The sequence below is a fragment of the Streptomyces sp. NPDC005962 genome, from assembly GCF_040629205.1.
Lineage (GTDB): Bacteria > Actinomycetota > Actinomycetes > Streptomycetales > Streptomycetaceae > Streptomyces.
Window position 1 is genome coordinate 57123 of the sequence record NZ_JBEXVE010000036.1, and the last position, 41128, is coordinate 98250.

The 41128-nt window shown below is 71.4% G+C and carries 41 protein-coding genes and 2 pseudogenes (1 of these 43 running past the window's edge); 14 read left to right on the forward strand and 29 right to left on the reverse strand.

The genetic code is table 11. The annotated features are described in order from the left end of the window. The 11 genes and pseudogenes from ABZ370_RS38020 to ABZ370_RS38070 form a co-directional block, all read right to left on the reverse strand. Positions 1 to 252: the 5' portion of a hypothetical protein gene (locus tag ABZ370_RS38020; protein WP_358631054.1), read on the reverse strand. The gene continues 555 nt to the left of window position 1, outside the view; 252 of the gene's 807 nt are visible here — the first part of the coding sequence; the start codon lies at positions 250 to 252; its stop codon lies off the left edge, out of view. Positions 253 to 300: 48 nt separating this feature from the next. Continuing rightward, positions 301 to 1494, reverse strand: a complete 1194-nt coding sequence (locus ABZ370_RS38025; RefSeq protein WP_358631057.1) for a hypothetical protein — start codon at positions 1492 to 1494, stop codon at positions 301 to 303. A 2-nt stretch (positions 1495 to 1496) separates the two neighbouring features. Further along, positions 1497 to 1886: a limonene-1,2-epoxide hydrolase family protein gene (locus ABZ370_RS38030; protein ID WP_358631060.1), complete on the reverse strand. Its 390-nt coding sequence runs from the start codon at positions 1884 to 1886 to the stop codon at positions 1497 to 1499. Between the two features lie 4 nt (positions 1887 to 1890). Then, a complete protein-coding gene (locus tag ABZ370_RS38035; RefSeq protein ID WP_358631063.1) occupies positions 1891 to 3681 on the reverse strand; it encodes an FAD-dependent monooxygenase in 1791 nt (596 codons plus the stop codon). 43 nt (positions 3682 to 3724) lie between these two features. After that, complete coding sequence (locus ABZ370_RS38040) at positions 3725 to 3940, reverse strand: ferredoxin (RefSeq protein WP_358631066.1); 216 nt, start codon at positions 3938 to 3940, stop codon at positions 3725 to 3727. Between the two features lie 25 nt (positions 3941 to 3965). Then, the gene (locus ABZ370_RS38045; protein WP_358631069.1) at positions 3966 to 5141 is read right to left on the reverse strand and encodes a cytochrome P450; all 1176 of its coding nucleotides are present in this window, start codon (positions 5139 to 5141) and stop codon (positions 3966 to 3968) included. A gap of 17 nt (positions 5142 to 5158) precedes the next feature. Then, complete coding sequence (locus tag ABZ370_RS38050; protein ID WP_358631071.1) at positions 5159 to 6577, reverse strand: MFS transporter; 1419 nt, start codon at positions 6575 to 6577, stop codon at positions 5159 to 5161. Positions 6578 to 6633: 56 nt separating this feature from the next. Continuing rightward, positions 6634 to 7659 (reverse strand): polyprenyl synthetase family protein, encoded by a 1026-nt coding sequence (locus tag ABZ370_RS38055; RefSeq protein ID WP_358631074.1) that lies wholly within the window; start codon positions 7657 to 7659, stop codon positions 6634 to 6636. Between the two features lie 127 nt (positions 7660 to 7786). Beyond that, positions 7787 to 9178 carry an FAD-dependent monooxygenase gene (locus tag ABZ370_RS38060; RefSeq protein WP_358631077.1) on the reverse strand — a complete coding sequence of 464 codons (1392 nt, stop codon included), beginning with the start codon at positions 9176 to 9178 and terminating at the stop codon, positions 7787 to 7789. 17 nt (positions 9179 to 9195) lie between these two features. After that, positions 9196 to 9828 (reverse strand): annotated as a pseudogene (locus tag ABZ370_RS38065) (tryptophan 2,3-dioxygenase family protein); the annotation flags it as partial. Between the two features lie 10 nt (positions 9829 to 9838). Further along, a complete protein-coding gene (locus ABZ370_RS38070) occupies positions 9839 to 10849 on the reverse strand; it encodes a polyprenyl synthetase family protein (protein WP_358631080.1) in 1011 nt (336 codons plus the stop codon). 169 nt (positions 10850 to 11018) lie between these two features. Here ABZ370_RS38070 and ABZ370_RS38075 point away from each other — a divergent pair, with 169 nt between their 5' ends. Continuing rightward, positions 11019 to 12179: a cytochrome P450 gene (locus ABZ370_RS38075; protein WP_358631082.1), complete on the forward strand. Its 1161-nt coding sequence runs from the start codon at positions 11019 to 11021 to the stop codon at positions 12177 to 12179. Between the two features lie 61 nt (positions 12180 to 12240). Here the strand turns inward: ABZ370_RS38075 and ABZ370_RS38080 are convergent, their stop codons facing one another. Then, positions 12241 to 13203 (reverse strand): NADP-dependent oxidoreductase, encoded by a 963-nt coding sequence (locus ABZ370_RS38080; RefSeq protein WP_358631085.1) that lies wholly within the window; start codon positions 13201 to 13203, stop codon positions 12241 to 12243. Between the two features lie 137 nt (positions 13204 to 13340). On the opposite strand from ABZ370_RS38080, the gene ABZ370_RS38085 reads away from it, so the two are divergent. Continuing rightward, the gene (locus tag ABZ370_RS38085; RefSeq protein WP_358631088.1) at positions 13341 to 14360 is read left to right on the forward strand and encodes a helix-turn-helix domain-containing protein; all 1020 of its coding nucleotides are present in this window, start codon (positions 13341 to 13343) and stop codon (positions 14358 to 14360) included. Here ABZ370_RS38085 and ABZ370_RS38090 read toward each other — a convergent pair. Genes ABZ370_RS38090 through ABZ370_RS38100 form a run of 3 tightly spaced genes read right to left on the reverse strand, consistent with a single transcriptional unit; the run spans position 14353 to position 16923 of the window. After that, positions 14353 to 15177, reverse strand: a complete 825-nt coding sequence (locus ABZ370_RS38090) for an aldo/keto reductase (RefSeq protein ID WP_358631091.1) — start codon at positions 15175 to 15177, stop codon at positions 14353 to 14355. The two genes, ABZ370_RS38085 and ABZ370_RS38090, sit on opposite strands and share 8 nt — an antisense overlap. Positions 15178 to 15236: 59 nt before the next feature. Continuing rightward, positions 15237 to 15665: a heme-binding protein gene (locus ABZ370_RS38095; protein WP_358631094.1), complete on the reverse strand. Its 429-nt coding sequence runs from the start codon at positions 15663 to 15665 to the stop codon at positions 15237 to 15239. Positions 15666 to 15714: 49 nt separating this feature from the next. Continuing rightward, positions 15715 to 16923, reverse strand: coding sequence for an MFS transporter (locus ABZ370_RS38100; RefSeq protein ID WP_358631097.1), 1209 nt, complete (start codon positions 16921 to 16923; stop codon positions 15715 to 15717). Positions 16924 to 17379: 456 nt separating this feature from the next. Between ABZ370_RS38100 and ABZ370_RS38105 the strand changes: the two genes are divergently transcribed. After that, positions 17380 to 17724 (forward strand): nuclear transport factor 2 family protein, encoded by a 345-nt coding sequence (locus ABZ370_RS38105; protein ID WP_358631100.1) that lies wholly within the window; start codon positions 17380 to 17382, stop codon positions 17722 to 17724. A gap of 38 nt (positions 17725 to 17762) precedes the next feature. On the opposite strand, the gene ABZ370_RS38110 is transcribed toward ABZ370_RS38105, so the two are convergent. Further along, positions 17763 to 18701, reverse strand: coding sequence for a LysR substrate-binding domain-containing protein (locus ABZ370_RS38110; RefSeq protein ID WP_358631102.1), 939 nt, complete (start codon positions 18699 to 18701; stop codon positions 17763 to 17765). A 139-nt stretch (positions 18702 to 18840) separates the two neighbouring features. Between ABZ370_RS38110 and ABZ370_RS38115 the strand changes: the two genes are divergently transcribed. Continuing rightward, on the forward strand, positions 18841 to 19851 hold the full coding sequence (locus ABZ370_RS38115; protein WP_358631105.1) for an aldo/keto reductase: 1011 nt from the start codon (positions 18841 to 18843) through the stop codon (positions 19849 to 19851). 70 nt (positions 19852 to 19921) lie between these two features. Here ABZ370_RS38115 and ABZ370_RS38120 read toward each other — a convergent pair whose 3' ends face one another. Together ABZ370_RS38120 and ABZ370_RS38125 are read right to left on the reverse strand one after the other, a co-directional pair. Further along, a complete protein-coding gene (locus ABZ370_RS38120; protein WP_358631106.1) occupies positions 19922 to 20668 on the reverse strand; it encodes a VCBS repeat-containing protein in 747 nt (248 codons plus the stop codon). A gap of 153 nt (positions 20669 to 20821) precedes the next feature. Then, positions 20822 to 21241 (reverse strand): thioredoxin family protein, encoded by a 420-nt coding sequence (locus ABZ370_RS38125; RefSeq protein ID WP_358631109.1) that lies wholly within the window; start codon positions 21239 to 21241, stop codon positions 20822 to 20824. 189 nt (positions 21242 to 21430) lie between these two features. Between ABZ370_RS38125 and ABZ370_RS38130 the strand changes: the two genes are divergently transcribed. Beyond that, positions 21431 to 21841, forward strand: a complete 411-nt coding sequence (locus ABZ370_RS38130; RefSeq protein WP_358631111.1) for a DUF4395 domain-containing protein — start codon at positions 21431 to 21433, stop codon at positions 21839 to 21841. 21 nt (positions 21842 to 21862) lie between these two features. Here the strand turns inward: ABZ370_RS38130 and ABZ370_RS38135 are convergent, their stop codons facing one another. From ABZ370_RS38135 to ABZ370_RS38150, 4 genes are read right to left on the reverse strand one after another with little or no spacing between them, the layout of a single operon-like run. Beyond that, positions 21863 to 23029, reverse strand: coding sequence for a flavin reductase (locus tag ABZ370_RS38135; RefSeq protein ID WP_358631114.1), 1167 nt, complete (start codon positions 23027 to 23029; stop codon positions 21863 to 21865). Next, positions 22926 to 23201 (reverse strand): hypothetical protein, encoded by a 276-nt coding sequence (locus ABZ370_RS38140; RefSeq protein ID WP_358631116.1) that lies wholly within the window; start codon positions 23199 to 23201, stop codon positions 22926 to 22928. The genes ABZ370_RS38135 and ABZ370_RS38140 overlap by 104 nt, the downstream gene beginning before the upstream one ends. A gap of 27 nt (positions 23202 to 23228) precedes the next feature. After that, positions 23229 to 23765, reverse strand: a complete 537-nt coding sequence (locus tag ABZ370_RS38145; protein ID WP_358631119.1) for a DsbA family protein — start codon at positions 23763 to 23765, stop codon at positions 23229 to 23231. After that, positions 23762 to 24199, reverse strand: a complete 438-nt coding sequence (locus ABZ370_RS38150; RefSeq protein WP_358631175.1) for an Rrf2 family transcriptional regulator — start codon at positions 24197 to 24199, stop codon at positions 23762 to 23764. The genes ABZ370_RS38145 and ABZ370_RS38150 overlap by 4 nt, the downstream gene beginning before the upstream one ends. A gap of 123 nt (positions 24200 to 24322) precedes the next feature. Between ABZ370_RS38150 and ABZ370_RS38155 the strand changes: the two genes are divergently transcribed. Both ABZ370_RS38155 and ABZ370_RS38160 read left to right on the forward strand, forming a co-directional pair. Then, entirely contained in the window at positions 24323 to 24892 is a 570-nt protein-coding gene (locus ABZ370_RS38155; protein WP_358631122.1) for a cupin domain-containing protein, read from the forward strand. Between the two features lie 109 nt (positions 24893 to 25001). Continuing rightward, entirely contained in the window at positions 25002 to 26486 is a 1485-nt protein-coding gene (locus tag ABZ370_RS38160) for a sulfatase-like hydrolase/transferase (RefSeq protein WP_358631124.1), read from the forward strand. Positions 26487 to 26517: 31 nt separating this feature from the next. Here the strand turns inward: ABZ370_RS38160 and ABZ370_RS38165 are convergent, their stop codons facing one another. Genes ABZ370_RS38165 through ABZ370_RS38185 form a run of 5 tightly spaced genes read right to left on the reverse strand, consistent with a single transcriptional unit; the run spans position 26518 to position 32281 of the window. After that, entirely contained in the window at positions 26518 to 28215 is a 1698-nt protein-coding gene (locus ABZ370_RS38165; RefSeq protein ID WP_358631127.1) for an ABC transporter ATP-binding protein, read from the reverse strand. Then, complete coding sequence (locus tag ABZ370_RS38170; protein ID WP_358631130.1) at positions 28212 to 29036, reverse strand: ABC transporter permease; 825 nt, start codon at positions 29034 to 29036, stop codon at positions 28212 to 28214. The genes ABZ370_RS38165 and ABZ370_RS38170 overlap by 4 nt, the downstream gene beginning before the upstream one ends. After that, positions 29033 to 30016, reverse strand: a complete 984-nt coding sequence (locus ABZ370_RS38175; protein ID WP_358631133.1) for an ABC transporter permease — start codon at positions 30014 to 30016, stop codon at positions 29033 to 29035. Before ABZ370_RS38175 ends, ABZ370_RS38170 begins: the two co-directional genes overlap by 4 nt. Next, a complete protein-coding gene (locus ABZ370_RS38180; RefSeq protein ID WP_358631136.1) occupies positions 30013 to 31629 on the reverse strand; it encodes an ABC transporter substrate-binding protein in 1617 nt (538 codons plus the stop codon). The genes ABZ370_RS38175 and ABZ370_RS38180 overlap by 4 nt, the downstream gene beginning before the upstream one ends. Continuing rightward, entirely contained in the window at positions 31622 to 32281 is a 660-nt protein-coding gene (locus tag ABZ370_RS38185; RefSeq protein WP_358631139.1) for a GNAT family N-acetyltransferase, read from the reverse strand. The genes ABZ370_RS38180 and ABZ370_RS38185 overlap by 8 nt, the downstream gene beginning before the upstream one ends. Before the next feature lie 646 nt (positions 32282 to 32927). Between ABZ370_RS38185 and ABZ370_RS38190 the strand changes: the two genes are divergently transcribed. From ABZ370_RS38190 to ABZ370_RS38210, 5 genes and pseudogenes are all read left to right on the forward strand, one after another. Next, a complete protein-coding gene (locus tag ABZ370_RS38190; protein WP_358631142.1) occupies positions 32928 to 34307 on the forward strand; it encodes an LLM class flavin-dependent oxidoreductase in 1380 nt (459 codons plus the stop codon). Further along, positions 34304 to 35641, forward strand: coding sequence for an NtaA/DmoA family FMN-dependent monooxygenase (locus tag ABZ370_RS38195; protein ID WP_358631145.1), 1338 nt, complete (start codon positions 34304 to 34306; stop codon positions 35639 to 35641). Before ABZ370_RS38190 ends, ABZ370_RS38195 begins: the two co-directional genes overlap by 4 nt. Then, entirely contained in the window at positions 35638 to 36852 is a 1215-nt protein-coding gene (locus tag ABZ370_RS38200) for an acyl-CoA dehydrogenase family protein (protein WP_358631148.1), read from the forward strand. The genes ABZ370_RS38195 and ABZ370_RS38200 overlap by 4 nt, the downstream gene beginning before the upstream one ends. Positions 36853 to 37100: 248 nt before the next feature. Further along, positions 37101 to 37553 (forward strand): annotated as a pseudogene (locus ABZ370_RS38205) (TerB family tellurite resistance protein); the annotation flags it as partial. Positions 37554 to 37583: 30 nt separating this feature from the next. Then, a complete protein-coding gene (locus tag ABZ370_RS38210; RefSeq protein WP_358631178.1) occupies positions 37584 to 37925 on the forward strand; it encodes a metalloregulator ArsR/SmtB family transcription factor in 342 nt (113 codons plus the stop codon). Here the strand turns inward: ABZ370_RS38210 and ABZ370_RS38215 are convergent. Next, complete coding sequence (locus ABZ370_RS38215) at positions 37846 to 38493, reverse strand: GNAT family N-acetyltransferase (protein ID WP_358631151.1); 648 nt, start codon at positions 38491 to 38493, stop codon at positions 37846 to 37848. The genes ABZ370_RS38210 and ABZ370_RS38215 overlap by 80 nt on opposite strands. 199 nt (positions 38494 to 38692) lie before the next feature. Between ABZ370_RS38215 and ABZ370_RS38220 the strand changes: the two genes are divergently transcribed. Next, entirely contained in the window at positions 38693 to 39307 is a 615-nt protein-coding gene (locus tag ABZ370_RS38220) for a LysE family translocator (RefSeq protein WP_358631154.1), read from the forward strand. Between the two features lie 279 nt (positions 39308 to 39586). Further along, the gene (locus ABZ370_RS38225; RefSeq protein WP_358631157.1) at positions 39587 to 40507 is read left to right on the forward strand and encodes an aminoglycoside phosphotransferase family protein; all 921 of its coding nucleotides are present in this window, start codon (positions 39587 to 39589) and stop codon (positions 40505 to 40507) included. Positions 40508 to 40525: 18 nt separating this feature from the next. On the opposite strand, the gene ABZ370_RS38230 is transcribed toward ABZ370_RS38225, so the two are convergent. Continuing rightward, the coding region (locus ABZ370_RS38230; protein WP_358631160.1) for an ABC transporter ATP-binding protein at positions 40526 to 41128 on the reverse strand (603 nt) is incomplete at its 5' end.

Below are 41128 nucleotides of genomic sequence, written 5' to 3' on the forward strand. Positions count from 1 at the left end.
CTGTGTCGGCGTCTGTTCCAGCAGGAACCCGAGGCTGAACTCCCAGGCGAAGTTCACCGCCACCAGGTAGGCGGGAATGCCCACCCGGCCGTCCCGGACGGCCTGCCGGATGGCCAGTATGTAGGTCAGCGTCCAGCCCACCGCGGTCGGCCCGGCGACCGACCAGAAGAGCCAGGCCGGGACGTCGGCCTGCCCCACCGTCACCGGCGCGACCTCTGACATCTGTAGGAGATAGGGGGGAAGCCAGCTCATGGGATTCCTTGCGGGCGAGGGACGTACGAGGGAGTGGGCCGGGCGGGGTCAGAGGCTGGGGACGATGTGGTCCAGGCCGAAGAACGACCCGCCGTAGAGCTCATGGCCGACGTGCACGTTGAGCATCGCGTGCCGGGCCGCGGTGTTGGCGTCCCGCCAGTACTGCTGCATCGGATTCGACTCGGCGAAGGCGGCCGCCCCATGGGCCCACATCAGCTCGTCGAGCGCGACGGTCACCAGGTTCACCGCCTGCCCGACGTCACCGCGGATGCGCAGGAGTTCGCTGTCCGGCAGGGCGGTGGCCGCGGCGGCGGCCGCGTCGAGCACGTCGGCGGCCCGGTCCACGTGCAGCTCGGCCGCGTCGATCTGCAGCGCCGTCTTACCGAGTGCGGAGACGAAGGTCGGTGAGGCCGTCTGGTTCGCGAAGCCGGTGGGCGCGATGCCGCGGCCCGGCGCCCGCTCGATGACGAAGGCGCGCGCGGCCTGGCCGACGCCGACCACCACGGAGGCGCAGATGGTGGCCAGGGCCGCGATCGCCGCCGTCCGGAACAGCGGTGGCAGCGTGGTGTCGGTGGCGTTCTCCCGCCCCCGCTGCAGCGCGGCCGGAATCACCCGGTGCTCGGGGACGAACACCTCCCGGGCCACTGCGGTGTGGCTGCCGGTGCCCCGCATGCCGACGGTGTGCCAGGTGTCCTCGATGGTCAGGTCCGAGGTGGGCACCAGCACGGAGAGCCCGCCGAGGGCCTCCCCGTCCGCGTCGAGCTCCTTCGCGATCAGGATCGCGAAGTCGGCGTGCACGATGCCGGTGCCGTACGGCCAGGAACCGTTGAGCAGATAGCCGCCCGCGGTCCGGACCGCGGTGCCCTGGGCCGCGAAGATCGAGGCCATCTTGGCGCCCGGATTGTCCCCGAACACCTCGTCCCGCGCCTCCCGTGGGAATTTCGCGGAGAACAGGTTCGACCCGTTGATGTTGTTGACCACCCACGAGGTGGACGGGCAGTAGTGGGAGAGGGCCTTGGTGACCTCGCTCAGGGTCCGGACGTCGGCCTCGAGTCCGCCGTAGGCGCTCGCCGTCCAGACCCTGCTCACCTGCGAATCGTCGATGGCGCGCACACTGTTGTCGGACAGCCTCCGCTCGCGCTCCCCCTCGGCGACACCGTCCGCGAGGATCGGCCCGAACTTATGGACCCTGTCGACAAGTTCGGCTCGAAGTTCCATCGAATCCGTTCGGATGTTCGTCATGGCTACCATTCCGGGTGCTCGGAAATGAGGTTGGTGCTGTCGTAGTAGTCCCGCCAGGCGCTGATCCGTCCGGCCCGCAGCTCGAACGCCGCCATCACCTTCAGGTTCAGCGCGATGGGGGTGCCGTCGACGCGGAACATGTTCTCGACCCGCTCGGCCAGGACCGTGTCGGCGGCCGTGGCCAGGTGCCGGAACCTGACCTCCAGCCGCGCGAAGTCGGCCGGCATGAGTGCGAGGATCTCCCCCTTGCCCCGGCACACCGGGGCTCCGGGGTTCTCCCACACGCAGTCGTCGGTCAGATAGCGGTCCACCGCGGCGCGGACGTCTTCGGGGGTCGGCCCCATCGCGGTGAGGAACTCCCGGACGATCAGCTCGTGCTTGTCGGCGGTCATCGGCTCAGCTCCCGTCCGTCGTCGGCGCGGGCCGCACGAGCAGCCGGCGGAACACCGCGTCGAGGTCCTCGTCGGGGTGTTCGCTCGCGGTGGCGCAGCGCCAGGCCACATGGTTGTCGGGGCGTACGAGAACGGCGCCACCGTCGTCGATCTGGCGCACCGCGGCCCAGGTGCCGTCGGCGTCCCAGTAGCCCGCCGCGTCGGGGCTGCTCCCGATGGGCACCACGGTGAGTGCCACCCGGTGGGTGTCCGCGGCCTTCTTGGCGGCGACCGCCCAGCCCTCCCCCAGTACCCCGGTGATCAGCACGAAGCCGCCGCGGCTGCCGACCAGGTCGTGTGTCGAGACCCGGGTGTCGCCGTGCCGCAGCCAGGCGTGCGGCAGCCGGTGCCCCGGCCGGGTGACCGGATGGTAGGTCGCGCCCATCGGGTCCCGGGGCGGCGGCGGGGTGCCGTCCGGGAGCACCGCTCCGGCCGTGTAGTAGTGGCCGAGTTCGATGTCGTGCGCCTGGTACTCCATCCGCTGGGTGGCGAACACCTCGTTCACCACGGCCCGCCGGGTCTCCCCCATCGGCGTGTCGGAGAGGAGTTCGCGGAAGTTGGCCCGGGTGACCTCGGGCTTGCCGGGCTGTATGCCGAGGCTGGTGAACAGGACTCCGTAGTTGACCAGGCTGGTCATCGCCCACTTCACGTTCCGTGTGGCGACGGGCAGCCGTTCGGCCTCGTAGGAGTCGAGCAGCGTGCCGTCGGCCGGGCCGCCGAGCACGGCCGCGAGCTTCCACGCGATGTTGTGCGCGTCCTGGATCGCCGTGTTCAGGCCGCCTCCGAAGGCGGGCGGCTGCCGGTGTGCCGCGTCCCCGGCGAGGAAGACCCGGCCGACCTGGAAGGCCCGGGCAACGACGGCCTCCGGCCGGTACTCGCTCACGTGGTGAACGCGCAGGCTCAGGTCCTCCGGCAGCTTCAGCAGCTCCCGCGTCTTCGCGGCGATCGCCTCGGTGCCGAGGTCCGCCGAGCCGCCCGGTGGCAGCCGGAAGTGCAGCGCCCATTCCTCGGACGACAGGCCCCAGCTGGGCCCGGAGGTGACGACGACGGACACCTCGCCGTCGGGGCTGATGATGTGGTTCATGAGCAGCGAATCACCGCCCCACCAGCGTGAGAGGTCCGCGCTGAAGTGGACGGAGATGATGGTGAACCCGCCACCGGCACCGTCCATCGGCACGTCGAGCGCGGCGCCGACGGTCCTGCCGCCGTCGGCGCCCAGCAGGTAGCGGGCGCGGACGGTGCGGGTCTCGCCGGTCGAGCGGTCGGTGATCCGCGCGGTCACGCCGTCCTCGTCCTGGGTGAACTCCTCCAGCACATGGTGGAAGAGCAGGCTGGACGGCGCCCGGCGCTCCGCATGGCGGCGCAGCAGCGGCTCCAGCCGGTGCTGCGGAAGGTTCGTCGAGGGGCCGGGGCTGTCGGCCGCGTACGGCCCGGCGGTGCTGCCGCCGCCGAAGGCGTCCATCCGGTGCAGCTCCCGGGCGTCCTCGGGGCCGTCACCGGCCAGCGAGGTGCGCCAGGAGACCTGGCTCATGTTGGCCAGCGGGGTACTGATCCGGTAGACGTCGTCGGCGATCCCGTGCTGCCGGAACATCTCCATGGTGCGCTGGTTCAGGTAGTGCGCCCTGGGGAGAACCGAGGTCGACTCGCGACGCTCCACCAGCAGATGGCGCACGCCCATGTCGGACAGGAAGATCGACGCGGTGAGTCCGCAGCCGCCACCGCCGACGATGAGAACGGGCACCTCTATGTCATACATCGCTTTTCTTCCCCTGGGGTCTGGCGAACTCGTGGCCGTGCGGTCATGCACCGCGGACCGGCGGGTTCTCGTGAAGGACGATGGCCGCGGCCGGGCACCGCGGGTGCGCCTCCCGGACCCGCTCGTACTCGCTCTCCGGCGGAGTCGCGTCGAGCAGGATCACCGTGCCGTCGTCGTCGCGCTGGTCGAACACCGCGGGCGCGAACGCGGCGCAGTTTCCGGACGCGACGCATTTGCCTTCGTCGACCTCGACGTTCATGTTCATCTCCGCTTCCGGGCGCGGGTCACCAGGTGACCGGCAGGGTGTTCACGCCGAAGACCAGTGCGTTCGTCCGGTAGTCGAGCTCGTCGTGCGGGACGGCCGACCGGAGCGTGGGGAACCTGGTGAACAGGGCGGGCAGCGCGACCCGCAGTTCCATGCGCGCCAGTTGCTGGCCGAGGCACTGGTGGGGGCCGAAGCCGAAGGTGAGGTGCCGGTGCGGCGGGCGGCGCACGTCCAGGCGGTCCAGGTCGAGATCCTGCTCGGTCGACTCGGGGTCCCGGTTGGCGGCCAGTACGGACGCCACGACCCGTTCGCCCTCCTTGATCTCCTGATCGCGCACGCACATGTTCCCGGACGCCTGGCGCGGCAGGATGGCGGCCGGCGCGATGTACCGCAGCAGTTCCTCGACGGCGCCGTCGGTCGCCGTGGGGTCGTCACGTACCACCGCGAGCTGTTCGGGGTTCTGGAGCAGCAGGGCGATGCTGGCCGAGAGAGTGCTGGCGATGGTCTCGTGCCCGGCGATGAGCAGCATGTTGCCGATGCCCGCGAGTTCGCTGTCGCTGAGCTGGTCGCCGAAGTCGTGCACCACCCGGCCGAGCACGTTGTCGCCCGGCTGCTCCCGGTGGCTCGCCACGAGTGTGGCCATGTAGGCCTCCATCTCGGCGGCCTTCTCCATCTGCACCTCGCGGCTGACGCTGAAGTCCAGCGCGACCTTGGTACGGCGCTGGAAGTCCTCGCGGTCGGTGTAGGGCACGCCCAGAAGTTCACAGATGACCAGCGTCGGGATGGGGGTGCAGAAGACCTCCACCAGGTCCGCGCCCGGACCGGCCTCCTCCAGGGCGTCCAGCGAGGAGGCGACGACGTCCTCGATCTGCGGCCTGAGCTCCCGGGCCCGCTTGGTCGTGAACGACCCGGTCAGCATGCGCCGCAGGCGGGTGTGTTCGGGGCCGTCGTAGCTCAGCAGGTTGCCCGCCTGGTACGGCATGGAGCCGCCCATCCGCAGCTGGTCGTCGGCGAGCGCGCTCTTGACGTCGTCGTACCGGGTGACGGACACCGCCTCGAACTCGCCCAGCAGCGGGTTGGGCACCGTGACCCGGTGCAGTTCGTCGTCCTTCTGCGCCTCGTACAGTTCGGGGGCGGGGGCGTACGGGCATGTGGCGGCTCGTCCGCCATTGGGGATCGTCCTGGATTCGGTCATGAGATGCGCCTCTCTGCTCAGGGGGAAGAAGGTTCGTGCGACCGGCCGGGGATCGCGGAGCCGACCGCCAGGGCGAACACCGCGCCGGCCATGCCGACCACCGCGACGAGCACGAAGGCTTCCCGCTGCGGGACGGACGTGCCGTGGAGCGACATGTTGCGCCCGGCGAAGATCGCGCCGGTCACGGCGCCGGACAGCGAGGTGCCGATGGCTCGCATGAGGGTGTTGAACCCGTTGGCGACCCCGGTCTCGCTGGGGGCGACGGCCGTCATGATCAGCGCGGGTATCGCGCCATAGGCGACGCCGACGCCGCCGTTGGTCACCACGGTGCCGATCACCAGCATCGTGATCGAGCCCATCTGGGCCAGGCAGACCGCGAAGCCCAGGCCGATCAGCGCGGTGCCCAGGAGCAGCGAGACCTTGGGGCCGCGTGCCGCGGAGACCTTGGCGCCGACCGTCGACGCGCCCATCATCGCCAGCCCGGCGGGCAGCATCAGCAGACCGGCCTGCACCGTCGACAGGCCGAAGCCGTAGCCCGTGGCCTCCGGCAGCTCCAGCAGCTGCGGCACCATCAGGATCTGCGCGTACAGGGCGAAGCCGACCACGACGGAGGTGATGTTCACCAGCAGCACCGGCCGCCGTGCCGTGGTGACCAGATCGATCAGCGGCTCGGCCACCCGGCGTTCCCAGACGCCCCACAGCACCAGCACCACCACGGACGCGGCGGCCAGGCCCAGGGTGGCGGTGCTGAGCCAGCCCCATTCGCCGCCGTAGGAGATCGCCAGGAGCAGCGCGGTCAGGCCGACGCTCAGGCCCAGTGTCCCGACGACGTCGAAGCGCCCGCCTGCCAGCGCGGGGGGCGCCGGGACCAGCCGGGCCACCAGCACGCTGATCAGCGCCGTCAGCACGGCCATCACCCAGAACATCAGGTGCCAGTCGGCGAATTGCGCGGCCGCCGCGGCCAGCGGGAGTCCGATCGCCGCGCCGACCCCGAGCACGGATGAGGTGAGCGCGATCGCCGGGCCGAGCTGACGCGCGGACAGCACGTCGCGCAGCAGACTGATGCCGAGCGGTACGAGCCCCATGCCGACGCCCTGCAGCCCGCGCCCGATGATCATGGGGGCCAGGGAGTCGGCCACCGCGCACAGCAGCGAGCCCAGTGTCACCAGCCCGAGCACGACCAGCATCAGCTGCCGTTTGCCGTAGAGATCTCCCAGCCGGCCGATGACCGGGCTCGTGACCGCGCCGCCCAGCGACGCCGCGGTGACGACCCACGAGGCGCCCGCCACCCCGGCGTGCAGCAACTTCGGCAACTCGCCCAGCAGCGGCACCACCATGGTCTGGGTCATCGCGGCCACGCCCGCGGCGAAGGCGACGACCACGACGATCCGGCGTTCGGCGGAGGGATCTTCCGGCGGACCGGCCTTTCGCCACATCACATCCTCCGGCAACGCTGTGCCCTCCGGGGTCAGAGCCCGGTCCCTGCGCCGCATCAGAACCGCCTGCCGACGATGAACCCGGCGACCTCCTGGAACTCGTGACGCACCGCGTCCGCGATCCCCGCGGCGGCGAGGCACTCCTCCGCCGCGGCGACCTGGCGGGCCGCCTCGTCCCGGGCCCAGTCACGCCCTCCCCCGCGTTCCACCAGGTCCGCGACGCGCTGCACGTCCGGCTCGCTCAGGGGCTCGGAGCTGAGGTAGAGACCGGCGAGCTCGTCCGAGTCGCTCGCGTTCAGGGCGGCCACGACGGGCAGCGACTTCTTGCGTACCCGCAGGTCGGCGCCGACCTGCTTCCCGGTCCGATCCTCTTCGCCCCAGATCCCCAGCAGGTCGTCGACGAGCTGGAAGGCGAGGCCGACATGCTCGCCGAAGGCGGCGAGCCGCTGTACCAGTGCCCGGTCCGCGCCGACGAGGTCCGCGCCGAGCGAGCACGCACACGCCAGCAGCGCTCCGGTCTTGTCCCCGGCCATCTGCAGGCACTCGGCCAGGGTGACGTCGCCGCGCTGCTCGAAGCTGACATCGGCGCCCTGGCCGCTGATCATGCGCTGGGTGGCGTTCATCAGCGACGCGGAGGCCGAGGCGGCACCCTCGGCGTCGGAGTCGAGCAGGACCTCCCCCGCCGCGGCCGCCAGCGCGTCCCCGGCGAGGATGGCGCCGGGCACGCCGAAGACCTTCCAGGCGGTCGCCCGGCCGCGACGGGAGGTGTCGCCGTCCATGATGTCGTCGTGCAGCAGCGAGAAGTTGTGCACCAGCTCGATGGCCACCGCGGCCGGAATGCCGCCCGCGGTCTCGCCGTTCGCCGCCCGCGACGACAGCAGCGCGAGGGTGGGGCGGACCAGTTTGCCGCTCCAGGTGCTGGTGGGCCGCCCGTCGGCGTCCGCCCACCCGATGTGGTACTGGGCGATCCGGGCCAGTTCCGGGCTCAGATAGGTCTGGATGGCGTCGCGCAGGGCCGGTTCGGTCGCCGTCCGTCCCGTGGCGAGGACGGAGGAGAGCACGCTGGCCGGTGTCGTGGTCATGGCCGTCACCGCACACCTCCGAGGTCCAGGGAGGCGTGGCGAGTTGTCCGGGGTCGGTCCGCCCGCGGCGGGACGGGCAGGCTGGGGTGTCGCATGGTGGGGACCTTCACTGTCGGCTCGGTCGTGGTCACGGCGTGGGCAGATCACGTGGTGTCGGCACCACGGGGCTCAGCAGGGATCGACGGAGGACCTGGGGGGAGGTGAGCAGGGTGCGGGGCGGGGCCAGCAGGAAGAGGACATCTCGGTTGGCGGCGCACATCACCGGATCGCCCGGTGCGCGGTCACGGACGCGGTCCAGGTAGCGCATGAGGAGCCGGTTGGCGGGACCGGTGCGTACCGCGTTGCCGACGGCCCCCGGCATGGTGCTGTCCACGCCGGTCGCGACGTCCCAGGCGTCACGGGACGAACGCAGGATCGCTCGCTGAAGGGCGTGCAGCGACGGCGGGCGTTCACCGGCCAGCGCCCGGGTGAGCACGATCGCGTTCAGGGCCGCGACGGACAGGCCCTGCCCGTAGACGGGGTTGAGGGCGCACAACGCGTCTCCGACGACGAGCAGTCCCGTACGGGCGCGCCCCATACGGTCGTAGCGGCGGCGCCGGTTGGCGGTGTGCCGGTAGCCCACGGGACGGCCGACGGGGTGTGCTGTGCTGATCCACTTGTGGGGGGCGGTGTGCGGGAGTCTGTCGAGGAAGTCGACGAAACCGGCCGGGTCGGTGGGCGGCGCGTCGTCCCGGGGCCCGGACAGGGTGACCATCCAGCGGTCGCCCTCGGTGGGCAGGATGATGGCCCCGAACGGCTGTCCGGCATCGGGAACGATGTAGAAACCCTTGAGGTTCTCGGGCGGGTCTTCGGCCTGGAAGACACCCGTGGCATACGCCCGCCCGGTCTCCGCCAGGTCCTCGTCGGGAGGTGAGCCGCCGAGGTCGGCGAGCCATTGGGGGGTACGGCTGGTCCGCCCGGTGGCGTCCACCACGAGGTCGGCCGCGAGCTCCTGCCGGCCGTGGTGCTCGGCCCCTCGGCCGCGGATCACGACGCCGGTGATGTGATCGGGCCGTCCGAGGAAGCCCGTCACCTCGGTCGCCGTCCGGACCTCGATGCGGGCATCGGCCAGGACGCGACGGCGGATGCGCTGTTCCAGGAAGGGGCGCGACGGGGTCATGATCGGAGCGGACGGATTGCGACGGGACAGCCACTGCCCCGCCTGCCACACGCCCAGATCCGCCGGGACGGCGGGACACGGTGCCCCGGCCTCCTTCAGCTCGGACACCAGCCCGGGCAGAAGCTCGTCCAACGCGTTCATGCCGCTGGTCAGCAGGACGTGCGTGTGACGCGACTGGGGCACACCGGAACGGGGCTCGGGGGTGTCTTCGGCGTCTCCGGCGTCTTCGTAATGGTCGCGTTCGAGTACCGTCACCCGCTCGGCGTGGCGCGAGAACACCTGGGCGGTGAGCAGACCGGCCACGCTGCCGCCCATCACCACCACATGCCCCAGCGACAGGCCCGGGGGCGGTGCGCTCATGTGTCGTCTCTGGGCGGTCACGAATGCGCCCGCTTCCCCGCGGCGACCACACAGCCACCGTGCTCGGCCTGCGACGCTCCGTTCAACCGGCTTGCCAGGTAGCGGATACCGGAGGTCTCCGCCGTGCCCGGCAGGTCGCCGATCATGTGCTCGACGAGTTCCAGGTGCGTGCGGCGCCATCGCCGCACGGCTGCGCCCAGCCCGTCACGTTGCCGGGGTTCCAGCGGGAGAAGGTGTCCGGTGCCTCCCGGCATCAGGCACTCGGTGAGTGCGAACAGCTCGTGGAACTGTTCGGACTGCAGGCCACTCGCCGTTCCGATCCGGTCCCGGAACCGCATGAAGTCCTCCGGCTTCAGCGTGTGGCGCAGTAACGTCAACTGCCCTTCCAGGGCGTCGATCAGCCGTGTCACCCGTTCCGCCCGGTGAGCGAAACACCGCTGTCCGCACTGGTCCGCCCAGATGTGGCGCAGGTCGACGAGGGCTTGGCTGAGCAGTGTCTCGGACGACTGGTGCACGACGATGAAGAGCCGCTCGTTGTCGTACTCGTCCTGCAGCTTCACCGGCGTGAGCGGATGCTGCAGCGACAGCAGTTCATCGAGGTGCAGATATGTCGCATAGGTCATGCCGGTCATGTGGGCCACCTCCTCGGGTGAGTTCGCGCTACACCAGGCGGCCGGGCACGGTGAGTTCCGCGAGCGCGTTCCGGTGTTCGGTGGGTGGGAGGCTCTCCACCGCGGCCGCGGCCGTCCTCACGTGGCGATGCGACACATCTCGTGCCGCCTGCACGCCGTCGAAGTCGTGGACGAGCTGCGACATGGCCTCGTGACGCTCTTCGCCCGACGCCGTGGTGTCGGCGAGCAGGCGCTCGATCCGCCGTTGCTGCTCGCGGGGCGCGCGCTCGTGCGCGAGCAGCACGGGCAGGGTGGGCCGGCCGTTCCGCACATCGGAGACGTTCGGCTTGCCCGCCCGGGTTCCGTCGTAGGCCATCAGGTCATCGCGAATCTGGTACGCGATGCCCAGCTGGTCGCTGTACTGGCTGAGTGCGGTGATGGCGGTGTCATCCGCCCCGCCGAGCGTGGCACCCACACCGCATGCCATCCACAGCAGGGCGCCGCTCTTGTCCCTGATCATGTCGAGGTAGGTCTCGACGGAACAGACACTGCGACTCATCCGGATTTCCTGAAGGGCCGCGCTTCCGATGCGCAGACCGGCCCGGGACAGGACTGCCAGTGCTTGTGCGACCCGTGGGGCGGGTGCTCCGGCTTCCTGGCACTCGGAGAGCGCGGCGAAGCCGTGGAAGAACAGCCCGTCCCCGCCCACGATGGCCGTTGATTCGCCGAACACCGTGTGTGCGGCCGTTTTGCTTCGCCGCTCGCCGTCCCGGTCGATGATGTCGTCATGCATCATGGCGCCGACCTGCACGCATTCCAGGGCCACCGCGGCGGGAAGTACCGCCGCCAGGTCACCCCCTACCGCGAGGCAGGACCGGATCACCAGCCAGGGGCCCATCATCTTACCGAAGGGCACCAGTCCATAACGCACCACTTCGTCGAGGCCCGAGACACCGTTCGGCCATCTGTACTCCACCTCGGCCCGCACCAAAGCGGCTACTTCGGCATCAGCGACCTGAGGTACATCGATGTCCGCTATGAAGTCGACGTTGTCCGTCATGAGATTGACGCTAGGAGCGCCGCACCCGATTGTCTTCAACGCCGGGCGACCTCGGCCCGAGAGGTCACATGGGATGGCATCTTTGGCCCTCCTGGCAGCGGCCGGTGTCCGGCCGACTCCGAACGGATTGGAGCCCGAGAGCGTGAAGGATTCCCCGCAGGATCATGAGATGCCGCAGGCCCGTGGCGGCGCCGAGCAGCCCGTATGCCCTGTCCGGCCCTTACGGAGCGGACCGTCCGGGTACCCCGGCGACCTCGCCTGTCCCGTCTACCTCGTCACCGGATACGCGGAAGCGCGGCAGGCACTCGGTGACCGGCGCCTGTCGAAGGACACCGCCGCCTACTTCGCCGACAAGGACTCCGGGCGCCGGCTGCACCCCGCCCTGACGCGGACCATGCTGTCGAGCGACCCTCCGCGCCACACCCGGCTGCGCAAGCTGGTGACCAAGGCGTTCACCACCGGGGCCGTCGCCGCGCTGCGTCCGTTCATGGAGCAGGTCACCGATGCCCTGCTGGACGAATGGCCCGCGCATGGCCGGGTCGACGTCGTCGCCGACCTGGCCATGCCTCTTCCGGTCACCGTGATCTGCGAGTTGCTCGGAGTGCCCGAAGAGGACCGGCCGGACGTCCAGCGCTGGTCCGCCGATCTGTTCGCGGCAGGGCAGTCCGGGCGGAGCGACGCCGCCTCGTACGCGATGGCCGAGTACATGACGGGCCTGATCGCCGAAAGGCGCGACCGGCCGGGCGACTCGCTACTGGACCACTTCATCCGGGTCCGTGACGGCGAGGACCGGCTCGGCGAGGAGGAGTTGGTGTCCCTCGCCGTTCTCCTCCTCGTCGCCGGGCACGAAACCACCACCCACTTCATCGGCAACGCGCTCCTGGCGCTCCTGCGACACCCCAGCGAGCTGGCACGGTTGCGCGATGCGCCGGACCTCGTACCGGGCGCGCTGGACGAGTTGCTCCGTCACGGCTCCCCCGTCAGCACGGCCACGTTCCGGTACACCACGGAGGCCATGACACTCGGCGGCACCGAGATCCCCGCCGACACTCCGGTGCAGGTGGCCATCGGGGCGGCCAACCGCGATCCGGCCCGGTTCCCCGAACCGGATCAGCTCGACCTCAGCCGGGACGCCACCGGCCACCTCGGCTTCGGCTACGGCATCCACCGGTGTGTCGGCGCCCCGCTGGCCAGGGCCGAGGCGGAGATCGCCCTGCGGAAAGTCCTGACCCGCTTCCCGGCCCTCCGCCTGGCGGTACCTCAGGAGCAGTTGGCCTGGCGTCCGACCCGCCTGGTGCACGGCCTGGCGGCGCTGCCTGTTCTCGTCTAGACGGGCCGGGCCAGGCCCTGGCCCGGGCTCGATGGCTGGAGGGGCGCCGTGGTCGTCGGCGTTACCGCGCCACCTCCAGCACGAGCTTGCCGCGGGTGCGGTTGGTCTCGCCCAGCCGGTGCGCCTCGGCGGCCTGCTCCAGGGCAAAGGTGCGTTCGACCTCGACGCGGACCGCGCCGGAGTCGACCAGACCGGCGATGGCGGTCAGCGCGGCGGCGTCCGGCTCGACCAGGAGCGGGCTGGTGCGCACCCCCGCCTGTCCGGCAGCGGCGGCCAGGGTGTCCGAGACACCGCCCGGGATGGAGATGATGAGGCCGCCTCGCCGGGTCACCGACACCGATCGCGCGTCGGTGTCGTCCGCGGTGCCGATCAGGTCGATGACGACGTCGACCTCGCCGGTGGCCTCCTCGAACCGCTGCCGGGTGTAGTCGATCGTCTCGTCCGCGCCCAGTTCCTTGAGCCAGGCGTGCCGGGGCTCGCGGGCGGTCGCGATCACCTCGGCGCCGAGGTGCTTGGCGAACTGCACCGCCAAGTGCCCCACGCCACCGGCCCCGGCGTGCACCAGCACCCGCTGCCCGCGGGTGACGCGCGCGGTGTCGACCAGGGCCTGCCAGGCGGTGAGCGCCGCGAGCGGCAGAGCCGCGGCCTCGACGTGCGAGAGGGAGGCCGGTTTGCGGGCGAACTGGCGGGACGGTGCCGTGACGAACTCGGCGTACCCGCCTGCCGGGCGCGGGAACCACGGCATGGCGTAGACCTCGTCGCCGGGTGCGAGCGTGGTGACACCGAAGCCGGCCTCCTCGACGACGCCGGAGACGTCCCAGCCGAGGATCAGCGGCAGCGTCTGCAGCCCGGCCATACCGTGGCCCGCACGGGTCTTCCAGTCCACCGGGTTGATCCCGGCCGCGTGCACGCGCACCAGCACCTCGGTCGGCAGCGGCTGCGGGCGCGCGACGCGGGCAGCGGTCAGCACCTCCGGTCCACCGAACTCCTTGACGGTGACGGCGCGCATGGTCTGGTCGCTCATACTTTCCTCGCTCATATCCGCTTCGCGTGTTCTTCTTCGCGTGTAGTCCGGGCCCGGAGCCCCGGCACGTCTCAGCCTCGCTTACGCTCGGAGACACCGTGAGTGGCCGGACAGCCACCTGTCATACCATTCCGGCCATGCCACATCGTGTTGCCGTTCTCGCCCTCGACGGGGTCATGCCGATGGACCTGGGCATCGCGGCCCGGGTGCTCAACGAGGCCCTCGACCCGGCCGGGGCACGGCTCTATTCCGTGACGACCTGCTCGCTCGGCGGCCAACCGGTCCACACGAACGCGGGCTTCCGGATCGTCGTCGACGACGACGAGTCACTCCTGGAGGGCGCGGACACCGTGGTGATCGCCACCCAGGAGCCCGACGAACATCTGCTGGCCACCGGCGAGCTGCCCGCCCGGCTCGCCGCGGCCTTCACCCGGATCGGGCCCGAGACCCGCATCGTCAGCCTGTGCACATCGGCCTTCCTGCTCGCGGCGGCCGGGCTGCTGGACGGGCTGCGGGCCACCACCCACTGGGCGCTGTGCGACCAGTTCACCCGGAGGTTCCCCGGCGTCGAGGTCGATCCGGACGTGCTGTTCGTCGACAACGGGCGCATCCTGACGGCGGCCGGCGGGGCGGCCGGTATCGACCTGTTCCTCCACCTGGTCCGCAGGGACCACGGCGCGACCGTGGCCACCTCCGCGGCGCGACGGTGCGTGGTGGCTCCGTGGCGCGAGGGCGGACAGGCGCAGTTCATCGAGCACCCGGTGCCCAAGGATGCCGACCGTTCCACCTCGGCCACCCGCCAGTGGGCACTGGACAGGCTGGCCGAACCGGTCACGCTGCGGGTCATGGCCCGCCACGCCCACATGAGCGAGCGCACGTTCACCCGGCGGTTCCGCGCCGAGGTGGGCACGAGCCCCCTCCAATGGCTGCTGCGAAGCCGACTGACCCAGGCGCGCCGCCTGCTGGAGTCCAGCGACCTGACCGTCGCGCGCATCGCCACCGCCTGCGGCTTCGGGGACGCCGTCGCGCTGCGCAAGCACTTCCACACCCACCTCGGCCTGTCCCCGCTGGCCTACCGCCGCGCCCACCGCGCCCCCGAACCGGCCCGGGCAGAGCCGCTCCAGGTGTACAGCTGGAGCGGGACCGGCGTCAGTTGAGGGTGTCGGGGTCGGGTCCGGTGCGTCCGCCGCGGTCGAGGGCGGTGATCGTCTCGATGTCCTCACCGGTGAGGGTGAAGTCGAAGACGTCGATGTTCTCCCGGATGCGGGCGGGGGTCACGGACTTGGGGATCACGATGTTTCCCAGCTGCAGGTGCCAGCGCAGGACCACCTGGGCGGGCGTCTTGCCGTGCCGCTGTGCCAGCGCGGTGAGGGCGGGGTCCTGGAGAAGGGCGCCCTGGGCCAGCGGGCTCCACGCCTCGGTGGCGATCCGGTGATCGGAGTGGAAGGCCCGCAGCTCGCCCTGCTGGAGGTAGGGGTGCAGCTCGACCTGGTTGACGACCGGGACCACGCCACTGTGGTCGAGCAGCCGCCGCAGGTGGTCGGGCTGGAAGTTGGAGACGCCGATGGCGCGGGTGCGGCCGTCGGCGAGCAGCTTCTCCAGGGCGCGCCAGGTTTCCAGGTAGCGGTCGCGGGCGGGGGTGGGCCAGTGGATGAGGTAGAGGTCCGCGTAGTCGGTGCCCAGCTTGGCCAGGCTGGTGTCGAAGGCGGCGAGGGTGGAGTCGTAACCCTGGTCGGCGTTCCACAGCTTGGTGGTGAGGAACAGCTCCTCGCGGGGGACGCCGGAGGTGGCGAGGGCGCGGCCGACGCCCGCCTCGTTGCCGTAGATGGCCGCGGTGTCGATGCTGCGGTATCCGGCCTCCAGGGCGGAGAGCACCGCGCCGGTGGTCTGCTCGTCGTCCACCTGGAAGACGCCGAAGCCCAACTGCGGGATCTCGACGCCGTTGTGGAGGGTGACGTGGGGTACGGAGGTCATGATGTCCTTCGGTGGTTCGCTGGTGCCTGCGGGTGTGTGTTCTGTGGTGCGGGGTGGGGTCAGCCGAGCGTCGCGATCGCGGTGGTGGCGAACTCGTGGTCCTGCTCGGGAGCGCCGCCGCCCACGCCGACCGCGCCGATCAGCCGGCCGTCGCGGTGGACCGGGACGCCACCGGCGAGGAACAGCAGCGGGCGGTCGAGGGCGGTGGGCAGGGTGTGGAAGGGGCCGCCGGGCTGGACCGCGTCGACCAGGTCCGCGGTGGGGGCGTTCAGCTGGAGCGCGGTGAACGCCTTACGGGTGCTGGTCTCCCCCGCGATCAGTACGGCCCGGTCATCGCGCCGGAAGGCCAGGAGGTGGCCACCGGCGTCGACGACGCTGATCGCGGTCCTCACTCCGGCCGCCTCGGCGGCGGAGCGGGCGGCTTGGAGGAGGGCCTCGGCGTCCTGGGTGGTCAGCGGGGCGGCGGTGGTGGTCTCGGGGGTGCTCATGGCGGGTGGAACTCCTTGATGGTGGTGGTGCTGTTCGGTGTGGGGTCGTTCAGTGGCGGGCGGTGGCCACGCGGGCCGGTTCGGGGGTGGCGTCGGCGTGGGTGCTGTGGCGGGCGTCGCGGCGCTCCAGGGCGGCGGAGAGGACGGCCAGGACCAGGGCGGAGGCGGCGAGGATGGCGCCGACCCAGTTGGGGGCGGTGTAGCCGAGCCCGGCCGAGATCACCAGGCCGCCGAGCCAGGCCGAGAGCGCGTTGCCCAGGTTGAAGGCGCCGATGTTGACGGCGGAGGCGAGGGTGGGGGCGCCGGACGCGTGGTCCAGCACCCGCTTCTGCAGCGGGGGAACGGTCGCGAAGCCCAGCGCACCGACCAGGGCGATGGCGACGGCAGCCGCGATCTTGTTGTGGGCGGCGAACGTGAACAGGGCCAGGACCAGCGCGAGGGCGCCCAGTGACACGTACAGCAGCGGCATCAGGGCACGGTCGGCGAACTTGCCGCCGACCAGGTTGCCGCCGACCATGCCGAGGCCGAAGAGGACCAGCAGCCAGGTGACGGAGGAGTCGGCGTAGCCGGTGACCTCGGTCATCATGGGCGCGATGTAGGTGATAGCGGCGAAGACACCGCCGAAGCCGAGCACGGTCATCGCCATGGCCAGCAGTACCTGTGCGTTGCGGAACGCGGCCAGCTCATGGATCAGGCGCACGCCCTCCGGCTTGGGGATGTCGGGAACGAGCCGGGCGATACCCGCCAGGCCCACCACACCGAGTGCCGCGACGAGGAAGAAGGTGGTCCGCCACCCCAGCGACTGGCCGATCGAGGTGCCCAGCGGCACGCCGACGACGTTGGCGACGGTCAGGCCGGTGAACATCATCGAGATGGCGCCCGCCTTCTTCTCGGGCGCGACGAGGTCCGCCGCGACAACCGATCCGATGCCGAAGAACGCGCCGTGCGCGAAGGAGGCGACGATCCGTCCCGCGGCCATGACGCCGAAGACGGGGGCGAGCGCCGAGAGCAGGTTGCCCGCGACGAACAGCGCCATCAGCAGCATGAGCATGTGCTTGCGGGAGATCTTCGTACCGAGCGCGGTCATCAGCGGCGCACCGGCCATGACGCCGAGCGCGTAACCGGTCACCAGGAACCCGGCGGTGGGGATGGAAACGCCGAAGTCCCCGGCGACCTCGGGCAGCAGCCCCATGATCACGAACTCGGTGGTTCCGATCCCGAAGGCCCCGATGGCGAGGGCCAGCAGCGCGATGGGCATGAAAGTTCACTCCAAGTGATTGCGGTCGCCCTGTACGGGCATCCACAATACTTGCAGACGCACTAATTGCAAGCGCGCTATATTGCTCGTGCTGTGTATCACTCCATCGCGGGCTCTCCACGGGCCCCGCACCCCGCCAGGAGGCACCCATGGCTACGCCGGACGCCGCGGGATCTACACCCACGTCACCGAGCCGGACTGCGACTGCTCGGCCAGGCCCGGCCGACGTACGGAGAGGCCCTGCGCGAAGCGCTCGACTGGCCGGGCGGGACCCGAGACTCGCCACCCTGGTCACGACCGTGGCGACCCTGGAGGCGTCGGCGCTGGAGGCGTCCGGCTGAGGCCAGGAAGCAGGTGCCTCACCGCCTCGCCGCCGCCTTCCTCCCATACTGCTCCCGCGTTCCGACGGGAGCCGACACCGCACACCTACAGATACAGAACGGATTGGTTACCGCGATGACCCGGACGCCCGAACAGATCTTCCACGAGCATGGTCAAGCGCTCGGCTCGGGAGACTTGGACAAGATCAGCGCCAACTACGCAGAGGACGCGGTATTCGTTACCTCTTCAGGTGTTCTCCGAGGGCGCGAAGGAGTAAAGCAGGGCATCGCCGCCTTGCTCGGCGATCTCCCGGACGCCAGCTGGGACTTGACCCCTCAGTTCGTGGGCGACGTTCTCTTCCTCGAATGGTCAGCCACCGGCGCCCATGCGCGTGTGAAGGACGGGGTCGACACATTCGTCTTCCGTGACGGCCTCATTCAGGCCCAGACCGTCCGCTACACCCTGATCACCGAAAGCTGAAGAGCAGCCTCCAGCTCATACCGACCGGCGCCCGAGGCTCATATCCCGGCTGAGAGGGCGCCGGTCAGCGGCGCCTCACGCACATCCCGCCCGACCGACAGCACCGTCTCGCGGAACGAGGCGACGATCGGGCGCAGATCGGTGTGGTGCCAGACCGCCCACAGCTGAACGGACGCCTCATGCCAGGGCAGCGCGCGCACCGCCACGGCGTCCGTCGCGCCGCGCACCATGCTCCGCTGCACCAGTGCCAGCCCCAGACCGGAGGCCACCAGGCCGAGGGCCGTCAGCGGTTCCGCGGCGTCGAGCCGGATGTCAGGTGTGAAGCCCGAGGCGGCGCACGCGGCGATGAACGTGTCCCGCCATGCCGGGTCGCCCGCCTCTTCGACCGCGATCCACGGCTGACCGTCCAGGTCTCGCGCCGTGACCGTCTCACGAGCGGCCAGCGGGTGGTCCGCCGGGAGGACGAGCAGCAACGGGTCTTCCAGCAGCGGCGCGGCCCGCAGCGCGGGGTCGTCGCTGTCCGGCGCTTCCCGCGTCAGGGCGATGTCGAGGCTGCGCCGTCGCAGTCCCTCGAACTGCTCGGCCGCGGACATGCTGTACAGGGCGACATGGATGTCGGGGTTCCCCTCCCGCACTCGGCGCAGCGCGCCCGGCAGCACACCCGTGTGCATGGCGTCGGTGACGTAGCCGATGCACAGTCCGCCCTCTTCACCCCGGCCCAGCCGACGGCCCAGGCTCTCCAGACGTTCGGCATGGCGCAGCAGCGCCCGGGCCTCACCGAGGAACACCGCGCCGTCGCGGGTGAGCCGGATGCGCTGGCGGCCTCGCTCGAACAGGGTGAGGCCGAGGTTCTTCTCCAGCTGGGCGATCTGCCGACTGAGGGGGGACTGCGATATATGGAGTCGCTCGGCGGCGCGGCCGACGTGTTCGGTCTCGGCGACGGCGATGAAGTAGCGCAGTTGACGCAGGTCAAGCATGTAGGACCTCGGGGGACTCAAGTATGGCCAAGAGAGTCTTGGACAGTCTGAAGTGGCGATCCTAGTGTCGGAGACGCAAGCACGACGGACCGGCCGCATGCCATGGGTTCGTCATCTCCCCTCTCCGCAAGGGCACTTCATGACCATCACGTCCCTGCTCCCGGGCCGCCTCGGCCTGGGCACCGCCCCGCTGGGCAGCATGTTCCGCGACGTCCCCGCCGAGGAGGCCGCCGCGACCGTCGAGGCCGCCTGGGATCACGGCATCCGCTACTTCGACACCGCCCCGTTCTACGGCGCGGGCCTGTCGGAGATACGCCTCGGCGACGCGCTCGCCGGGCGCCCCCGCGACGAGTACGTGCTCAGCACGAAGGTCGGTCGCGTCATCCTCGACGAGGTGGAAGACCCCGCCACCCGTGACTTCGGCGAGAAGGGCGGCCTCTTCGCACACGGCCGCCCCAACAAGATCCTGCACGAGTGGACGGCCGACGCCACCTGGCGGTCGATCGAGGACAGCCTGCGGCGTCTGCGCACGGACCGGCTCGACATCGTCTGGGTCCACGACGTGGCGCAGGACTTCCACGGCGACGAATGGCTCGCCGTCTACGAGAGCGCCCGCACCGGCGCGTTCCGCGTTCTGCAGCAGCTTCGCGACCAGGGCGTGATCAAGGCGTGGGGACTCGGCGTCAACCGCGTCGAGCCCCTGGAGCTCACGCTCGACCTGGACGAGCCGAAGCCGGACGCCTTCCTCCTCGCCGGGCGTTACACGCTGCTGGACCACGACCGGGCCCTGCGGCGCCTGCTCCCCGCCTCGGCCGACCAGGGCGTCGACCTCGTCGTCGGCGGCCCGTACAGTTCCGGCATCCTCGCGGGCGGCGCCCACTTCGAGTACCAGGCCGCACCGGCGCACATCGTCGAGAAGGTCACGCGCATCAGGGAACTCGCCGGCCGGCACGGCATCAGCGTCAAGTCGGCTGCCCTGCAGTTCGCCCTCGCGCACCCGGCGACCGCCGCCGTGATCCCGGGCGCGACCCGGCCCGACCGCGTCGCCCAGGACGTCGCGGCCCTCGGCGAAACCGTGCCCACGGCCTTCTGGACCGAGCTCCGCGACGCCGGGCTGGTCTCCCCCGACGCCCCCTTGCCCACCGCATGACGCGGGGGCGGGGCGAACACCGGGCGCCGGTGGCGGGCTGAAGGCCTGCCACCGGCGCCCGGTGGTGGTGTCAGGAGCAGGGCTTGTAGAACTGCTTCCAGCCGTCGCCGGGCATGGCCGGGGGCTCGGCCCACGAACCGGCTTCGCCGTACTTCTGGAACGCGTCGTAGTCGAAGTCCGCCAGGCCACCGCCCGGCTTCGACAGGCGCACGTCCCGGTCCATCTGCCCGTCCCCGCCGTTGTTGAGGATCGCGAGGTCCGGGTACGCGTCGTCGTTGTAGTGGGCGATGGCGAGCTGCTTGGCCTCGCCACGGTCGCCGATGTCGGAGTGCCGGGCGTCGGCGGACCGCAGGTTCGTCCGGTTGAGCGGGCCGGGGCGGTGTTCCGCGACACGTGCCGTCGAAGGATCGTCCCCGCCGGAGGGCTTGACGATGTTGACGACCATGTCCAGCGTGCCGTCGTTTTGGAAATCGGCGACCGCGGCGGTCGCGACCTCGCCCTTCTTCGCACCGAGAAGGTCCTTGACCAGGAGCTTCTTCCCGAACGAGCCGTTCGCGGCGCCCCACTGGACCGTCATCTCGGTGCCGGTGTGCCCGGGGTTGGTGATCTTGTCGGGGTGGGTGTCACCGTCGAGATCGCCGATCAGCGTGGTCGCGTCGGCCAGACAGGGGGCCGACGCGTCGGTGGCGCGGTCGGAGCGGAACGTACCCCCCGAGGCCGACGGCTCGGCCGCCCCGGCCTGGTAACCGACGGCCGTCAGGGTCAGGGCGACGGCTGCGAGCGGCGCGGCGATCAGGCGTGAGCGCTTCTGACGCATTGATGAGCTCTCTTTCTGTTGCTGACGCCCAGTGAGATGCGGGTGTCAGCCAGCGCGTTGATGCTCCGATCGCCGTGTGACGTACATGTGACATTCGATCGACGGACGTGGCCGGGTCCAGGGGGCCGAACGTGGCGGCGCGCTCCGTCTCGATCAGGCGTCCGTCGCCTTGCCGATGGCTGCCATCAGTTCCGCGCGCCGGGGCTGTCCGGACGCCCTGCCGACGACCCGGCCGGTCCGGTCGAGCACCAGCACGGTCGGTGTCCGCAGGATGCCCAGGCGCCTGACCAGCTCCAGCCGGTCGTCCGCGTCGATCTCGACATGTGCCGCGCCCGGCACCGTCCCGGCGATGTCCGCGAGCAACTGCCGCGTCGGCCGACACGGCCCGCAGAAGGCGGTGGAGAACTGGACCAGTGTCGTCCGCTCCCCCAGCTCGGACCCGAGCTCCACCGCCGACAGACGCGCCGCGCCACCACGCGGCCGCGCCCGGAGTTTCCCGTCGCGCGCGGCACGCACCGTCCCGAAGACGGTCGCCACAATGAGCACCGCGGCGCACACCACCAACCCGATCATGCCACCAATGTGCACCCGCCCCGTCCTTCCGCGCCACCCCGGCCACTACCATGACGGCCATGGACTCCGCTTTCCCGCTGTGGCTGACCACCCGCCGTGTGGTCGACCTCTGCCGGGCCACGACCACCGGCTGTCGCTGACACCCGCACCGGTCCGCTCACCGCCCTCCCCCTCCCGGAGTCTCTCCCCATGCAGATCGACCCGCGCGGCCCCCGGTTCGCCGCCGCGCTCACCACCCTCGTCCTGTGCGCCGTACTGATCACCGGCAACGGTGTCCTGCTCGCCGTGCAAACCGCCGTCTTCGCGCTCGGTGCGTTCGCGGGCTTGCGCTACTCCCCGTACGGCTGGCTCTACCGAGTCGCCCTCCGGCCCAGGCTCTCCGCGCCGGGTGAGCTGGAGGACGCCCGGCCACCCCGCTTCGCCCAGGGCGTCGGCTTCGGCTTCGGCCTCGTCGGCACCCTCGGATACCTCGTCGGCGTCGACTGGCTGGGCATGACCGCGACCGCGCTCGCCCTGGCCGCGGCCTTTCTCAACGCGGCCTTCGGCTACTGCCTCGGCTGCGAGATGTACGTACTCGTGCGCCGCGTCCGAAGCGTCTGAGGAGGTGCGCCCCCGCTGTCGTCAGGTGGCGGACGGGAGCGTGAGGCCGACCGCCGTGGCGAACGCTCCGTCGTGGTGGACGAGGGCGGAGCCCTCGGCCGGTCCTCCGCCGGACTCGACCTCGCCGATGACGAGGAAGTGGTCACCGACCTGTTCGCACCGGGTCACCCGAGCGGTGAGCCAGGCCGGTACGCCGTCCAGCACGGGGAGTCCGTCGCCCGCGTCCTGCCAGGAGACACCCGAGAAGCGGTCGATGCCACTGCGGGCGAACTGCCCGGCGAGCGCGGTGTTGTCGGCGCCCAGCACATGGACGGCGAAGCGGTCCGCGCGCTGGACGGCGCCGGCGGTCGACGCGGTGGTGCCGAGGTAGAACGAGACCAGGGGCGGGTCCAGCGAGACCGAGGTGAACGAGGTCGCGGTGAACCCGGCGGGGCCCGGCACGGTGACGACCGTGACACCAGCCGCGTGCCTTCGCAGAGTGCGGCGCAGTATCTCGCCCCGGTCGGCCTCCTCGGCTCCGTCGGTTCCGTCGGTTCCCGTAAGGGCAGTGGCGGGGTGGTCGGTGGAGACGGTCATGCTGCTTCCCTTCGGCCGGTTTCGAGGGTTTCGAAGGTTTCGAGGGTGAGGAGCGGGCTCGGGCAGGGCGGGCAGGTCGGTCCGGGCGTCGGGGAGCAGATGCGCCGGTACGGGGCCGAAGAGGCGTCCGCGGGCGAATGCCCGGTCGTCGGTGAGCTTCTTGCGGTGGGTCGGGCAGGCGGTGCGCGCCGCCAACTCGGCCTCCCAGCCACGTTCTTCGTCGGTAGGGGTAGGTGGCGCGGGGCTGTCCGCCGTCGGCGCAGTTCCGGCGAGGATCAGTCCGACGGGCGCGAGCGGCGCATCGGTGGTGGCGGCCGCGTGCAGGGCCTGGAGGGCGCCGGTGTCGCCGCCGATCACGACGAGCGGCGCGGCCGGGTGTTCACCCGCGGCCGCCACCGCCCGGGTCAGCACCTCGGGTGCCGTGTGTTCGGGGGCCGTGTCGAGGGCGTGTACGACGTAGCCGTCCGCCGCGAGGCGTCGGCCGAAGCGCTGGTAGGTGCCGCCGTGTTCACCGCGGCCGGGCAGGACGACGAGGGTGCCGCGCGGCAGGATTCCGGTGGGTGGCTGCCACTGGTGCCGACAGCCGCACCGGATCGGGCAGCGCCACCTCACCGGCAGCGGCCCGCGCGGCGTCGAGGTAGACGTCGAAGGGGCGCCGGCCCGGCACGCACACCCGGCCGCCCGGGCCGTCCAGCAGCAGGGTCGGCAGGGCGTAGCGGCGCCGCTCGCCGATCTCCTTGGCGCGGCCTCCGTGCGGGCCCGGGGCGGCGTCCAGGCCGATCACCTCGGGGATCGGCCGCCGGGTCTCTTCTCAGTCCTCGCGGACCGCGTCCCGGACCTGTGAGGACCCGAGGTCCGTCAGCAACCGCCCCACATCCAGGCCGGGGACGCCACGCACCGCCTCGCGGATGCCGTCCTCGCTGTCGGCGGGCGTGCCCAGCACGAAAGTGGTCTCCCGCAGGCGGCGCACCACCCGCTGCGCGACCTCCGGGCCCTGGGCCTCCGACGCCTTGGCAGCGAGGGAGGCGGGCCGGCTGCTGCGGGTCAGCCAGTGCAGCCGGGGCGCGTACGGGGCGCCCGTGTGGGCGGTGACGTCGCCGATGAACCGCTCGTACCAGCGCGCCTCGGCATCGGGGTCGGGCGCCGGGTCGTCGTCCTCGTCGAAGAGGATGCCGAACACCCGCCGCCAGGCGGCACACGGCCCGAGCGTCTGCCGCAGCAGCCGGAACGCGGGCTCCGCGCCCCAGGCCCACGGGCAGGCCGCGTCGGTGAACTCGGTGATCCGCAGGAGGGGCGCGGTGTCCTCCCGCCGGACCTGACCGCCGCTGTCCGCACGCACCCACGTCATGCCGTCACCGCCGGGGAGGAGGGGCGCGCCACGGTGTCCCGCCGCGCGAGTGCGGCGAGGGTCGTCCTCGCGAGGACGTCGTACGCGGCGGCCTCGACGGAACGCCACAGCTCCGGGAGGCCCCCGGCGACCCCCGGGTAGGCCAGCACATCCGGTCGCAGGCCGCGCAGGGTGAAGAACTCACCGTCGACGGCCGCCATCACCTCGGCGACGCTGATCAGGTCGGCGTCGCGGCCCAGCCAGTAGCCGCCCTCACAACCGCGCTGGCTGCGGACGAGGCCCGCCTTCCGCATGTCCTGGAAGACCGACTTCAGGAAGCGGAACGGGATGTCCTGCGCGGAGGCTATGCCCTCACAGGTCAGGGGCCGCTCGCTGTCGGCGGCGAGTTCGAGGAGCGCCCGCACCGCGTAGTCCGCCTTCGCCGAGATCTGCATGGGCACCGTCTCTCCAGGGAATTCCATCGGGGCCGCCGCCGGGTGCGCACCGGGGAAATGCCAGCTCGGCGGCAATGGACACATCTTGACATCCATTGGCCCGGCTCTCTACGGTCGGCGCCCATGCCTCCCTCCCCCGCTTCGCCCCGGTCCGGCAGCACCCCCGCCGAGGAGCCCGACACCGAGCCCCGGCAGGATGGCTTCCACCCCGATCTCCCCGATCGCCCCGGCCACGACGCCGGTGACAGCGCGCTGCCACTGCGTGCGCGGCTGCACCACATCCGCGCCGACGACCTCGACGGCGACACCGCCCAGAGCGGCGGGATGCGGCGGTTCGCGGCGATCAGCGGGGGCAGCGTCGGCTCGGAGCGCATCTGGATGGGCCAGACCCACGTCGCCCCCGACACCGCGTCCTCCAACCACCACCACGGGGCCTCCGAGACGGCGATCCATGTGGTCAAGGGGCACCCGGAGTTCGTGTTCCTGGACGACTCCGGCGGCACGCCCGAGGAGGTCCGTATCCGCACCTCGCCCGGCGACTACATCTTCGTGCCGCCGTACGTCCCGCACCGCGAGGAGAACCCCAGCCCGGACGACGAGGCGGTCGTGGTGATCGCGCGCAGCACCCAGGAGGCCATCGTCGTCAACCTGCCGGAGCTGTACGTACTGGACACCACACCCGAGGGCGGCTGACGGCGCGAACCGCCTGTTGTTGCGGCTTTATGTAACGCGCGTGAACATCGCATGAGGGCGGTCCGCGAGGCGTTGCCCGGCGTATCGCGGGCCCCCAGTGTTGATCACCATGAACGATCCCAGGATGTCCCGCCGCCTCTTCCACGGTCTGGTCGGCGGGAGCGCGCTCACCGCCGCGGGCGTGGCCGCCGCGGAACCGGCCGCCGCCACGGAACCGGGCGGCGCTGCCGAACCGGCCGCCGCCACGCGTGGCAACGCCGCCGAGGAGGGTGCCACCGGCGAGCGGCCCTTCCGCGCCCGCTCCGGCAGCGCTTCGGGCCGCCGTCCCAATGTGCTGGTCATCTTGGGTGACGACCTGAGCTGGGCCGATCTGTCGTCCTACGGCGCACCGCATATCAACACCCCTCACCTGGACCTTCTCGCCCGGCAGGGCGTGCGCTTCACCAACGCCTACTCCGGCTCGGCGACCTGCTCCCCCACCCGGTTCAGCCTCTACACCGGCCGTTTCCCCGGGCGGACGAAGGGCGGGCTGGCCGAGCCGGTCGGCGACCGCTCCCAGGGGCTGGACCCGAACCATCCCACCCTCGCCTCGCTGCTGAAGACGGCCGGATACGCCACCGCGCTGATCGGCAAGTGGCACTGCGGCTGGCTGCCCGACTACAGCCCCACGAAGTCCGGCTGGGACGAGTTCTTCGGCAACTTCGGCGGTGTGCTGGAGTACTTCTCCAAGCTCGGGCAGCTCGGCGAGTACGACCTGTACGAGGGTGACGCCACCCACCGGGACCTGCGCTACTACACCACGGTCCTCACCGAACGGGCCGTCGAGTACGTCACCCGCGACCACGACACACCGTGGCTCCTCAACCTCAACTTCACCACTCCGCACTGGCCGTGGCTCGCCGAGGGCGACGCCGCCACCGGAGCCGAGATCGCCGAGAAGATCCGTGCGGCGAGCAGCCATGACGAGGTCGTCAACGCGCTGAACCACTACGACGGCGGTTCCGTCGAGAAGTACACGGAGATGGTCGAGAGCCTGGACGCCGCCGTCGGCGAGGTGCTCGCGGCACTGCGGCGGTCGGGTCAGGAGGAAGACACTCTGGTGCTCTTCGCCAGTGACAACGGCGGTGAGCGCTTCTCCTACAACTGGCCGCTCAGCGGCGAGAAGTTCTCCCTGCTGGAAGGCGGAATCCGGGTCCCGACCATCCTGCGGTGGCCGTCCCGGATCGATGCCCGCCAGGTCAGCGATGAGCCGAACTTCTCCCCCGACTGGACCGCCACCCTCCTGGAGGTGGCCGGAGCCCGGCCGGACGCGGCGTATCCGCTGGACGGGACCAGCCTCGCCGGGTATCTGCTGCGCGGCGAGGAGCCACGCGAACGCGACCTCTTCTGGCGGGTGCGGGACAACCGGGCGCTGCGCCGCGGCGACTGGAAGTACTACCAGGACGCCGACGGCAAGGACCAGCTGTTCAACCTCGCGCGGGATGCCCGGGAGCAGGCCGATCTCGCACCCGACCGGCCGGAACTGCTCGCGGACCTCAAGGCCGCCTGGGAGAAGACCGCCGCGGATCTTCTCCCCTATCCCCCGCCGTCGTAAGGGCGGCCGGTTCCCGGGCCGGGCCCTCGGGTCAGGATGCGCGTAGCTCCTGGCCCGGGAGCGAGGCCAGCAGCTCCTGTGTGTAGGGGTGGCGGGGGGCCGTCAGGACCTCGTCGGCGTCGCCCCGCTCCACGATCCGGCCGCCCTTGAACACCAGTACGCGGTCGGTGAGATGGTGCACCACTCCCAGGTCGTGCGAGATGAACAGCAGCGAGGTGCCCAGCTCCGCCCGCAGCTCCGTGATCAGGTCGAGCACCTGGGCCTGGACGAGGACGTCCAGCGCGGACACCGGCTCGTCGCACACGATGATCTCCGGTTCGGCGATCAGTGCCCGCGCGATCGCCACCCGCTGGCGCTGCCCGCCGGACAGCGAGCGGGGACGGCGGGTGAGGTGACCGGCACTCAGCCCGACACGTTCCAGGGCGGCGACGGAGATGTCGCGCCGCTCGGAGCGGGAGCCCCGATGGTGGATGTTCTCGGCCAGCACCCGGTCCACGCTCCAGCGGGGGTCGAAGGAGCTGAGCGGGTCCTGCTGCACGTACTGGACCAGCCGTCGCGAGGCCCGGCGTTCCCGCTCGGTGAGCACGCTCCAGGGGTGGCCGTGCAGCCGCACCTCTCCGGAGTCGGGCCGGGTGAGGGCGAGTACGAGGTCGGCGCAGGTCGTCTTGCCCGAGCCGGACTCGCCGACGATGCCCAGCGCCTCGCCCCGGTGGAGCCGGAACGACACGTCGTCCAGGGCGGTGAACCGCTCCTGCCCGGGGCCGCGCAGCGGGTACGTCTTGGTCAGGCGGCTCGCCTCCAGGACCACGTCGTCGTCGGGCCGCTGCGGAGAAGCGGGCCCGGTGCGGGCGGGGCCATCTTCATCAGCCTGTCGGCCCTCGTCGGTACGTCGCTCGTCGCCGGTGAGCCGTCCGCCGCGTGAGGCCGCCGAGGGGATCGCCGCCAGCAGTCGCCGGGTGTACGGGGCGCGGGGGCGCCGGAGCACCTCGCGCACCGGGCCGTCCTCCACCACATGGCCGTGTTCCATCACCAGGACGCGGTCGGCGATGTCCGCGACGACGGCCAGGTCATGGCTGATCAGCAGCAGCCCCGTACCCTCGGCGACCCGGGCGGCCAGCAGGTCGACGACCTGGCGCTGCACGGTCACGTCCAGTGCCGTGGTGGGCTCGTCGGCGATGATCAGCCGGGGCTGGGCGGCGATGGCCGAGGCGATCAGCGCGCGCTGGCGCAGTCCCCCGGACAGCTCGTGCGGATGGGCGTCGATCCGCCGCTCCGGCTCCGGCATGCCGACCGCCCGCAGGGTGTCCAGTACGCGTTCGCGCGCCCCCGCGCGGGGCACCAGCCGATGGTGCCGGATCGCCTCGCCGACCTCCTGGCCCACGGTGCGCAGCGGGTCGAGCGAGACCAGCGCGTCCTGGAGGACCAGCCCGGCGAACCGTCCGCGCAGCGCCCGCCAGTCCCGCTGCGAGAAGACGGTCGCGTCCCGGCCGTCGACCCGTAGCGCCTCGGCTTCGACCACCGCCTCGCGGGCGTTCAGTCCGACGAGGGAGCGGGCGGTGACACTCTTGCCCGAGCCCGACGCGCCGACGATGGCCACGCACTCCCCCGGGTGGACGGCGAACGAGACACCGTGCACGGCGGGTACGGTGCCGCCACGGGTGCGGAAGCCGATGCTGAGCGAGTCGACGTCGACCAGTGGCCGACGGGACGCCGGGGCGCTTTCGGTCATGAGGTCCTGCCTTCCAGGAGGAGTTGCAGCCTGCGGCCGACGACGGTGAAGGCGATCACGGTGACGGTCATGGCCAGGCCCGGGAAGAGCCCGGCCCACCAGGCGGTACGGAGGATGTCGCGGCCCTCGGAGAGCATCACGCCCCACTCGGGCACCGGGGGCTGGGGGCCGAGGCCGAGGAAGCTCAGCCCGGAGACGGCCACGATCGACGTGCCGATGTCGATGGTGGCGATGACGGGGACGGCGATGAGGACGTTGGGGGCGATGTGCCGGGCCAGAATCCAGCCGCGGCCACGCCCCTGGACGACGGCGTGGGTGACGTATCCGGCGTCCTTCACCGCCCGGGTCTGCGCGCGGATCACCCGGGCGAACTTCGGCACGCCCGACACTCCGATCGCCACCGCGATGTTGAACACTCCGGGCCCGGTGAAGACCACCACGAGCATCGCCAGCAGCACTCCCGGAAACGCGGACACCACATCGAGCAGCCGTGCCACGGCCTCGTCGGCCACCCGGCCGGACAGCCCGGCCAGGACACCGGCCACCAGGCCCAGCACCAGGCTGATGAGCATGGCCGCCACTCCGAGCAGCAGGGAGTAGCGCGCCCCGTGGATGACCCTGGCGAACACGTCCCGGCCGAGCAGATCGGTGCCGAACCAGTGCCGTGCGCTGGGTGCTTGCAGGGATTCGGGCATCGAGGAGCGCAGCGGGTCGGTGTCGCCGAACAGGCCGGGGAAGGCCGCGGCGAGCAGCAGCACGCCGATGAGCGCGGCGCACAGGGCGGTGCCGATGTGGCGCGGCCGGACAGCACGTGGGGTCATCGGGTCCTCAGCCTCGGGTCGATGAGCAGGTTGACGATGTCGACGAGCGTGGAGATGACCACGTACGCGAAGGCGGCGAGCAGCACGACGGCGAGCACGACCGGCACGTCCTTGTTGGTCACGGCGGTCAGGGTGACGGCGCCGAGCCCCGGGCGGCCGAAGACGGTCTCGGTGATGACCGCGCCACCGAGCAGGTTGCCGATCATCCAGCCGCCCAGGTTGATGACCGGTGGCAGTGCGTGCGCCAGGGCGTGGCGCAGCCGCACCAGGGTCTCGCCGACGCCACGGGCCCGGACGGTGGTGATGAACGGCTGCTCCAGCGTGGATTCCAGGGACTCGCGCAGCACCTGTGACAGCAGCCCGGCCATGGGCAGCCCGAGGGTGACGGCGGGCAGCACCAGGGAGGCGGCGCCGCTGTCGGCGGTGACCGGCAACCAGCCCAGCTCGAACGAGAACACCATCAGCAGCAGGATGCCGAGCCAGTACACCGGGGTGGAGGTGGCGACGAGTTCGGCGAGCGAGGCCAGGGCACGCAGCGGGCGGGCCCGGCCCGCGGTGGCGATCGCCACCGACAGGGCGAGGAGGATGGCCAGCCCCGCCGCGAGGAGGGTCAGTTCGACCGTGGGCGGGAGCTGGTCGCCGACGACGTCGGCGACCGGCTGCCGCATCGCGTAGGAGCTGCCGAGGTCGCCGTGGAGCAGCCGTCCCAGATAGTCGAGGTATTGCACGAGGGGCGGCCGGTCCAGGCCCCATTCGGCGGCGACCGCCTCCTGGGCACCGGGGTAGGTCTGGTCGCCCACCAGGATGTCCTCGATCTTTCCCGGCATGGTGTGCAGCACGACGTAGGCGACGGTGGCGGCCGCCCACATCACACCGATGCCGGTGGCGACGCGGATGGCGACACGCCGCCAGGCCACGGCTCCCGGCCGGGCCGGGCGGGGGGCCGCAGGGCGCTCCGTGGTGGCGGGTGCCGTGGTCATCGGCCGACCCGTACCGCGTAGGAGGTGGCGGGCGAGTCTAGCTGGGTCTCGAAGCCGAGCCCGTGGACCGCGTCGGAGGCGGCGATCTGGTAGTGCGGGGCGAACAGCGGGACGATGTACGCCCGGTCCACGGCGCGCCGCTGGATCTTCGCCAGCAGCGGGCGGCGCCGGTCCAGGTCGGTGGTGGCCAGGGCTCGGTTGATCATGGCGTCGAGCTTTCTGTCGTATCCGTGGACGTTGCCGTAGAGGAACTCGGTGCTGCCGAGGACCTGTCGCAGCTCCAGTCCGGCGTCCAGCGGGTTGAGCGTGTTCGGGTAGATGCTCCAGTCGCCGGTGGCCTTCTGTTCGGTGAACTCCCCGGCCGTGTTGATCTTCAGATCGAGGTCGAGTCCGATGTTCTGCCGCAGCTCGGCCTGGAGCGCCTCGATGAGTACGTCGCGGTTGTCGCGCACATACGGCTGGGGGTAGCCGACCTCCAGGGTGAGCCGTTTGCCGTGCTTGGTGCGGTAGCCGTCGCTGTCGCGTCCGGTCCAACCGGCCTCGTCGAGAAGGCGGTTGGCTTTCTGGGGGTCGTTTCCCCAACTGCCCTTCAGCGAGGCGTCGTAGTCGGGGTTGTCCGGGCCGATGTCGGACCAGGCGCGATGCACCGTGCCCCGGTAGACGGCCTGTACGACCGCGTCCAGGTCGGCGCCGTCGCGCAGCGCGCGCCGGACGCGGATGTCGGCGCCGGGCCCCCGGGTGTAGTTGATGTTGAGGGTGAACGAGGTCTGGCGGGACGGTCCGGTGCGGTACTGGAAGCCCTTGACGCCCTTGAACAGCGGTACGTCCAGGGGCTGTACGCCCTCGATGGCGTCCACCTGGCCCGAGGAGAGCGCCCCGGAACGGGTGGAGTACTCGGGCAGGAAGCGGTAGGTGACGGTGTTCAGCCGCGCCGGACCTCGGTGCCGGGAGAAGGCGGGCGGCCAGTCGTAGCGGGGGTTCTTGCGGAAGCGGACGGACTGGCCACGGGTGTAGCGGTCGACGGCGAACGGGCCGGTGCCGACGAGCGACCGGCTCGCGTCGCACAGCGTGTCGCCCTTCTTCAGCGAGCCGGGCGAGAGGAAGCCCAGCTTGACGCTGGAGAACGACTCCAGGAGCGAGGAGTCGGGCTTCTTCAGTTCGATGCGCAGCGTGTGCGGGTCGGGCGTGGTGCTGCGCTGGTAGTTGACGAGCAGACTGGCGGCGTCCGCGGCGTTCGCGGGGTCGGCGACATAGTCGAAGTTGGCCTTCGCGGCCCGGGCGTCGAAGCGGGTGCCGTCGCTGAACGTGACGTCGTCGCGCAGCCGGAAGGTGTAGACGGTGCCGCCCTTCGAGATCTTCCAGCGGGTGGCGAGCCAGGGGGCGAAGGTTCCGTCGGGCTTCTTCGCGATCAGTGAGTCGACGTAGTTGCGGATGATGATGAACGCGTTCTGCTGGGTGGAGCGGTGGGGGTCGAAGCACTGCGGTTCCGTGGTGACGCCCCAGGTCAGGGAGTCATCCGAGGCGGAGGTGCGGGCCCCGGCCCCGGAGGGCGCGCATCCGGCGAGGAGCAGCAGCGCGCCGAGGAGGGCGGCAAGGGCGCGGCGGTCACGCATGGCGCCCCCGCTCCTGGCTGTCCCGCGCCCGGCTGCTGCGCGTCTGACTGCTCCGCGTCTGACTATCCCGCATCTGGCCGCTGTGCTCCTGGCGCTCGCGCCGCGCGTCGAGGGTGGCGGTCAGCGGCTTGGCGAAGCAGACGCTGTACGGGTCGAGCGCGTACGGCGGATACGGCGCGATGCGGTGCCAGCCCTCGCGCGTGTAGAGGGCGGTGGCCTCGGGCTGGAGCTCGCCGGTCTGCAGCACCAGTTCGGTGATGCCGCGCTCGACGGCGGACGCCTCGACCGCGGCGAGCGCGGCCGAGGCCAGCCCGCGTCCTCGGTGGTCGGCGCGGACGAACACCCGCTTGATCTCCCATCGGCCACCGGGGAGCGCGCGCAGCGAGGCGGACGCGACGGGGTCGCCGGACGCGGCGAAGGCGACCCAGGTGACAGCGATCTCGTCGGCGGTGGGCGGGGGCGGCAGATGCGGGCGCGGCCCGTACGGCGCGTAGCGCGGCTTGATCTCCGCGTCCATCAGCGCGCGCAGCTCGGCGGCGGCAGGGTCGTCCCAGCCGAGCGCCACCCATCGGACGGCGCCCTCCGGGCCGGGCAGGGGTGCGGAGGCCCCGGCGAGGGCTTCGCGGAGCTCCCGCGGAAACGTGTCGGTCACGATGGTTTTCCTCATGGGCGCATGGCCTCGTCCGCGCCACGGCATGCCGGTGGCACGGGAGTTGGCGAGTCGTCAGGCGACGGCGTTAAGAGAACACGTCCCGAAAGGGCGGACGGATCGTCCGCGGGGACGCGTGGAAGTGGGCAGCCCGGCGGGGAGTCAACCGGCCGCCGGGGCCGTGGTCATCGCCTCAACAACACTGCGCGCTCACCACTCGACCGAGGTCGACGTGGTGGCGGTGCGCCAGAAGTGTGGAGGCCATGGACGTCACCCAACACCGGCATTCGTGTACTGGTCAAGCAGCGACCAGTATGCGGAACGGCGGCCGACCACCCCAGCACCCCGTTCATCTCACCATGCGGTCACGTTGTTGACCTGGGCCGACGCGGAGTGTGAGCATCCCGTCCCATGTCGCGGAACCTCTTCTGCACGCGCCGCCGCACGGTCGATCACATGGTGATCACCAGCGCCGCCTGTCTCTCCTGACGCTCCCCTTCCCGCTCGGGGCCGGTCCGCCCTGCTTCGCCCCGCCCGGATGCAAGCCAGCGCCAACGCGGCCGTGCTGAACGGGCGTTGGCCGAGCGATCTCGATGTGGAGCCCCGGCCCGCGAGGCTTTCCCACCCACCAGCGACAGCGAGCCGCCTCATGACCGCCGCAGCCGGCAGGCGACACCTGCACCTCAACGTCAACATCTTCCAGTCCGGAATCTTCGCGGGGGCGTGGCGCGCCCCCGACGGCGATCCGCGCGCCGCCTTCTCCCTCGGCCACTACATCGCCACCGCCCGCATCGCCGAGGCCGCGAAGCTCGACGCGGTCTTCCTCGCCGACACCCCCGTTCTCACCCCGGACATCGCCCACCGCCCCGAATACGCCCTCGAACCCACCGTCATCCTGGCCGGGATCGCCGCGCACACCAGCCGCATAGGCCTGATCGCCACCGCCTCCACCAGCTACAACGAGCCCTACAACATCGCCCGCCGATTTGCCGCGCTGGACCATCTGAGCCGGGGCCGTGCCGGGTTCAACGCGGTCACCACGGCCGGGCCCGCCGCCGCCCGCAACTTCGGGCTGCGGCAGGCGCCCGCCCACCGCGACCGCTACCGGCGCGCAGCCGAGTTCGTCGACGTCGTCGGCCGGCTGTGGGACAGCTGGGACGACGACGCGCTCGTGGGAGACCCCGAGCGGGGTGTGTTCGCCGACCCCGCCCGTATCCACACGATCGACCACCGGGGCGAGTTCTTCCGCGTACGGGGGCCGCTGAACACCCCGCGGTCGCCGCAGGGCCGCCCCGTCCTCGTCCAGGCGGGCGGATCGCCCGACGGCATCGAACTCGCGGCCGCACACGCCGAGGCCGTCTTCAGCGCCGCGCAGACGCTCGACGAGGGCAAGGCGTACTACCGGGCCGTCAAAACACGTGCCGCCGCGCTCGGCCGCGACCCCGACGGGATCGTCGTGCTGCCCGGCCTGTCGACGGTGGTCGCCGCCACGCGTGACGAGGCGCTGGAGCGCCTCCACCGCCTCCAGAACCTCATCCCGCTCCGCTACGGCCTGGACCGGCTCGCCGCCCTCCTCGGCATCGATGCCGACGCCCTCGACCCGGACGCGGAACTGCCGTGGCACCTCATCGGACCCGCCGAGAACGTCCAGGGGCTGCAGACCTTCTTCACCGTCACCACCGACCTCGCCCGGCGCGAGCGGCTGACCGCCCGGCAGCTCATCCACCGGCTCGGCGGCGGACTCGGCCACCGCGTCGTCGCCGGTGGGCCCGCCGACATCGCCGACACCATCGAGGAGTGGTTCACCTCGGGCGCGGCGGACGGCTTCAATCTGATGCCCGACGTGCTCCCCAGCGGCCTCGCGGCCTTCGCCGAACACGTGGTCCCCGAGCTGCGCCGCCGGGGGCTGTTCCGCGACGACTACGCGGGCACCACCCTGCGCGACCACTTCGGCCTGGCCCGGCCTCCGGTGGCCCGGCCCCGGGACACGCGGCGCGCACCCGACACGGCGGAGGTCCTGACCCGATGACACGCCAACTCCATCTGCTGGTGAACATCACCGGCGTCGGAAACCACCCCGTGGCCTGGACCCGGTCCGGCCTGCCGCCGGACGCGTACGTCGACCCGGAACACCATCTGCGGGTCGCCCGCACCGCGGAACGCGGCGCCCTCGACGGGGTGTTCCTCGCCGACATCCCCGCCCTCCACGGCGACATCGGCCAGGGCCCCGGGCAGGGCCTGGAGCCGTCCATGCTGCTGACCTACCTCGCCGCCGCCACCGAACGTGTCGGGGTCGTCTTCACCGGCTCCACCACCTTCAACGAGGCCTACAACCTGGCCCGCCGGGTTCTCTCGCTCGACCACGCCTCGCAGGGCCGCGCCGGATGGAACGCCGTCGCCACCTTCTTCCCCGAGGCGGCACGGAACTTCGGCCTCGACACCGCCTTGGACCACGACACCCGCTACCGCAGGGCCGAGGAGTTCATCGGCCTGGTGCACCGGCTCTGGGACTCCTGGGACGACGGCGCGCTCCTCGCCGACACCGGGGGCGCGCGCTTCGCCGACCCCGACCGGATTCACTCCGTCGACCACACCGGCGAGTTCCTCGACGTCGCGGGGCCGCTCAACCTGCCCCGCTCCCCGCAGGGCCGCCCCGTGCAGCTGCAGGCCGGGGCCTCGCCGCAGGGCGTGGCACTCGCGGGACGCTTCGCCGAGGCGGTCTACACCCCGCTGCTCGACGAGGAGGCGGCCCGCGGCTACCGCGCCCACCTCGCCGGGCAGGCCCGTCGTCACGGGCGGGACATCTCCGGCATCCGGCTGCTGCCCGGCCTCACCCCGGTGATCGGCAGCACCGAGGCGGAGGCCCGCGCCCGCTTCGCCGCGCTCGAAGCGGGCACCCGCGAGGACGCGCGGCAGATCGGCCGGGTGGCCCGTACTCTCGGCCTCGACCCCTCCACCACCGACCCGGAAGTTCCGCTGTCCGAGAGCCAGTTGGCCGGTCCGCCACCGGACCGGCTGCCCACCGGGTTCTTCCGCACCCATGCCGAGATCGCCCGCCGCCAGGGGCTGTCGCTGGCCGGGCTCGCCGCACGCACCATCGGCGGCCACCGGTCGGTCGTCGGCACCCCGGAACAGATCGCGGACGACATCACCGCGTGGTGGTCGGCCGGCCTGGTGGACGGTTTCACCCTGCTGCCCGACGCCCTCCCCGACGGCCTGGACACCTTCGTCGACCACGTCGTGCCGCTTCTGCGGGCGCGCGGCGTCTTCCGTCACACGTACACGGGCACGACCCTCCGCGACCACCTGGAGCTTCCCGTGCCCGCATCGTCCTACGAGCAGAAAGAGGCCGCGGCCCGATGAACACCACGACGGCCCCACGCACCGCTTCCGTAACGGAGCTACTCCAACGCGTACCGGAGCTGACCGCCTCCCTCGCCACCGACACGGCGCGCCGCGAGGCCCGGCGGGAACTGCCGTACGCCTCCATGGACGCGGTGCGGGCGAGCGGCATCGGGGGCCTGCGGGTCCCGGCGGCGTACGGCGGCCCGGGAGCGAGCCTCGTCGACCTCTTCCGGACCGTCGTCGACCTCGCGGAGGCGGACTCCAACGTGGCGCAGGCCCTCCGCCCGCACTTCGGCTTCGTCGAAAAGCTCATCAGCGACGGCCGGAAGGCCGAGCGCGAGCGGTGGTTCGGCGCGGCGCTGGCGGGCGAACTGTTCGGCAACGCCACCGGGGAGACCGCGGCCAAGCACCCCGGCGACATCCACACCACGCTGGTGCCGGACGGCGACCAGTACCGGCTGAGCGGTACGAAGTACTACAGCACCGGCAGTCTGTTCGCCGACTGGGTGTCCGTCGCCGCGAAGGACCCCCAGGACCGGCGGGTGCGCGTCGTGCTGCCGACCGGCCGCCCCGGACTGCGGCTGATCGACGACTGGGACGGCATGGGCCAGCGCATGACGGCCAGCGGCACCACCGAGCTGGACGACGTGGTGGTGTACCCGTACGAGGTCGTCGTGGACGAGGCCGTGGGCGTGCGCCGGACCCACCTCGGCGCGTACCACCAGCTCTTCCTCGCCGCCGTGGAAACCGGCATCGCCAAGAACGCGGCCCGCGACGCGATCGGCTACGCCCGCGACCGGGCCCGCGCGGTGCGCCACAGCGGTGTCGAGCACGCGGTACAGGACCCGTTCGTCCAGCACACCGTGGGCGAGATCGCGGCCCTCGGGTACGGGGCCGAGGCCACCGTGCTCCGCGCGGCCGCCGCCATCGACCGCGCCCTCACCGGCCCCCGCGCCGAGGACGGTGTCGCGGGCGGCGAACCGGCGCTCGCCGAGGCGGCCACCGAGGTGGCGCAGGCACAGGTGGTCGCCGCCCAGGCGGCCCTGCGCGCCGCGGAGCGGCTGTACGACGTGGGCGGGGCCTCGGCCACCCGGCGGGAACACAACTTCGACCGCCACTGGCGCAACGCCCGCACCCTGGTCAGCCACAACCCGATCGCCCACAAGGCCCGCGTGGTGGGCGACTACCTCCTCAACGCCGAACCGCCGCCCCTGACGGGTTTCTTCTGAGGCCTGGTCCGGACACGGGCGGCTTCGGCCGCCCCGCCACCGTCTCCGCCCCGGACCGAGCCGCTCTCCCCTCCCCTTGAGTTGATCACGGCGTGCAGACTATAGGGACGACCCACCCTTCGCCGTACGCGGAGCGGCAGACGACTGCCACGCCTCCGCGCGCATCAACCCGGTGAACCCAGCTCTCTACAAACCTGTAGATTCTGTTTCCACCTCACGCGACGGGGAGTACCGACAAGGAGATGCAGATGGCGCTGTGGGACCGCCTCAGGGACTCGGTTCAATCGATGCAGGCTCAGCTCACGGCGATGAAGAGCGACTTGAAGAGCGGAGCGTTCCGGGACGCCAGCATCGCCATGTGCGCCCTGGTGGCGGCGGCCGACGGCCGGATCGACCCCGCGGAGCGGGAACGCGTCGCCCAGCTCATCGCCACCAACGACGTGCTCCAAAGGTTCCCCTCGGACGAACTCCACCGCCGCTTCGAGGAGCACCTCGACAAGCTCACCGTGGACTTCGACCTCGGCAAGGTCAGTGCGATGCAGGAGATCGCCAAGGCGAAGAGGAGGCCCGCCGAGGCGCTGGCCGTCATCCAGATCGGCATCGTCATCGGCGGTGCCGACGGCTACTTCGACGACAGCGAACGGGCCGTCGTCCGCACGGCCTGCGTCGCCCTGGACATCCCTCCGGCCGAGTTCGACCTCGCGCCGCGCACGGCCGACGACCCGGTCGGCGTGGAGGAGGAGCTGTACGCCAGGGCCGCCCTGCCCGGAGACGAGCTTCAGGTCTTCCTCAAGGCGCTGGCCAGCGGGACGCGCCAAAAGCTGTTCTCGCACTTCGCCGACGGCGAGGAGCTGACCGTCGGCGAGGCCGCCGAACGTACCGGGCTCGGCCCGTCGACCACCTCCGAGCACCTCGCCGTCCTCCGGCGCGGAGGGCTGCTCCAGTCGATCCGCGACGGCAAGCTCGTCCGCTACCGCGCCAACAGGGAGAACATCACCGAACTGCTCGAGCAGCTCCATTCCTGCCTTCTCGCCCCGGCGGAGCCGCACGACCCTCCTCTTCCTCGGCGTTGATGTCCGGCAGTGTCAGCCCCCACGTCTGCAGGGCATAGGGACGCCCCTTCTCCTCCCCCGTGATCAGCGGGACGTCGAGCAGGCCGAAGCCCGCCGCGGTGGCCACGGCGACGCTGGCGGCGTTCTCGGCCTCCAGTTCCAGGATCACTTGGTCCACGCCCAGCCGCTCGAACGCATACGCCGCCATCACCCGCACCGCCCGCCCGGCCAGCCCCCGGCCGCGGTGCGCCGGGCCGACCGCGTAGCCGAGCTCCGTGCCCTCGGGGGCACGCCGCAGCATCACCTCGCCGAGCGGCACGCGGCCGTCCACGGTGATGGCGAGCAGGATGGCCGCGCCCTCCGCCCGCAGCTGCCGGGCCCGGTCCAGTCGTGCGCGGGCGGCCGCTTCGTCGAACGGGGAGACGATCGGCGTCCAGTACGCGATGTCGGGGTGGTCGAACAGATCCGGCATCGCGGCCAGGTCCGCTTCCGTCCAGTCGCGCAGGACGAGACCTTCGCCCGTGACCTCGATCCGATCGGGGAAGGGCGACGCGGTACTGCTCACGGTGAGGGACCTCCCTGGCCGCATCAGGACGAGGCACGATAGCCGGTTGGCGAGCCGCTGGCAGACGGCCGTCCATCGGCGGCCCGGGCAAGAATCTTTCCGTATGGGGCACCCAAGGGAAGATCTTCCCTCACTCAGGGCCGTTGCGGGGTAAGAACGCAAACACCTTCGGGCCAATCCCGCCTAACCTTCCCTCAGAGCAAGGAATGCGAGGGATCGAACCATGGAAATGACGACGCTGGCGGCCTTCTTGGCAGTAGATCTGCTGCTGGTGTTCACCCCGGGCGCCGACTGGGCCTACGCGATCTCGGCCGGTCTGCGGGACCGGTCGGTCGTCCCGGCGGTCGCCGGGCTGATCGCCGGATACGTCGGGTACACGCTGCTCGCCGTCGCGGGCCTGGTGGTGATCGTGGCGAACTCGGCGACGGTGCTCACCGCGCTGACCGTCGCCGGGGCGGGCTATCTGGTGTGGCTGGGCTGCGGCGTGCTGAGGCGGCCCGCCACACTGACGGCCTCCGAGGAGACCATGGGGTCCTCCCGCACGCAGATCATGCTCAAGGGGATGGGGATCAGCGGCCTCAACCCCAAGGCGCTGCTGCTGTACTTCTCGCTGTTCCCGCAGTTCATCAACCCCGCGGGCGGCTGGCCGGTCGCCGCGCAGACCGGTCTGCTCGGCACGCTCCACATGACGGCCTGCGCCCTCGTCTACCTCGCCGTCGGCGTCCTCGCCCGCACGGTCCTGAAGACGAGGCCCTCGGCGGCCCGGGCCGTCACCCGCGTCTCCGGTGCCATGATGATCGCCATCGGCGTGTTCCTGCTGGCGGAACGCCTGGCGTAGCCGTAGCCGCCCGGATGCCGCAGCCGCCTGAGCGAACAGATGTGGCCCTCACCGACGGGGGATGCGGTGAGGGCCAGGTTCAGTGTGGCACGGAACAAGCGATGATGTACACGTTCCGGGCAGCAAACATTGCATATATCCATCACTTGACTCACACGCAGCTCATCCGCCCCAGCAGCGACACGGATGCGTCCGGGCCCCGGACCCACCGGCAGTCGCGATGGTGAACAGGGCAACCCAGGAGCCATGGGGGCGCGACCCCCGATACTGTTGCTTCGCATGACGGACACCCGCATGGAGATCACCGCGGAGCTGGTCCGGGATCTGCTGCGCGGCCAGCACCCCGACCTGGCCGATCACCCCGTGCGGCTCGGCGCGCGCGGCTGGGACAACCAGCTGTGGCGGCTCGGCGACGACCTCGCCGTCCGGCTGCCCTGGGCGACGCGGTCCGCGGACGCGCTGCTGCGCAAGGAGCACGCCTGGCTGCCCGCCCTCGCCCCGCGCCTTCCTCTGCCGGTCCCGGTACCGCAGCGCCTGAGCGAGCCCTCCGAGCGGTTTCCGAGACCCTGGATCGTCACCACCTGGGTGCCGGGCGCGCCCGCCGACCGGGCCCCTGTCACGAGGGGCGCGGAGGCGGCGGACGTCCTGGCCGGTTTCCTGACGGCCCTCCATCGCCCCGCCCCCGAGGCGGCACCCGTCGACGGGCGCTCCGGCCGCGGCGGGCCGCTGGCCGACCTCGCGGAGCAGTTCACCGAGCAGCTCACCTCGGCTACCGAGCTGAGGCTGGCCTCCGACCCTGATGCCGTTCGCGCGGTCTGGGAGGACGCCGTCGACGCACCCGCCTGGCCGGGTCCGGCGCTGTGGCTCCACGGCGACCTGCATCCGGCCAACGTCCTCACCGCGGACGGCACCTTCTGCGGTGTGATCGATTTCGGCGATCTGTGCGCGGGTGATCCGGCCTGCGACCTCGCCGCTCCGTGGATTCTGCTGCCGGACGGCGCCTTCGGCCGCTTCCACGACGCCTACGAGCCGACGGCGGACGACGCGACCCTGCGCCGCGCCCGCGGCTGGGCAGTACTGAGAGCCCTCAGCGGCATCCTCATCGGAGAGGCCGGTATCCACGGCCGCCCCGGCGGCAAGCCCACCTGGGGCCCACCGGCCCACACGGCGCTGCGGCGCCTCATCGCGACGGCCCGCTGAACGACCGGATGCGAGCGGCTACTTGCCGGTTTCCTTCTCGTAGGCCTCGATGACCTCGTCGGTCGGGCCGTCCATCAACAGCTCGCCCTTCTCCAGCCACAGCACCCGGTCACAGGTGTCCCGGATCGACTTGTTGTTGTGGCTGACGAGGAAGACCGTTCCGGCATCCTTGCGCAGCTCCCGGATGCGGGCCTCGGAGCGCTTCTGGAACTTCCGGTCCCCCGTGGCCAGTGCCTCGTCGATCATCAGCACGTCATGGTCCTTGGCCGCCGCGATGGAGAAGCGGAGACGGGCCCCCATACCGGAGGAGTACGTACGCATCGGCAGGGTGATGAAGTCACCCTTCTCATTGATGCCCGAGAATTCCACGATGTCCTCATACCGCTCGCGGACCTGCTCACGCGACATCCCCATGGCCAGACCGCCCAGTATGACGTTCCGCTCCCCGGTCAGATCGTTCATCAGCGCCGCGTTGACGCCCAGCAGCGACGGCTGACCATCGGTGTAGACACTGCCGCGCTCGGCCGGCAGCAGCCCCGCCACCGCCTTCAGCAGCGTCGACTTGCCCGAACCGTTGGAGCCGATCAGGCCGATCGACTCACCCCGGTAGGCCACGAAGGT

Coding starts and splice junctions, on each gene's coding strand:
- ABZ370_RS38090 (WP_358631091.1), bottom strand. CDS start 15,177: ATGACCTCCGTACCCCACGTCACCCTCCACAACGGCGTCGAGATCCCG.
- ABZ370_RS38215 (WP_358631151.1), bottom strand. CDS start 38,493: ATGCGGCCAGGGAGGTCCCTCACCGTGAGCAGTACCGCGTCGCCCTTC.
- ABZ370_RS38055 (WP_358631074.1), bottom strand. CDS start 7,659: ATGACCACGACACCGGCCAGCGTGCTCTCCTCCGTCCTCGCCACGGGA.
- ABZ370_RS38045 (WP_358631069.1), bottom strand. CDS start 5,141: ATGACCGAATCCAGGACGATCCCCAATGGCGGACGAGCCGCCACATGC.
- ABZ370_RS38070 (WP_358631080.1), bottom strand. CDS start 10,849: ATGACGGACAACGTCGACTTCATAGCGGACATCGATGTACCTCAGGTC.
- ABZ370_RS38075 (WP_358631082.1), top strand. CDS start 11,019: ATGCCGCAGGCCCGTGGCGGCGCCGAGCAGCCCGTATGCCCTGTCCGG.
- ABZ370_RS38170 (WP_358631130.1), bottom strand. CDS start 29,036: ATGACCCCACGTGCTGTCCGGCCGCGCCACATCGGCACCGCCCTGTGC.
- ABZ370_RS38160 (WP_358631124.1), top strand. CDS start 25,002: ATGAACGATCCCAGGATGTCCCGCCGCCTCTTCCACGGTCTGGTCGGC.
- ABZ370_RS38175 (WP_358631133.1), bottom strand. CDS start 30,016: ATGACCACGGCACCCGCCACCACGGAGCGCCCTGCGGCCCCCCGCCCG.
- ABZ370_RS38220 (WP_358631154.1), top strand. CDS start 38,693: ATGGAAATGACGACGCTGGCGGCCTTCTTGGCAGTAGATCTGCTGCTG.
- ABZ370_RS38145 (WP_358631119.1), bottom strand. CDS start 23,765: ATGACGTGGGTGCGTGCGGACAGCGGCGGTCAGGTCCGGCGGGAGGAC.
- ABZ370_RS38195 (WP_358631145.1), top strand. CDS start 34,304: ATGACACGCCAACTCCATCTGCTGGTGAACATCACCGGCGTCGGAAAC.
- ABZ370_RS38225 (WP_358631157.1), top strand. CDS start 39,587: ATGACGGACACCCGCATGGAGATCACCGCGGAGCTGGTCCGGGATCTG.
- ABZ370_RS38085 (WP_358631088.1), top strand. CDS start 13,341: ATGCCACATCGTGTTGCCGTTCTCGCCCTCGACGGGGTCATGCCGATG.
- ABZ370_RS38080 (WP_358631085.1), bottom strand. CDS start 13,203: ATGAGCGACCAGACCATGCGCGCCGTCACCGTCAAGGAGTTCGGTGGA.
- ABZ370_RS38130 (WP_358631111.1), top strand. CDS start 21,431: ATGCAGATCGACCCGCGCGGCCCCCGGTTCGCCGCCGCGCTCACCACC.
- ABZ370_RS38125 (WP_358631109.1), bottom strand. CDS start 21,241: ATGATCGGGTTGGTGGTGTGCGCCGCGGTGCTCATTGTGGCGACCGTC.
- ABZ370_RS38025 (WP_358631057.1), bottom strand. CDS start 1,494: ATGACGAACATCCGAACGGATTCGATGGAACTTCGAGCCGAACTTGTC.
- ABZ370_RS38200 (WP_358631148.1), top strand. CDS start 35,638: ATGAACACCACGACGGCCCCACGCACCGCTTCCGTAACGGAGCTACTC.
- ABZ370_RS38115 (WP_358631105.1), top strand. CDS start 18,841: ATGACCATCACGTCCCTGCTCCCGGGCCGCCTCGGCCTGGGCACCGCC.
- ABZ370_RS38040 (WP_358631066.1), bottom strand. CDS start 3,940: ATGAACGTCGAGGTCGACGAAGGCAAATGCGTCGCGTCCGGAAACTGC.
- ABZ370_RS38110 (WP_358631102.1), bottom strand. CDS start 18,701: ATGCTTGACCTGCGTCAACTGCGCTACTTCATCGCCGTCGCCGAGACC.
- ABZ370_RS38030 (WP_358631060.1), bottom strand. CDS start 1,886: ATGACCGCCGACAAGCACGAGCTGATCGTCCGGGAGTTCCTCACCGCG.
- ABZ370_RS38165 (WP_358631127.1), bottom strand. CDS start 28,215: ATGACCGAAAGCGCCCCGGCGTCCCGTCGGCCACTGGTCGACGTCGAC.
- ABZ370_RS38155 (WP_358631122.1), top strand. CDS start 24,323: ATGCCTCCCTCCCCCGCTTCGCCCCGGTCCGGCAGCACCCCCGCCGAG.
- ABZ370_RS38100 (WP_358631097.1), bottom strand. CDS start 16,923: ATGCCCATCGCGCTGCTGGCCCTCGCCATCGGGGCCTTCGGGATCGGA.
- ABZ370_RS38105 (WP_358631100.1), top strand. CDS start 17,380: ATGACCCGGACGCCCGAACAGATCTTCCACGAGCATGGTCAAGCGCTC.
- ABZ370_RS38050 (WP_358631071.1), bottom strand. CDS start 6,577: ATGTGGCGAAAGGCCGGTCCGCCGGAAGATCCCTCCGCCGAACGCCGG.
- ABZ370_RS38150 (WP_358631175.1), bottom strand. CDS start 24,199: ATGCAGATCTCGGCGAAGGCGGACTACGCGGTGCGGGCGCTCCTCGAA.
- ABZ370_RS38060 (WP_358631077.1), bottom strand. CDS start 9,178: ATGAGCGCACCGCCCCCGGGCCTGTCGCTGGGGCATGTGGTGGTGATG.
- ABZ370_RS38035 (WP_358631063.1), bottom strand. CDS start 3,681: ATGTATGACATAGAGGTGCCCGTTCTCATCGTCGGCGGTGGCGGCTGC.
- ABZ370_RS38095 (WP_358631094.1), bottom strand. CDS start 15,665: ATGAGCACCCCCGAGACCACCACCGCCGCCCCGCTGACCACCCAGGAC.
- ABZ370_RS38190 (WP_358631142.1), top strand. CDS start 32,928: ATGACCGCCGCAGCCGGCAGGCGACACCTGCACCTCAACGTCAACATC.
- ABZ370_RS38180 (WP_358631136.1), bottom strand. CDS start 31,629: ATGCGTGACCGCCGCGCCCTTGCCGCCCTCCTCGGCGCGCTGCTGCTC.
- ABZ370_RS38120 (WP_358631106.1), bottom strand. CDS start 20,668: ATGCGTCAGAAGCGCTCACGCCTGATCGCCGCGCCGCTCGCAGCCGTC.